Raw genomic sequence first — 55783 nt, forward strand, 5'->3', positions numbered from 1 at the left:
ATTCATCATGGCGAGTCGCTTCGATGACTCGTCGACACGTTTCGACCGGTTAGCGGCAGCCCTCGCGATTCCACTCACACGAAACGGAAATGGCAGGAACGGCAGCGATCGCTGTCGCTCCATTCCATTTGATACCAGTTTGTCAGATCGTATTGACAGACGCCGTTGAGAACGTGGTCATCGCTGTCGACTTATTCGGCGTCAACAACGTCGGCGTCGGCAGCATTTTCTTTGACGCTTTCGAGTCCTTGCTTGCATTTCTGGCGGCTAGCATACCCCTCTCCACTGTCGGCGATGATGTTGCCGTTTGTGTGGACAAGCCGCCATCGCCACTGATCCGCGCTGTCGACGAAGAGTTCAAAGGTTGCTGTCACAGTATGGTATTATTTCACACACATATGATTCTACCGGTGATCGAGGCTATTTTTCAGCCGTTGGTGCTGTCAACTCGGCGTCGACAACGGTTCCGTCCGGTTGCAGCGTCACATGGCCAAGCGTGACCGTCTCGCCGGGCTCGTCGGTGGCGGCGATCGTTTGCAGGGTGGCTTCCTGATCGAGGTGTTCCCATGTCACGTCTGCGACCAACTGTTGAAACGCCTCGGGATCGCGCCACCCTGAATCGATCTCACTTGGCACGTGGACAACAAACTTGAGTTGGTCATCGGTGACCTGTACGCCAACGACAAACCGATCGCCGTCGTCAGCGGTAGCCGTGTCAGCGTCGGGTTGTCCCGCCGTGTCGTCACTCTCAGCATCATCCATGGGTTTCCGTTCGGCAAGCGATAGCAAAACCGCTGTGGGTTGGTCCTGTCATACGCTACCAGCCGGCGACGCGCCGACGGGTAGAACGGTTTTTGCCCGTCGGTCGACCACCACGGACAATGAGTTATCGCATCGGCTTGGTTGGCAAGCCATCGGTCGGTAAATCCAGTTTCTTCAATGCGGCGACGATGAACGATGTGCCGGAAGGGGCCTACCCCTTCACGACAATCGATCCCAGCGTCGGCGAGGCCTACGTCCGCGTCGAGTGTGCGGCCCCAGAGTTCGATGAGACCTGTAGCCCAAATCTTGGCGTCTGCCGGGATGGCACCCGCTTCGTGCCAACAAAACTCGTCGACGTTGCCGGGCTGATCCCTGGAGCCCACGAGGGCAACGGGCTTGGCAATCAGTTTCTGACTGATCTCAACGAGACCGATGTCCTGATCCACATTGTCGACTTCTCAGGAACGACCGACAGCAAGGGCGAACCCACCGAGGGCCACGACCCACGCGAGGACATCGATTTCCTCGAAACTGAACTCGACATGTGGTATCTCGATATTCTCGAAAAGGGCATCGAGAGCCACGAAACGACATACGAGGGCGCGGATGCGAAGATCGAGGTCGACCTCGCCGAACAGATGAGCGCGTTCAAAACCAACAAGGATGAGATCAAACAGATCATCCTCTCGCTTGGTCTCGAACTCGACACCGACACGTGGGACGCCGACGACCGCGATGCCCTCGCCCGCGAGATCAGAAAGCGAACCAAACCCATGTTGATTGCGGCCAACAAGATGGACACCCCCGAGGCCCAGGCCAACTGGGACGAGATCACTGACGACCCCGACTACGACCACCTCACGTTTGTGCCAACAAGTGCCCACGCCGAAGGTGCGCTAAAAACCGCCGACGACAACGGTGTCGTCGACTACACACCGGGCGACGACGACTTCGAGATCATCGGTGATCCATCCGCCGACCAGAAAGCCGGCCTCGAACAGATCCGGGAGTTTATCGCCGACTACGGCGGCACCGGCGTCCAACAGGCGATCGAAACCGCGCTGTTCGATGTGCTGGGCTGTATCGCCGTCTTCCCGGGCAGTGCCAACGGGAGCGACGACACAGATGGTGTGTTCCGAGATTGTTTCATCCTCCCTGAGGAAGCGACGACCGAGGACTTCGCGTATTTCCTGCACTCCGATATCGGCGACGGGCTCCTCCACGGGATCGACTGCCGAACTGAGCGACAGGTTGGCGCGGATCACGACCTCACCCACCGCGACGTGGTCGAGATCGTCTCGACCAACTAAGCAGATCTACGCTTCGGCGACATCATCGATCGCTCTCGCCAGCGCGGTGAGTGCCTCGGTCGCGGTCGTCGATTTCACCGCTGTGCGGTCACCATCGAAGACATGGCGAGTCACCCGCACGAACGACTCGTCGGTGCCCCACGGAGCGGCGTAGGCAACGCCGATGTAGACGAGGCCGACCGGTTTCTCATCCGTGCCACCGGTTGGGCCGGCAATCCCGGTCGTCGAGATCGCCCACGTTGTTTCGGCAGTATCTCGCATCCCTTGGGCCATCTCGGCGGCAACGGGCTCGCTGACCGCGCCGTGGGCGTCGAGTGCCTCCCGAGAAACGCCGAGTGCGGTCTGTTTTGACCGGTTTGAGTAGGTGACGACGGCGCGATCAACATACGCACTAGCGCCGGGAATATCGGTGAGTCGCGAACAGAGTAACCCGCCAGTCAGCGATTCAGCAACCGCCACCGTCTCTTCGCGGGCGGTGAGGCGGTCGCCGAGGGTTGCTTCGATGGGTTCGGTGTCGGTGGAGGTATCCATACCGGGTGTCGTCGATCCGATCGTTTGAATCATCGGATCATCGAATCGATTCCAACAGCGGGCCTGATTGCGTTATTCGAGAAACAGTGAGTAGGTGATGATCGAAAACCCGACTGCGGTCAAAACGGCATTGATGACGACTCCAACGTCAAGGCCAACCTCAAGCAGTTGGTGGGCGATCCCACCAAACAGCGCGCCAAGGGTGACAAACCCGAAGCCGATCATCAGCCCACGCAGTGAGGGATCACCCGTTCGTCGGTAGGCCTTGAACGCAAAGTAGGTGATTGCACTCCCCAACACGAGGATCGAAGCCATCACGCCAATGATGATCGTTTCAAGATGCATTAGGTCTCCTCCCGCATTCGCGTCCAGAGCTCTTCGAGCCGCCGGTCGGCGGTCTGTTCGTCGGCCGGTCGCTCAACGGCGACAACCAGCTGCTCGTCGTCGTCGACAGACACGGTAATCTGGCTGAAGCCACGAGCATACAGCGTCGCATGCTGGCCGCTGCGGCGGATCTCCGTCGATTCGGTCAGCAGGTTGGCGTCGGTCAGGCGGTCGAGTTTGCGGTACATCGTTGACAGCGGAATATCACACGCATCCGAGAGTTCGTTTGCCGTCATTGGTTCTGAGAGTTCGGTGATAATCGCTCTGGTAGGTTCGTCGCCGAGTGCGTTGAGAACCTCCTCAGTGGTAGGAGCATCGTCCCGTTGTGACGGGTCACGCACCATTGCATATCCGTTGTGCCGAAGCGTGCATAAACGTACTCGTTCGACGACTCGGGGTGTCACCGTCACCGACTGACGCCGGCGACCACCAACTGACGCGCTGGCGTCTCCCAGTCAACACAGTCTCTCACCGGTGCGTTTCTGTCTGTGAAACCCGCGTGGGCGATTTATATACCGCCACCGAGTTGGTTCCAGTAGCGTCCCCCATGTGTCACCCGCTTCAACAGCCTGACTGTATCGACCGCGTCCGTCGTGGAGGTGCCCGCTGATGCACGCCCTCTCGACGCGCCCTGAGCCAACGCCGACGCCGACCGATGAGACGCGTGTCATCGAGTTCGACGATGACGCCTTCGGGAACGTGCTGGCGGCGATTCACTCCGAAACCGCCCGTGAGATCCTGCTGAGCGTCCGCGACGAGCCGTTGACAGCCTCGGAGATCGCCGACCGCGTCGACACCTCGGTGCAGAATGCGAGCTACCACCTCCAAAAGCTCGTTGACGCCGAGCTTGTCCGTGTCTGCGACAACGTCTACTCCGAAAAGGGGTGTGAGATGAAATGCTACCGCGCCGTCGACACGGCGTTGCTGCTCACCACTGAGTCCCGATGAAGGAGTTGAGCGCGTTCCAACGCGATCTGTTGTTTGTCATCGACGGGATGGACGAGCCCTACGGCCTCGGGATCAAAGCCGAACTCGAAGCCTACCGCGAGACGACAATCAACCCCGGGCAGCTGTATCCAAACCTCAATTCTCTCGTCGAGCAGGGGTATCTCAGCAAACAACGAAAGGATGACCGGACGAATCTCTACCTGCCGACCGACCGCGTCGCTGCGGCGATCGCCGACCGACGGAGGTGGGAAGCCGAGCAGTGCACCGAACCGGCGACGACAACGCCCTCGCCGTAATCAGCCCGACAGCCCGAGTTCGGCGATCCGCTCGGTCATGTTTTCGACGCCCGCCGTTGCGTCTTCGGGTTTTTTGCCGCCGGTGATGACGATCTTCCCGCTGCCGAACAACAGGATGACAACCTCAGGATCGTCCATCCGATAGACGAGCCCGGGGAACTGCTCGGGTTCGTACTCGACGTCCTCAAGTCCCAACCCGATGGCGAGGGCGTTGAGATTGAGGCTATCGCCGAGATCCGCACTGGAGACGATGTTTTGGACGGTGATTTCCGGATCATCACCGACCGGGATGCCGAGGCCACGAAGCTTCTCGAAGACGATATCGAGCGCGCCGTGAACCTCGTCGGTGCTGGCCGCGCCGGTACAGACGATCTTTCCCGACCGGAAGATCAACGCAGCGGCTTTCGGATCTTGGGTGCGGTAGACCAACCCAGGGAAGTTGTCAGGGTTGAAGTCCGCCCCCGGGATGTCGGTCGCAAGTGCTTCGAGATCGAGCTCCTGACCGATCCCTGTCGAGGCAACGACGTTTTGGATTTCGATAGTTTCTGTCGGATCGACCATATGTCAGTAGTACGTGCGACTGGTAGAACACGAACCAATATAAAAGTGGTACATAAACGACTGATAAAAGCCCCCATCAGTGTCGGCTGTGCGCCAGCAACTCAGAACCCCCCAACGACCTAATGGCTTCGTTGACACTGATCCCACAATGGCCACACCGTCGACGCGTTGGAAGCGGTACGGCGGGTTCGGGATCGCTGCGGTGGGGTTTCTTATCACACGACTCTTTGTCGCTGAGACGATCGGAGCTGGGATGCCGTTGCCGTTTCTGCTGGCGAGTCTGCCGCCGCTGTTGGTCGGCCTTGGATTGACGGTCTTCGGTGTGGTCCTCGCTGTCGGGCGGTTCTCGACGACCTACGTGCGAACAGTCACGGTTTGGTGTGGCCTCGGGATCGTCGCCTTGGTCGCGCTGTTGGTGGCGACACAGCTCAGTGCGATCCTCCGCGAGGGGATGATGACAACGCTGCTCGATTCACAACTCCTCGTGGGTAACCTCTTGTTGGGCGGTGCTGTTGTCGGCGTTTTCATGGGGGATCGGTCGGCTGCCAACACCCAAAAGCGACAGGAGATCCGGCGGACGGCCAACCGCGCGGCGTTTGTTAATCGGCTGTTGCGCCATGATGTGCTCAACGCCGCTGCAATCATCGAGGGCCATGCCGGTCTGCTGGCCGAGACGCCAGACCGACCGGAGTCGGTTTCGGCGATCGACAACGCTGCCGGCACGATCAAACAGACGATCACTGAGGTCGGCCGAATCGCCAGCCCCAACGAGGACAGCGAGATCACACCGGTGCCGCTTGCGGGGACGCTTTCGACGGCTATCGATGAGCTTCGTGAGCGCTACCCGGATCGGGAGATTCGCGTCGAGTCAGTGCCAGACGAGTTGACCGTCGCCGCCGACGACCGTCTCGACATCGTTGTCACCGAATTAGTCGAGAACGCGATCCGGTACGGCGACGACGCTGTCCGCGTTGTGATCGAATCAACACCGCAGTCGGTTGCGATCAGCGTTGTCGACTACGGCCCCGGGCTTCCGCCGGCCCAACGTGAGTTGTTGACGATGGGGGAGTTTCCGGAGTATGACGATCCAGGTGCCGGCTTTGGCTTACAGGCGGTCAGCCTGTTAGTCGAGCGGTACGGCGGGCAGATTATGACCGCGGGCGGTGCGGGGAGCGAAGTGCCACACCGGATCACGGTTCGGCTTCCCCGGGAGCCATTGTCGGGATCGATGACAGAGACGACCGGGATTAGCATGTTCGCGGTCGGTCGCGCAACGACAGCCGGGGTCGTTGCCGGCGTGGTGATGGGATCATTCCTGCAACTCGCCGCGGACTCGCTGCCGGTGATCGGCGCGCTCTACAGCGTCAACAGTCCCGGGATCGGGTGGCTGACACACCTCTTTCACAGCGTGATCTTCGCGCTCCTATTTGCGACCGGCTATCAGTACACTGACCGCGGCACATCGCTGTCCCCACGGCGACGGGCATCGCTGTTCGGGCTTGGGTGGGGTACAGTGCTGTGGTTTGTTGCTGCCGGGTTCGTGATGCCGGCATGGCTATCGATCCTCGGTCAGCCGGCGACGCTTCCGAATCTCACGCCGATCGGCCTGCTCGCTCACCTCCTTTGGGGACTCACGCTTGGATTGAGCTACACGCTACTCGGTCGTCTGTCATGGTTCGAACAGTGTGTCCAGTGGTATCGGGGCTGAGTAGTTCGCCGGGGGCGGGCAACTGACAGCAATATTTGCGGCTATATCTGACATAATCTGCTGGAGCAAACGGAAGCAAACACCTGCGTCAAACGGCTCGGATCGGGCTTTTCGATATCAACGGGTATTCGGTATCGGCAGGTATCCGACCTATCCGACGGTTAAACCACTCTGATAGCCGATATGTAGTAATGACAGACGACCATACACCCGTTTCCCGGCGGACATACCTGAGCGGGCTGGCGACAGCCGGTGCAGCAGGGCTGGCCGGCTGTGCAGGCGGTGGAAATGGCGGTAGCATCGACACATTGCGCGTCGCACATATGCCGATCTATCCCGACATCCAGTCCCATATTATGTTGGAGGAGGGCTACTTTGAGGAACTCCCGGTCGAGGTTGAGACCGAACTCTTCTCCGATGGGCCGAGTATCGTCCAAGCCTCCGCAACCGGCGAGTATGACGTGATGCTGTTCGGAATCATCCCGGCGATGATCGTCATCGATCGGGGGATCCCCGCGAAGATCACGAACGCAAATATCGTTGATCCGATGTTGATTATGGGAACCAACGAGTTTGCCGCGGACTACGAGGAATCCGGTGCCGATGCCTTCGCGGCTTTCGAGGAGGAAACCGGCGAACGCTTCGAATTCGGCACCTACCCACCGGGGTCGGTTCCCGACATCACACTGCGATACTGGCTGATCGAGGAGTTAGGACTGGAACCCGGCAGCGACGTCGATGTTACCTCGCTGGGCGGTGCAGGCCCGGTTCGGCAGGCACTACTTTCGGGGCAGATCGATGGCACGAGCATGATCGAGCCGGTGCCGACGATCGCCAAACGGCGCAACGCCGGCTACACTGATCTCGACTGGAGCGGGAACTTCTTCCCTGGTGGTCAGCCCGGTGCGATCACGCTTATGCACGAACGGGTCTACGACGGCGCGCCCGAGATCGCCGAAGCGTTCGTCGAACAACACATCCGGGCGACGGAGTTCGTCGCGGAGAATCCCGATGGAGCCGCCCAAGCGACGAGCAACGTCGTTGGATCGGAAGCACTCCCCGTCGAGGACGCCCGCGCCGCGCTTGACTCCCGGGCCTCGAACTTCATCTCTGATCCCCACCAGATCGAAGACGGGACGCCGATCTTCGCCGACTGGGCCAATCGGCTTGAGCGAACAGAACAGGAGTTGACCAACGACCAGCTCTTTGAGTTCAGCCACTACGACAACGTCGCGTGATCGGATGAGCATCGACACAAGCACCGACTCAGAAAGCGGATTGGTGGCCGACGAAGAACTGATCGCCTCCGGCCGACGGCAACGACTCCTTCGCGGAGCCGTCGGCTCGGCGATCTTTCTGGTAGTGTGGCAGGTCGCCGCGATGCCGGTGCCGACCTACCTGCTGCCGACGCCGCTTGAGGTCGCCCAAGCCTTCGTCGTCGAGTTGACCGCGCCGGCCGTCTTTACCGTCCCGCTGCTCGATATCGAAATCGGCCTGACCAGAATGCTGGTCAATCTCTCTGACAGCCTCTATCACTACATTCCGGGACTGTTCGTCGGCGGCGCGGCCGGGATCGCTTTTGGGATCGCCCTCGGCTGGAGCGAACTGCTTGACGACGCAATCACACCCGTCCAGCGCGTGTTACGCCCGATTCCGCCGCTGGCGTGGATCGCCTTTGCGATCGTCTGGCTCGGTGTCAACCATCGCGGCGCGGCGTTTATCGTCGGCATCGGGGCCTTCTGGATCAACTTCTACAACGCCTACGCCGGGGTCAAGGCCGTCCCTCAGAGCACGAAGGAGGTCGCCGCCTCCCTCGGCGTCGACGACGACCTCACGATGATCCGCAAGGTGGTTGTGCCGAAGGCGAGCCCGGAGATCATGACCGGGATCCGCACCAGTATCGGCCAGTCGTGGATGATCGTCGTTGCCGCCGAACTGTTCGGCGCACCCGGCGTTGGCTTCCAGATCATCAACGCCGCACAGAACCTCGCACTCGACGTGAGTGTGGCCTACATGTTCGTTATCAGCATCGTCTTCCTGATCAGCGACGGGATCTTCCAACGCGTTGAATCGAGGGTGCTCGTATGGCGCGAATGAGCCAACAGCCGACCGACGGGAAGATCGTCGTCGACGGGATAGATAAGCGATTCCGCTCGGAATCGGGGCCGGTCGACGCATTACGCGACGTGAATTTCGCGGTCGAGGAAGGCGAGTTTGTCTGTATCATCGGTGCGTCGGGGGCGGGGAAAACCACGTTGTTCCGCATTATTGCCGGCCTCGAATCCGCAACTGAGGGCACCGTCTGGCTTGACGGCGAACCGATCGATGGCCCCGGCACCGACCGCGGGATGGTGTTTCAGGAATACGGGTTGTTCCCGTGGCGCACCGTGCTCAAAAACGTCACCTTCGGACTCGAAGAACGTGGCCTCGACAAACAGGCTCGCCTGCAGCGGGCCCGCGAGATGATCGACCTCGTCGGGCTCGACGGGTTTGAGGATAGCTACCCCAAAGAGCTCTCTGGGGGGATGAAGCAGCGCGTCGGGATCGCCCGCGCGCTGGCCGTCGACCCCGAGATCCTGCTGATGGACGAACCATTCGGCAGCGTCGACGCCCAGACCAAACAGCGGCTCCACGAGGAACTGCTCGACATCTGGTCGGCGACAAACAAGACTGTCCTGTTTGTGACACACGATGTCGACGAAGCCGTCACGCTGGCCGACCGCGTGGTCGTGCTGACTGGGTCACCGGGGTCAGTACACGAGGTCGTCGACATCGACCTTGCTCGGCCACGCTCCCGGACGGACGACGCCTTCGCTGACTACGAACAACAGTTACGGGATGCGATCGAGTAACCGGGCTCCGTTCTCATACCCCAAAGGTCGCCCGCAACACATCCCGCGTCCCGGGGCCGAGCCCGACAGCTAACACGGCAATCAGCAGCAGGATCGAGTATCGTGGTGACTCCTCAAGCAGGTCGGGTTCAAACACCCAGATGACGAACGTTGCTGCCGCCAGTTTGAGCAGCAGAAACGGCCAGGTGTCGCCGGTGACCGCCAGCACAGACGGCGGCAGCACCGCTCCGGTAATATCGACGACAGCCGCGTTCACCGGGTGTTTCGGGACGAGATTCGGCCCTGCCCCGAGCGCCGGCATCCAATCGAGGCCGACGACGTTGGCGACACCGTCGACCGAATGGCCCCACAGCAACACCAAACCCATGAGGCCGGTGCCGGCGTTGATGGCCGGCGCGACCCGTTCGATGAGCAGCCACGTTGCCGCCGCCGAAAGCGTCGCGCCGACGGCCACCACCGCAAGCACCTGTGGCCGTAGGCTGACGTACGTTGTTGTCACCGCGAGATACGTGAGATAGCCGACACTCGACGCAACCAGCAGCGTGCCGATGGCGGCGACCGGATACTCGTAGGCGTCGACGACGCCGCGGTTCTCAAGCGCGACGCCGACGCCGACGGCCCCAAGCGTCATCGCGAACACTGTCACGTAGATGAACGGGCTGATGATGAGCGCGCTCACCGGGAAGGCGATCAGCGGCTCGCTTCCCGCGGCGAGGGCAGCGATCCCCGCGTCCTCGATTGTGCGGAGCGCGCCGCCGAACAGCATGAACGGAAACAGCGCGTAGAACAGCGACCGGCTGTCGCCGATCCCAAGGCGGCGAAGGAGCAGATAGACGCCGACGAGTGCGAGCAGCAAAACGAGCACATAGCCAACCTCCGAGACAAGTGTGTAGCCCGGGTAGGCGACGATCTCGCCCGCTGCCTCGGCGGACGTACACTCGGTAGTCGAGAAGAGATACGACACGTCGCCATCGCGGATCACCGCACACTGCGCGCCGTTGCCGTCGGCGGCGACCGGCCCCCAGAAATACTGCCAGATGAAGCGGTCGTAAACCAACCTGCGGGCAAGCACTGTGCCGACAACGAGGACGGTGGTCAGTGTGCCGACAACACCGAGCCACAACTGTTCGGGGTCGGCATCAAGACGTGCGGAGAAGCCGGCCATACGAGCGTGTCCGGCCGAGACCGAATTGAGGGTTCCGGTCTCTCGTGGCTGGGCAGCGCAGCCGACCAACCGCGATGCCCTACACCGTGTTGTCGATCCCGCGGGTTGCGGCCAACAGCGAGTCGTGAACCGCACCGTTTGAGACGACCAGCCCTTCGGAATCGTGTCGCCACCGGTCGCCGTGGCGGTCGGTGACCGTGCCGCCGGCCTGCCGGATGAGATGGACGCCGGCAACGCTGTCCCAGGGATACGAGACAAGATTTGTGAACCCACCGTCCAGCGACCCTGCGGCGATCAGCGAGAGCGTTGCCTGCGCGGAGCCGAACCGCCGGAGATCAGCATATCGCGTCACGAGTTCGCGTGTCGCCGCCGCGTACTGTTTGCGGTTGTCAACGTCCCACAACATCAGCGGCGAGACGGTCGCCAACTCCGGCTCGCTCGTTTCGCTGACGCTGATGGCGGTGCCGTTCAGATAGGCCGCCTCTCGGTCGGCGGTGTAGCTGTCGTCGAGTGCGGGTAGCACGACCGCCGCGCCGACCGGTTCGCCGTCTTCGACGGCGGCGACGGCGGTGCCCCACACGCGGATGTTGTTGACGAAGTTGGTGGTGCCGTCGATCGGATCGACGATCCAGGCCGGCCCCGAATCGGGCACCGTCTTTAGGGCGTCATCTTCCTCGCCGACAATCGGTTCGTCGGGGTACTCGGATTCGATGACCTCGATCACCCGGGCTTGGGCGTCGCGGTCGGCCTGCGTCACCACGTCGATATCGCTTGCCTTGGTCTCGGTGGCGATATCGGTTCGGAACGATTCAAGCGCCAGCTCCGCCCCGGCGGTTGCAGCGCGCGTGGCGACTCCCGGTCGGCTTGTGGCGTCTGCGTTCACAGGTTAGCTCTCGGCTGACGCTGGTCTATATCCGTCGTTTCCGACCGGCTTTTGCCGACCGACGTGCGTACTCACACCACGTATCGATGCGGGTATTCAGGAAGCTGCGGCGATGGCTCGCCAACAATGTCGACACTGAGGTCGAACCAGCAACAGCCGATTCAGCCGACAGCGACGCAAAAACTACCATCGACGACCCGGAAGCCACCTCGCTTCGAGCGATCAAACTGCCCGACTCGGAGCGAGCGGCACGCGACGCAGAAGAGCGTGAGCCCTAAGCAGCCGAATCGACGCTCAATAGCTCACTCGAAGCGGACGCCCAGATCATGCAGGCCGTCGTTGTGCATGGCGACGTTGATCAACAGCGGCGTCACCGACTCGATTTCAGCGGCGTTGGCGAGCCCACCGGCGTCAAGCGCACGAAGCCCGTTTATATCCTCTGCGAGCCCACTGACGGTCGCTTTCGCGTTGGCGTCGTCGGCGACAACGAGCGTGTCGATCCCCAGGTCAGCATCGAGATCCGCTAATCGCCCGGCAGCGAGGTTGTGGAACGCGCCGACGACCGGAATCTCGTCGGGAGCCGCGGCGGCGGCGATGGCGGTCACGCTACCGGCGTCGGGTGGATGATAGTGGAAGCCGTCCTCGTCACGCTGCATGCCTGTTGCCGGCGAGATAATGATATTGTCCTCGGCCAGTGAGTCGGCGACGGCCTCGATCGTCTCGGCGACATGGTACGGCGGGACGGCGACGACGACCACGTCGGCACGGTCGGCGGCCATCGCGTTTTCGAAGCCAGTGATCTTGGCGTCGACGCCGCGGTCAGCGAGTTCGGTCTCGTAATCATCGGCTGCTTCGCGTGCCTTCTCGGGGTCGCGGGAGCCGATGACGACATCGTGGTCGGTGTCGTGGCTCCATCTGAGTGCCAACCCTTCGCCGATCTCACCAGTGCCGCCAAGGAGTGCGATTCGCATGGTTTTCGTGAGGGCTGTTTGGGGGTAAGCGTTACGTGACCGGCGGGCCGCCCCGGTAGTTAGTCCAGACGCTGTAGATACGCGGGAAGGTCGTTGACCGAATCGAGCACCGCGGCCGCGCCAGCGTCCTCAAAGGCCGCTTGGCCCTCGTCGCCGGCCAACCCGCCGGTAAGGACGCCGACGCCCTGATACTCACGGCGGTCGTCTTCGGCGGCTGCGTTGCCCGCAGTTCGTACGTCATCGAGCGTGTCGCCGACGAAGACAACTTGCTCGGCGTCGAACCGGTCGGCGAGCGTCAATAGGGCGTAGGGATGCGGTTTGCCCTGTTTCCAGTTATCCATCGTAAAGCGGTGCTCGTCGGCGACTGAGAGGCCAACACGGTCGAGTGCAATCGATGCCTCTGCCGCCGGTCGACCGGTGACGACACCGACAGCGTAGCGGTCGGTCAGCGCGGTCAGGGTGTCGTCGTCGACGAGGACAGGCTCGTCGTGGATGTATCCGTCCGCGTCGAACGGTGGTTTCTCGCCTTCCAGTTCCGCAAAGAGATCGCTCCCAAGATACAGTGCCTGAAACACGGTACGGAGCCGATCTGGCTCCCACGCGTCGGTCACCCTCTCGTAGTTGTCCGTCGACAACTCGGATTTAAGCACCGTCTTCGTCGCTTCGAGGCCGCCGCCGGCGTCGGCGATGCGGTCGGCAAACGTCGGGACATCCTGCTCGAAGCCCTGCCGTCGGGCGAGGACGTAGAGTGCAATCGCGTCAGTGACCAGCCAGTCGTTGTTGAAGCCGCCGGCGTCTTTGAACGGTTGGATCGCTGCGCGATCAAGTGTTTCGTCGTACACGCGACGCACTGATTCGATGACTGCCCGGCGGTAGGAGTCGGCGACATCGACTAAGACGCCGTCGATATCCAACACGACAGCAAGCTCACTCATTGTCCCGACGGTCGCCGGCCGATACAAAAAGCGTACCGAGACGCCCGCGTCAAAACACGGGTCGGGCGTCGCCACGGAACCGTCGACCGGCGTCAGACAATCGCACGACGCCGAGGTGGTTGGGGCGTGAAATTTAAGAACCGGCTTGTCGTATGCTGTGTCATGCATGCCGACATCGTGCCGATTGGGGACGTCCCCGCCCACGTCAAGCGCGAGTCGTCGGCTGTCCTGCGGTCGGTCTACGACTGTGACGTGACCGTCCACGACAGCCAGTCGATCCCCGACGGCGCGTTCGATCAATCCCGGAACCAATACCGGGCCGAAGACTTCATCGAACTCGTCAGCCGTGTCGGCACCGGTGATACGAATATCGGCATTACCTCCAACGACCTCTACTACCGTCGCCGAAACTACGTCTTCGGGCTTGCGTATCTCAACGGCAACGGCTCGGTGATCTCAACGCACCGCCTCCGGACGTCCTCTGATGGAGGGATCACGACCAAGCCGGAAGACGAGGTATTTGCGGATCGCGTCCGAAAGGAAGTTGTCCACGAGATCGGCCACACCCTCGGGCTGGAGCACTGCGATAACTCGAAGTGTGTGATGAGCTTCTCGCCGACCGTCCGCGAGGTCGACGTGAAAGAGGAGAACCTCTGTGGCTCCTGTAGTCGGATCCTACGATAACGACATGATTCTACTCCAGTAATTCCCCGTTGTCTCCGCGGTTGCTATGGTATCGGTCTCATAGCCAATCACCGGTAACTGTTGACGGCGACACTTCTATACTGTATCAGGTGATAGCGTATCGTGTAGACTCGCATGGCTGACGGTGATGTCGTCATCGAGCGCAACTTCGAGGTTGATACTGTTGCCGGCACTCGGGTCGAACTGTTCGTCGTCGAGGATTCGACGGCCCCGGGCGGCTACGCCTACCGGTTTCAGTACTACGACCCAGATGATGAAACAGCGATCTTGCGGTACGACAACGCCCACGACAGCACCGTTGGCCCACACCACCGACACCACAACGGCGAGGTAACTGGGATCGAGTTTACCGATCTCGAATCTCACCTTGCCCGGTTCCGAACGGAGGTCTCCCAGCTCAATGAGCAATGATACCCACACAACGCCCGCCCCCGAATCGACACAGTATCCGGAAACGCTCCGTCTTACGATTCAGTCCGGCGCGGCGGCGTTCGATGCTGCACTGGAGGCTGTCGCCGACGATCCGGCTGCCGCCGAGGCGGCGGTCGTTTCCTTCGAAACCGCTGAGGGAATCCGCCGGCTGCTTACCGATCGTCGGTTGGAACTCATTCAGTCACTGATGGCGGCCCCAGCAGCAAGCATCACCGAGTTAGCCGAGCGTGTCGACCGCAGCTATTCGATCGTCCACGAGGATATCGAGCTGTTAGCCGACACCGGGATCGTCAAATTTCGGCAGGATGGGCAGTCAAAAGCCCCCTTCATCCCCTACGAGACTGTCGAGCTTGATGTGACAATAAGTGCAGCAGGCGTCGCAGGTGATGCTGAACTGCCTGTGTAACCGTCTCAGCTCACTCAAACGACCCAAGACTCGACTGTAGCTCCCGGCTGCTGCGCCCCTCGATCAGTTCGTAGCCGACCAACTCCCGCATATCGACGGCGTACGTCGATCCGTCGCGGTCAACGATCAGGAGTCGCCCTTTCGTGCCTCGCACGGTGCCGGCGGCGACCGTTTCGGCGACCGGCTGGCTGTCGAGGGCGAGCCCATACTCGACGTCGAACCGTTCGATCGGGTTAAATTCAGCCAGCAGTGTCTCCCACGCGTCGGTGTCGACCGCCTGCCCGAGGCCAGCCTGTTTGGTCGGCACCCGAACCCGATCCGGAATCTCGGTGGCGATCTCGGCTTCGCGTTCGCGGGCGATCCGGCCGTTTTCGACGGTCGCGATGTGGGCTCCCCGGTCGGCTCCCTGCTCGCGGAGCCGGGTCTCTAGTCGCCATGCCTTCGTCACGCCGACTTTGAACGTCGCTGGCGCGAACGCTGCGAGATAGATCGCGTGGTCGTCATGGCAGTCCATCTCGTCTTTCAGACAGGTGCCGGTACAGCGCGCACAGACCCATGTTTGGTTGTGTTCCGGGCAGTACGGCGCGGTGGGGTTCTCGCAGGCGATATGGCTGTCATCGTGGATCGTGCCGGCGCAGTGCCGCTCACCGAGGCTGTAGTCGAGTTCGGTGCCGGGATCGAGCGGCTGATAGGTGATCTTCTCATCGCTTGTCGCAGCGGTATCGGCGGCTTCGCCCGACGCAGCATCGCCGTTGCTGGGGCTCACCAAGAGCCCACCATCGGCGGCATCGTAGCCAACGATCTGCACAGCGGCGCTTCGATAGCTGGCAGTAAATCGCTGTCCCTTGTGGCCGCTGTCACCTGCTGTCGTCGCTGTCGAGCTATGACGTGTCGGTCGGCGACTGCGATGGCGAATCGCTGCCGTCCTTCCATTCGCCAAGTCCGGCGGGATCAAGGTGAATGTGGGCGTCGCCGACCTCACCCATCCCGGTAAGCTGGGTGACGAGATCGGTTTCGATATCGTGGGCCTCCGCGATGGTCAACTCGCCGTCGACCTCGACGTGGGCTTCGACCTCCAACACGGTGCCATCGTAGAACACCGTTAGATCGTGGTAGCCTTCGACCGCGGCGTGGTTTGCGATGATCGACTCGATCTCCTCGCGTTTGCCGGCTGTGGGGGCCGCGCCGACAAGGTAATCAAGGTTCTCTTGGCCGATCTCGACGCCCTGATAGATGACCAGCAGGCTGACGAGTGCGCCGGCGATCGGGTCGAGCACCGGAAAGCCCAGCCGGACGCCGACAACGCCGATGATCGCTGCGACAGTCGTGTAGATGTCGTTGAGGCAGTCTTTCGCTAAGGCGGCCAGCGCGGTCGAATCTAATCCGACGTTGGCCCGCTGGGTATACCAATAGGCGAGATACATATCGGCCATGGCGAATCCGAGCGCGCCGAGCAGGTAGTAGCTGAACTCGATCTCTGAGCCGGCAAGCAGGCCGCGAGCGGATTCATAGAGGAGATACCCGCCGAGCACGACGATCACCGCCCCGACAAACAGCGCGCTCAGCGGTTCAATACGGGCGTGGCCATGTGGGTGGTTGACGTCTGCTGATTCGAAGGAACTGCTACCCCAGACGAGGACAACGACGCTGGCGACGAGATCGGCCACCGAGTGGGCCGCGTCGGCGACGAGAGCAACCGAGCCAAAGAGGATGCCGACAGCGCCTTCGGCGATGATCTTGGCGAGATTAGCTCCGACATTGACCCACGAGGCGCGTCGAAACCGGCGTCTTGCGTCCTCGCGGTGCATACAGCAAATTGCCCCAGAAGTGACTTCAGGGTTCGGGTTGTCCGGGTCTAATTTCGAGTTTCGATCGATCTACCGAGTGGTGTCGCGGGCCAGCGGATCGGCGCCGGGGCGCGCTGTTACTCCTCGATATCTCCGCTCGTCGCTGGCTGGGTCACCGTCTCCGTCTCGGAGGTATCACGGTTGCTGACCGTGCGCTGTGGGAAGGGGATCGAGATCGACTCGGTGGCAAACCGTGATTTGACGCCCTCGACGACGCCGGCTGTCGCCCGCCAGCGACGCTGTGGTGTTGGCGGTGCGATCCAAAACCGGATATCCAGCGTCACCGCTGACCCGCCGAAGGCGACGGGAAAGACCTGTGGCTTTGGGTTGTTTTCGACCATATTCACGTCCTCGACGGCCTCGCGGGCGATCTCCTTGGCGCGTTCGGGATCGTCCTCGTAGTCGATGCCGACCTCGACGTGGATGCGGAGTTTGCCGTCGCGGCTCCGGTTTGTGATCGCCTGATTGGCAACGTTGTCGTTCGGGATGACGACGTGTTCGCCGTCGAAGTTTCGCAGGATCGTGTTCATGATCGTGATCTTGGTGATGATCCCCTCCTTGTCGCCGATCGCAACCCAGTCGCCGATCTCGAAGGGCCGAGAGAACATGAGCACAAAGCCCGCAAGCAGCGAGCCAAGCGTCTGTCGGGCCGCAAGTCCGATGACGACGCCGAGGAAGCCAGCCCCGACCAGTAGACTCCCGATATCAATCCCCCAGATTGTGAAGATCGCCACCACAACAACGAGGATCAACGCGACCTGTAACACCCGCGTGAGGATCTGCTCTTGGTGGGCTGTGACGCGTTTGGTGTTGGCCGTATACTCTCTGACGATATCGTGGATGAAGTCGTTGGCGACGAATGCTGCGAGGAGGACGAGGCCCGTCGTGACGAACTGCCCGACCGCCGGCAACGCGAGTTGCCCGAGCCCGATCAACTGGAGTGCCGTCGATATCTGCCCCCAGACAATGAGCAACACGAACGTTGCCGCCGAAAGGACAGCCAGTTGGATGAGTCGAACAAAAATCGTAATCAGTACGCCTACCGGTGCGACCGCATCGACACGGTCGAAGGTCTCGCTGGCGGACTCGCCAAACCGACCTTTGGCCCATCCCGCGACGAACAGTCTAATTCGGGTTGTCACCCGTGGGACAACCACCCCGGCGATCACCACTGCAAGCAGCGCGATGCCGAGACTCGCCGCGATCCGCAGTTCCGTCGAGACGCCATCAACCAACAGGGACTCGACCCGCGTGGTGATGCCGGACACGGTCATACAAGCCCCTGACACTAAAGGATAAAAACGATGCTGATGTCGACAAGCCCTGGTTGGCTGTGAGGCCGACGCTGACTTCGTCGTGACGCCGCCTCAGTCGTGGGCGGCGAGTTTCGCTTCGACGGTGTCGATCAGTTCCTCGTTGCCGAGATGGACGGGCACGCGCTGGTGGAACCGTTCGGGGTCGACATCGAGGATCGACTCTGTGCCGTCAGAGGAGACCCCGCCGGCACACTCCACGATGTAGGCCATCGGAATCCCCTCAAACTGCAATCGGAGTTTTCCGTTTTCAGCCGATTTGAGCGCGGGATACGAGAAGCTCCCACCGTAGGTCAACACCTGGTTCACGTCGGCAACCATCGCCCCGCCGTAGCGGAGCTTGTACTCCTGTTCGACCTCCTCGATGAACGCGGCAAAGCCTTCGGTCCAGTCGGGGACGCGACCGCCCATACTGTAGACGGTCGGCTCGTCTGGGATCGTCACATCATCGTTGATCACGTCGATCTCGCCGTCCTCAACGATAGCCTCGGTGACACGCCCGTCGCGGGCGATATCCATCGTCAAGATCGGCCCGAAGAGAATGAATCCCGAAGCCAAGAGCTCGTCGCCGCTGGCCGGGAGGTCGCCCTCATAGACCGCGATGATCGTCCCCATCGGGCTGTTTGGTTTGATGTTTGAGGAGCCATCAAGCGGGTCACAGGCGATTGAAACGTCGCCGCTGCCCACGTCAATCGGCTCGGCTTGCTCCTCGCTGGCGTAGGTACCAACGCCGTCGATGCCGCCGAGTGCCTCCTCGATCAGTTCGTCGGCGTAGGCGTCGGCCTCCAGGCGTGTTTCGCCGCTGGGATTTGTTTCGTCGCTTTTCACGCGCCGGCCCGGCAGCGAGGCGCGAATCTCGGGGGCGAGCGCCGCAAGCGTCTCGAAGATCTCGTCGAGGATCGCGTCCTGATCGCGGCTCATTAGAGGGCCTCGCGGTTGGTGGGTTCGACGCCCATGACGTCGAGTGCTTCTTTGACGCTGGCGTCCTCGAAGATGACCGCTTCGAGGCCATCAAGAATCTGTTCGGGGTTATCGCGCTGGAAGACGTTGCGACCGACGGCCAGCCCATTGGCACCGGCATCCATCGCGTTGCGAACCGTCGTCAGGAAGTCTTGGTCGTCCGTTTTCGAACCGCCGCTCATAACGACTTTTGAATCAGCGGCCTGGGTGACTGCATGCGACATCGCCTCCGGCGAGCCGGGATATTTCACCTTCGTGATATCTGCGCCGAGTTCGAGTCCCAGCCGCGTCGAGTAGGCGATCGTCGAGGGGGTGGTCGCGTTTTTCAGTCCTTGGCCGCGTGGATACGACCACATGACCACGCCGAGGTCGTGTTCCCGGGCAGCCTCTTGGGCGTCGCGGAATTCCTCGACCATTTCGATCTCGTGGTTCGAGCCACCGTAGACGGTGAACCCGATGGCCTCCGCGCCGACCTCGACGGCGTTTTCGACCGTCCAGTTGACCGCCGAGTTTGGCTCGCCCATCCAGAGGTTTGAGGTGCCGTTAAGCTTGGCCAGCAGGGTCACATCGTCCTCATAGGAGGGATAGTAGCCCTCGGCGATCCCTTTCTGGACGGCGACTGCTGTCACCGCATCGTGGGTGCCGATCTCGAACACCCGATCCGGATCGGCCGTCGCGGGGTTCGGCTCGAAGTCAACTGGCCCGTGCTCCAAGCCGTGGTCGTAGGCCAAGATCAGGGACTTTTCGTTGCGCGTGATCGCGGAATCAGCACCTGGGATCATCGTTTCATGGGTCGGTGAACTATACTAAAAGTGCTATGGCACATGTACGTACCCTGAGACATCTGCTTCTGCATCTGTTTCCGATCTCGGCGTCGATATCGCGCTGTTTGGTACTTCGCTCTGTGTGTACAGTTGCCGTTAATACAATGATCGTTGGTGTACATACCGATAGAACCAATCAATCGATAGAATCTCAGATGTTGCTCGCCGGGGGAATCTGTCTTCACCGCCAACTGGCTTACTCTTCGACCGGGAATGCTTCGTGGAGCGTATCGTGGGCTTTGCCAAGCCCCTCAAACACGCTCTCACCTTGCGCGGTCAGTCGGTGAATCGCCAGCTCGGCGTCGCGGACGGCCACAAGTCGACCACGGAGATAGTCGTACTCCGGGTCGTCTGCATCTGTTGCGGCGATTTCTTCTTCGAGATCGACGAGGGCAGCATCGAGATGGCGTTCGATCGCCGACAGCGTTTCAGCCTCGGCCAGCGCGCCGATCGGGCCGGTGAGATGGCCCTCCAGCTCCTGTTCCGCGTGTTCGCGGGCCGCGGTGTCTTCGGTTCCCAGTACGTTCATCAAGCCGAGTTTGAGTGCTTCGAGTTCGTGACAGCTCATACGGATTACAGTGTTTGATCGACCAAGTCGCTGACGATCCGATCGCGGTCTAAGTGCGATGAGACGATGCGCTCGGTGTCATCGGCGTTGACGCCGCCGTACCAGACGTTTTCGGGGTAGACAGCGACGATCGGCCCTTCGCCACAACGGCCAAGACACGAGCTTCGGGTGATGCGGGCATCACATTGTTCGGAATCACGGGCTGCCTGCCGGAGTCCTTCGAGGACGGCCGGTGCACCGTCGGCCGCGCAGGTCTGGTTGGTGCAGACGGCGACGTGTTTTTCCGGGGCGTCGTGAGTGTGTGGCTCGTCGTCGACATCGCTACGATCAGCATGAGTCTCTTGATGCGTCAGCGCGCGCAGCATGGCGCGTGCGCCGCCAGTGTCCTCCTCGTAGCCGGTGAGGTCGACCTTGTACTTGCAGGTGTCACACGACATTTCGACGCTGTCTGTCCGTGCCTCCTGCCAGCGGTCGCCAAGCACGTCTAGCAGCCGGGAGTCAGTACCGAGCGGGTCGCCAGCCAGCGCGTCGACATAGGGGTACTCCGCATCAAAGTCGTCAGTCCATTCCCGAATCCGACCGGTCAGCACGCCATCGCCGAGCATGTACGGGACAACGACGACGGCGTCCGGTCGCTGTTTGGCAAGTGTCGACAGCGAGTCGTCCAGCGTTGGCTCGGTGATGCCGATAAACGACGCCTCGACAGTACTGAAATCCCGCCCCTCGTGGAGGAGGCGAGCGAGCTTGTGGAGGTCAGCGTTGGCGTCGGGATCGCTCGAACCACGACCGCAGACGACGACAGCAATCTCGTCCTCCTCGCGGTCGACACCGAGATCGGATTCGACTGCTCTCGCGCGGTCGTCGAGCAAATCGACGATAGCGGGGTGGATCCCGAGGTGCGCGCCATTGTTAATCTCTGCCTCGTGGGTTGAGCGGGCGCGCTGGACGGCCAGCGGCACGTCGTTTTTGACGTGGCTGGCTGCGAACAGCGAAAGCTGGACGACCGTGATCGAATCAACTGCGGCGGCCAATCCCTCGATACCGTCTTCGATTGCTGGCTCGGCGAGTTCGAGGAAGGCGGCGTCGACCGGAATCTCCAGGCGGTCTTCGAGCATCGCCGCCAACTCCCGAACCTGCTCGTTGGACTTCTCGCGGCGGGAGCCGTGGCCGACCAGCAGAACGGCCTCGTTGTCGACGCTTTCGATGGTGTCGTGAAGCTGACTCATGCTTCGAACTGTGAGCGGTCGAACTCGACGTCGGTTGCCTGATCGAGACTCTGTACCAGTTTGCGACGGCGACTGGGCGCGAATAGTTCCGTTGCCTCGGTGCTCTCGTAGAGCCACATGCCGAAATCAGCGGCTGCGTCGTCGTCGATCCCGAACCAGTAGCCGCCGGATGACGTATCCGAAAGGTCACCGTACGGCGCGTCGACCGGGGCGTCGTCGATGAGCTCTTGGACAAGTTCGAGGAGGTTGGCGTCGTCGTGGACGAAGGAGACGCCGACGGTGCCGCTGGAGGACTTGAAGCAGATCGTTCCGCAGCCCTCCAAGATGCCGCGCAGCAGGTCGCGGCGGTAGTCCGCAAAGGCACCGAACCGGTAGTTGCCACGGCCGTCGACCGGGAGGCCGAGCGCGCCGCTCATTCCGAAGAGGTCGTCGCTCGCGACTTCGACCGTGTACTCGTCTTCGGTCTTCGTGATATCGGTGTTGTGGGCGTAGTCCCGCGTTTTTTGATCGTGGTCAATCTCGCTGCCGACGATCTCGCCCAGCGTCTCGGCGGCGGCCTCGTCGTTGGTCGTCACGGTGAGGCGGTCGCGCTCGACTGCGCCGTTGCCGGCGACGCGACCCCAGAAGTAGGCCGTCGAAGGGTGGCCCGCCAGCAGGTCGTCGGGGACGGCAACGCTCATGGCTCGACCTCCTCGACGACGATGGCGTTGGTGGGACAGGCTGCGGCGGCCTGCCGGGCCTCCTCAATGCGGTCGTCGTCGAAGGTGGCGATCACGTCCCCGTCTTCCTCTCGGACTTCGCCGTCGCCGTCGTAGACCGGGTCGCCGTCGGGGTCGATGGTGGCGAGGCCGTCGTCGTCTTCGACGAACCGTGGATCGCGGGTGAGACAGGCGAAGACTCCGTCGCAGGGCTCCTTCCTCAGGGTGACTTGATAGGTGGGCATATTAGTAGTCGTATTTTGTCTCGTAGCCGCGCGGGGTGACCATCCGGTCGTCCCAGACGTAGGTCTCCTCGTTGCCGACGAGAATCGTCGTCGTCATGTCGATGATGTCCTCTTCGCCGAGCTCTTCCAGCTGGTCGAGTGTCGTGATCATTACCTCCTCGTCGTCCCGCCCTGCGCCGTGGACGATGCCGACCGGCGTGTCGGGGTCGCGGTGGGCGAGCAGGATCTCGCAGGCTTTCTCGAAGTTCTCGCGGCGTTTGCGGCTCCAGGGGTTGTAGATGACGATGGTGAAGCTCTCGCCGGCAGCTGAGTGGAGCCGAGATTCGATCTCCGGCATCGGCACCAAGTGGTCGGACAGCGAGATCGACACGGTGTCGTTGACCAGCGGCGCGCCCAGCAGCGCCGAACAGGACTGGGCGGCGGGGACACCGGGGACGACCTCGTAATCGACCATCGAGGCGGTCGCGCCTTTTGATTCCAGAATTTCGAGCGCGAGCCCCGAGAGGGCATAGACGTTTGGATCGCCGCTGCCGATGATCGCAACGTCGTTGCCGGCGAGCGCGCGGTCGATGGCCTCCTCCGTCCGAGAGACTTCGCCGCACATCGGCGTATCGTACAGTTCGTCGGCGTCCTCGGTGATTTCGTCGGGCAGGAGTTCGATGTAGGTCGTGTAGCCGACGATGTGTTCAGCATCCAGCAGCGCGGCGCGAGCGCGCTGGGTCATGCCCTCGGGATGGCCAGGGCCGAGGCCGACAGCCGTCAGTTGCCCCGGCTCGGCGTCGAAGTCATCAACCGTCGAGCCGATCTTTTCATCGACCGACTGCTGTTTCGACGAGCCGTCGCTGGATTTCGCCGTACAGCCGCCGGCATCGTCGCTTGATTCGCTTGCCTGTTCCGCTGCCGTCTCCGCTGTCGTGTTGGTGTCCGTACTCATGATTAGAAATCCTCCACGTCACGCCCGCCGCGCGGGGTGACAAGGAACGTCCGGTAGTCGTTGTCCCACGTCTCAGTCTCGTGGTTGCCGATGATCAGCGAGGTGCCCATCCCCGACACCTTGTCGTCGTGGGCGGTCGCCTCGCCGAGCGTCGTGATGACGTGGCTCTCCCCGTTGCGGCCGGCGTCGTCGCGGCCAGCGTCGTTGACAATCGCCACTAAGGCGTCGTCGGTTCGCTCTTCGCGGACGATGTCGACGGCCTTCTCGTAGTTTCGCCAGCAGTTGTAGAGGACGATCACGAAATCGCTGATCGCGGCGGCACGCAGTTTTTCCTCGATTTCTTCCCAGCCGCGCCACTTGTCGGAGAGTGAGATTGTGCAGAAATCGTTGCAGAGCGGCGCGCCGACCATCGCCCCGCCGCCGAGGGCGGCAGTCACGCCGGGGACAATCTCGATTGGGATGTCCGTCGCGTCTTCCTCCTCGGCCATCTTGAAAATGAGGTCGGATTTGCCGTACACGGAGGGGTCGCCACCCGAGACGTGAGCCACGTCGTCGCCGGCGCGGACGCGCTCGAAGGCGACCTTGGCGAGTTCGATCTGCCGGCCCATCGTCGAGCGGATGATCTCCTGTTCGTGGCCGTTCTCGCGGGTGACGCGGCCCTCGTCATCGACCTGCTCGGCGGGCGGCAGCGTGCCGTCCTCCCGCAAAAACGCCTGGTAGAGGTCGGAGGCGATCACGCAGTCGGCCGTCTCGATTACGTCCTTGGCGCGTTTGGTCATGTCGGCCGGCAGACCGGGGCCGATGCCGACGACCGAGAGCGTGCCGAGATCGTCAGGGCGTTCAGCGGCCGTCGCGCTCGCTGGTTCGCTGCTCATTTGCCTATCGCCACCGTGACCTCGTTGTCGTAGCTCTGCTTTTCGAGCAGGAGTTCCTGCTCGCGGCCGCCAGCGATGGCGGAGGCTTCCGAGATGCCAGGCCAGCCGATGAGTTCCTTCGATTTCGATGGACTGGGCCCCTCGTGCTCCAACAGCGTTTCCTTATCGAAGGCGACCACACCGAGATCGAGTTCTTCAGCCGCTTCCAGCAGCCCCTCCTCGTCTTCCTTTCGCGTCGCCGTGGCGACGAACTCCACGTCATCGAATTCGTATTCAGTCTCGTCGAGGGCGTTCTCCCACGCCGCGATGAAGGAGTCGGTGGCCGCGCCGGAGACGCTGCCGGTACCGAGAACGATGCCCTCGTCCTTGTTGCGCTTCAGAACGGTCACATCGTCGCCGACGAGAACGGCCTGTGGGCCGTCGAGGCGGGCTACGGGGCCGAGTTCGTCGTCGAGCACGGCGAGGTTGGTCTGGATCGTCGAGCGGCCGTTGACGACGTGTGTGTCCATCGCCTTCGCGCGGGCTTCGACGCCCTGCTTGCCGGCGGCTTCGGAGGCTGTCGTCATCGCGGGAATCGCGCCCATCGTGGCGAGATCCTGGGCGACCTGGTTCGCGCCGTGGTGGCCGCCGGTGATCGGGATCGCCCACGTGAGTTCCTCGTCGACGACGCAGATCGCGGGATCGTCCCACTTGTCGTCGAGCAGGTGGGCGGTTTTCCGCATGGCGATTCCGCTGGCCATCAGGCCGACGAAGCAGTCGTACTCGCCCCAGTGCTCGTCGAAGACCTCACCGTGGTACTCGATGATGTCGATTTTCTCGTAGCGGTCAGCGAGTTCGCTTTCGATCTCCTCGGCGGTGTCCATCTTCCGGCCGAAGGAGATGATGGCGATCTCTTCGGCGACCTCGCCGTCGCTGTCGGGCGTGCTACAGTGGCCGCCGCTGTCGGAGTTGTCGCTCGTGTCGCTGTTCGTCGTCGTGGATTCGTTGTCGGTGCTCATTGGGTTGTCTCCGCTGGATCGGTCTGCTCGTTGTCCGCTGTCTCATTGCTGTCGTCGTCAGCATCACCATCGGGGCCGCGATCCGCCCAGCCATCATAGAGATAGGATCGCTCGTAGCCCGCGCCGGTCACCGCGTCGCCGATGACCACCATCGCCGAGGCGCGGTAGCCGGCGTCCTTGACTTTCTCGCCGATGGTGCCGATTGTGCCGTAAATCACGTCCTCGTCGGGCCAGGAAGCGTGATAGACGACCGCGACCGGAATCTCGGGATCGTGGCCGTCGTCGATGAGTCGATCCATCGTGTCGGCGACAGCGTGGGTGCCGAGATAGATACAGGTCGTCACGTCGCCCATCTCGACGAACTCGCCGATGTGGTCGTCCTCCTCGGTCAGCGTCTTGCCCTGCGGGCGGGTGAACGCGACGTGGTTCGAGACCTCGTTGAGCGTGAGTTGGGTTCGGAGGGTCGCACTCGCCGCGAACGCCGAGGTGACACCGGGGACGAAGTAGGTGGGGACACCTTCGTGTTCGAGGGCGTCCATCTGTTCGAGGGCCGCGCCGTAGATCGCGGGATCGCCGCTGTGCAGCCGGACGACGTTGCCGCCGTCCTCGTGGGCGTCCCGCATCAGCGGGATCAGCTCTTCGAGGTCTTTGCCGATGGATGAGACCGTCTCGGCGTGGTCGCAATATTCCTCAAGGAGTTCGCTGTTGACCAGCGAGCCGGCGTGGACGACGAGGTCGGCGTCCTCCAGTAGTTCTTTGCCGGCAACCGTCAGCAGGCGTGGGTCACCGGGGCCGGCACCGACGAAGGGAATCCCCTCCTGTTCGTCGCCAGCATTGTGCTCGAAGATCCGGTCGTCGAGTTCGGCACGCCGCTGCTCGCCTTGGGCGTCGATAGCGGACTGGGGGTCGGTTTCGTCGTCGTCGGTCTCAACTGGCTCGCTCATGCGCGCTCCTCCACCCCGGTCGCGTCGCCCAACTCCTCGAACCGGGCGGTCGCGGGTTCGATATCGAGGTCGCGCTTGACCGCATACGCCAGCGTGTAGTAGTCGCGTTCGTCGATTTCCGCTGGATCGTCGGTGATGACGGTCTCACCGTGCTCCATGTAGAGCCGCCGACCGTAGGTCACGTCGTAGCCCGCGGCGACCAGCTTCTCGTGGGTCGCTGGCGCGTCGGTGACTTTGAACAGGATCATTCGGTCGGGGCCGGTCGGCGCGTGGCCGTTGGCAGCTTCTCGCAACGCGAGGCCTGCGCCGGCTTCGATTTCGACATCAAACGCGGTCGCAAACGCCGTCATCGCGCTGATGCCGGGGACGATCTCGACGTCCACGTCGGGGTGGAAGGCATCGAGCGTGCGTCGCAGGTGGCCGAACGTCGAGTAGACGTTCGGATCGCCCAGTGTGACGAAGGCGGCGTCGCCATCGCGGGCTTGCGGGGCGATTTCGGCGGCGGCTTCTTTCCACGCCGCTCGCAGTTTCTCCTCGTCGCGGGTCATCGGGAAATCGAGGTCGCCAATCTTCGCCTCGTCGACGTGGTTCAGTGCGACCGTCCGCGAGAGACGGCCCGGCGAGTAGACCACGTCGACCGATTCCAGCACCTCCTTGCCGCGAACCGTCACAAGATCAGCTTGGCCAGGGCCGAGACCGATGCCGTAGAGGGTCATTGTGTGGCCTCCGTTCGTTCGCCGTCGTCACTGCCGCTCGCACTGCCGACCAGCATGTAGACCGGATTGTCGGAGTTGAAGCTCGTCGCACCGGCGAGTTCGTAGCCGTGGCTGACCTGGAACTGGATGACTTCCTCCAGAATCCCGCGCTCGCGGAAGGCTTCGGTCGCGCGGCCGGCGACTTCGAGCCGCGAGACGTTCATCACGATCCGGTCGATTGCGGTGTCGACAGCGTGATCGAGCACGGCTTCGAAGTTCCGGCTCCCGCCGAGAAAGAGCGCGTCGGCGTCGTCGGGCAACCCCTCTGGGGCCTCGGCGTTTCGGAGGTCGATATCGGCGGTGGTCGACTCTTCGTTGGCCGCCAGGTTTTGCTCGGTTACGTCGAGTCGGTCGGCCTTGCGTTCGAGGGCGGTCACGCGGCCGGCGCGGCGGGCCGCTTCGATGGTGACCGCGCCGGTACAGGAGCCAACCTCAGCGAAGTGATCGTCCGGGCCGAGATCGAGTTTGCCGAGCGTGACCGACCGGACTTCCGACTTGGTCGGTCCCGCTTTGGCGTCGTGTGGCAGTGCGATGGGCATCATCCCGACTCTCAAACCGGATCGATAAAACAATTGTGCTTGGGGTAGCGAAAGTTAGATTGTATACCGTATCGGCTCCTACCTACCTGAACGATATGATACTCAGGTCACCGCTATGCGTCCAGAATGTAGTCAGCCGCTTTCTCGGCGATCATGGTCGTCGGGGCGTCCGTGTTTCCGCTGGTGATCTGCGGCATGATCGAGGCATCAACAACGCGGAGGCCATCGATCCCGTGGACAGCGAGCTGGTCGTCAACGACCGCCATCTCATCGTCACCCATCTTGCAGGTTCCCACGGGATGATAGAGTGATTCGGCCGTCTCACGGATATGCTCGATCAGCTCTTCGTCCGATTGGGCATCGGCACCCGGCGCTACCTCGTCGCCGCGGTACTCGTCGAACGGGGCGGCTTGCAGGATTTCGCGGACTAATTTGACCCCTTCGAGCAGGACTTCTAGATCGTCACCTTCGGTCAGGTACTGCGGATCGATGACCGGATCTGCCGTTGGCTCGTCCGATCGAAGCCTGATCTCTCCACGACTCTCCGGGTGAAGACACAGCGCGCCAAGCCAGAACCCATGCCCGTCGGGGTTGTCGAACCCGTGGTTAACCGAGTACGAGGGGCCGAAGTGGAACTGGATGTCGGGGCGATCAGAGTCCTCCGACACGGATGTGAAGCCGCCGGCCTCAGCGACGTTTGAGGTCAACGGCCCGCGTTTCAAGACCAGATACTTGAGTAGGTTCCACAGTGAGTCCGCCCCTTCCAGCGTGATCGATTTCTCGCAGGCATAATTGATCTTCACTTGGAGGTGATCCTGCAGATTCTTGCCGACACCGGGGAGATCCTGCACGACCGAAATATTGTGGGCTTCGAGATGCTCTGCCGGCCCAACGCCGGACAGCATGAGCAGTTGCGGTGAGTTGATCGTCCCTGCGGACAGAATGACTTCCTCGGCGGCATCGACCGTTTCAGTTGATCCGTCTTTGACGTACTCCACGCCGACTGCCGTGTGGCCGTCGAACCGAACCTGCGTTACCTGTGCACCGGTGGTCGCAGTCAGGTTCGACCGATCAAGCACCGGTTTGAGATAGCCGTCGGCAGCACTGTGTCGCTGGCCGTCCTTCTGTGTCACCTGATAGAGCCCCACACCGGACTGCTCGCCGGCGTTGAAATCGTCGTTGTGGGGCAGGCCGACCGTCTCTCCCGCCTCGATGAACGCCTCGGTGAGTTCGTTTGGCTGCTGGAGGTCGGCCACGTTGCGTGGGCCGCCGGTACCGTGATACTCGGAGGGTCCGCGTTCGTTGTGTTCAGCCCGATTGAAATAGTCCAGCGCGTCGTCGTAGGCCCAGCCATCGTTGCCGAGGTCAGCCCAGTGATCGTAGTCTGCGGGGTGACCGCGCGCATAGATCATCGCATTGATCGAACTCGATCCACCGAGAGTTTTCCCGCGTGGCCAGTAGCACTCCCGGTCGTTCAGTTCGGGCTGTGGTTCGGTGTCGAAGGCCCAGTCGACCTCGGATTTGAATAACTCTGAAAACGCCGCTGGAATGCCGATTTCATTTTTCTCATCAGGGGTGCCCGCTTCCAACAGCAGCACGTCTGTGTTGTCGTCGGCCGAGAGCCGATTGGCGAGGACACACCCCGCCGATCCCGCGCCAACGATCACGTAGTCATAGGGTTCGCCACCTGCGGTTGACATGCTATCACACCATCGAAAACAGCGGCATAAATCCCACAGTATCGCAGCGACGACCCGTGAACCGCTGGGGGAGCGGTCACCGGGCGGCTCGCGCTTCCGTTTGTTTTGGAATCTGATAAATTAAGTAGGAGGCCCACGGGGATATGGGTGAATGCCGTCGCAGTCGCCAAACGAGTTTGTCCTCACGTCCTCGGTGCGGACAGAGATCGTGCTTCGGGTCGCCGAGCGTGTGACACCGACCGACATGCTGCTGTCCGAAATCATGGCGAGCGACTCAGCGATCTACGACGCACTTGGGACGCTGCGGGATCGTGGGCTGCTGACCCAAAGCGACACCGGGTGGGAACTCACGGCCCACGGCTCGCTTGTCGCAGACAGCGTCGAGGCATGGCAGTCCTCGGAAGCGTTTCTCGAAACGAATCCGATGTTCTGGAAAACCCACCGCACCAGCGTCATTCCACCACAGTTTCGTCGACGACTGCCAGAGATCGGCGACTACGAGATCATCCGCGATACGCCGCAGGATCCCAATCGATCTGAAGACGTGGCTATCAGTATCCTGGAATCGGCCGACGCCTGTGAGTTGACAACGCCGTACTACTCACGCCGCCATCAGGAGGCGATCCCAACGACCCCCGACACACGCTTGTTGGTCACTCGCGGCGTGATTGATGTCAGTTTCCAGCGGTACAAGGACGGCCACCGCGAGGAACTAAACAACTTAGCGCCAGCGACCATCCGGCTGACTGACTGCCAGTTCGCGTCGGTTGTCACCGACGAGAAACTAAAATTCGAACTGCTGACAGTGAGCGGGCCTGCGACGGATCGATACGACGAGCCTGGATCGACTGACCCGTCAGACCGTGGCTCGGTCGCTGACACCACGGCCCTGTTTGTCTCTGAGACTGAGGCAGCACTTCAGTGGGGCCGCGACCTCTTTGCAATGCTCTGGGCGGAGTCAGATCCGCTCGACCCGTACGTCAAACGCAATTTCCCCGACCTGTGGGAGTGACACAGATCGTATTGTGTGGCTGCGTCGTGTTCAGGACGGATCGGAAGTTGACAGATATATCCGACGCCCGTGCATTCTGACAGTGTATGCAATTCTGTGATGAGTGTGGGTCGCTGATGCACACGGCGGGCGACAGGTGGGTGTGTCGCTCCTGTGAAAACGAGGCACCCCGGGACGCCGAGGCAGAAGCGGCGATGACGACCCAGGATGGACAGCAAACCGACGAGACACCCGCTGTCGCCGACGCGACGCAGGACGCCAGCGAGACGGTCGAAGAGTCCTGTCCGGCCGAAGGCTGCGACAGCGACCGGGCTTCCTCGGAGATGATGCCGAAGCCGGGCGGCTCCTACGAGGTTCGGTTGTTCACCTGCGTCGAGTGCGGTCATAAGTGGCGCGAGACCTGACGGCGTCACTTCCCTGTTGAGCCGTCGACTTCGCCCGCTGCATCTCTATCCTGTACTCTCTTTCTCGAATCGCGGTTGGCAACAACGATCAGATCGCCGCCGCCGCGAATCTTCGTTTTGCGGTGTCAATGTCGGTACTACTCCTCTGATTGCGGCCGACTCAGGGCTCGATCAGGCCGAGAAACCGGTCGAAAGCACCGCTTTCGGCGTGCACGTGGGCGTACGTCCCGAGCGAATCGTAGGCCATGAGGCCGTCGTGGTCGCCGTCGATGCCGTCGCCACGGCGCACATCGAAGGCGAACCGCGCGTCGCTGTCGACGCTCGCCTCCGAGTAGTGGAACTCGTGGCCGCGGATCGACTCGCCGCTGCCCGCGGTCAGCGTCTCCGTCGTAGCGTCGAGTTCGACGTGATCGAGCGCCTGATACCGGTCGCGCATCGTCACGTCCGCTGGCAGAATCCCGGCCATCTCGTAGGTGTCGCCATCGACGATCGTCAGCGACTGACTCATCGCCATTAGGCCGCCGCACTCGCCGAAGACCGGCAGGCCGTCGCTGGCCTGCTCGCTGAGGTCGGCAAGCGTCGGCGACGACGCCAACGCCTCAGCGTGAAGTTCGGGATAGCCACCCGGTAGATAGACGCCGTCGCAGTCGGGCACCGGATCGCCGGCGACCGGCGAGAACGTCTTGACGGTCGCCCGCTCGCGGAGCCGTTCGATGGTTGCTGGATACCGGAAGCAGAATGCGGCGTCGCTGGCGACGGCGACCGTCGCGTTCGTCGGCTCGGCGGCGTGTGGTTCGGTATCGGCTGAGGGTTCCGAGGGGTCTCGTGTCACATCGACCAGTCCCTCAGTGTTAAGATACGCGGCAGCCTCGGCGAGCGCATCATGGGGGAGCGCGGCTTCCTCACCCATCTCCAAGCCAAGGTGCCGATCCGGAATTTCGAGGTCGCTTGATGGCGGAATCCGCCCGAAGTAATCGAGTTCGTCGGGTAGCGCGTCTCGGATTCCCTGCTCATGGCGGCCGCCGTGGGCGCGCTGGGCGACGACACCAGCCACGTCGATGTTGCGGTCGATGGTCGCCGCGTACTCGCGGAACCCGTAGGCTGTGGCGGCGACGCTCTCCATGCCGGCCTTCGCGTCGACGACGAGGACGACCGGCAGATCGAGGGCTTCGGCGACCATCGCCGTGCTGGAGCCATCACCGTCGTAGAGACCCATCACGCCCTCAATGACGCAGATATCGCCATCGCCGCGGGCGTAGTTGCGAGTGATCCCCTCGGCGCCTTCCAGCCACAGATCGAGCGTGCGTGAGGGCCGGCCGGCAATCGCCTCGTGGTGGCTCGGGTCGATGAAGTCCGGGCCGGCCTTCGCCGGCTGTATCTTGTAGCCCGCATCATCGAGCGCGTGGATGATGGCGAGCGTGGCGACGGTCTTACCGACGCCGGAACTCACGCCGCCGAGGACGAACCCCTTCATGCGACCTCCCGCCGCACAGCGAGCACCGACAGATCCGAAAACTGCGTGTCGTCGGGTTCCGAGCCACCGGCGTGGTCGCACAGCGCGCCGAGCGACGACCGCGTGATCGACTCGTCGTCGTGGGTGAGTTTTTCCAGCACCAATGCCTCTAATTCGGGGTCAGCTCCGTGATCCAGCAGGTGCGCCGCGATGTCGCCGGGCATCCAGTCGAACGGCCGCGGTAAGACGAGGAGGTGCCGCTCGCCGACGGCCGCGGTGAGCCGCTCGATGTCGGCGGTGATGTCGCCGCTCTTGTGCAGTGTGACGAACTCGGTGTCTTCCATCGGCGTTCGGGCGCGGCTCGCCGCGATCTGCAGCGAGGAGATGCCAGGAATCACACGTACCGGCCGGTCAACCACCTCCTGTACCTTGCCGACGAACTGGTAGCCGGAGTGGTTCGGATCGCCCATCAGCACGGCTGTCCCGTGTTCGCCGTCGGCAACGCGGTCGGCGAACGTTGTCAGTGCCTCACGCTCATCCTTGTACCCGCAGGTCAGCAGATCAGCGTCGGTCTCCTCGGCGATGAACTCAACAACAGTCTCGAAGCCGACGACGACATCGGCGTCCGCGATTGCGTGGCGGCCGCGCGGCGTCAGGTAGTCGAGGTTGCCGGGGCCGATCCCGACCGCATGAACGGGTTCGGCGTCGTCGTCGAGCGTTTCAGCTTCGGTGGCCGCTACGGTCGCCGGATCGGGGCCGGAATCGAGGTCGTAGTCGCTCACTGCTCGCCCTCGGGATACAGGTCTATCTCTCCATCTCGCACGTCGCTGGCGACGTGAATCAGTTCGTTCGTCAGTGCGGCCGCCAGCCCGCTGCCGCCGCGGCGACCGACGTTCGTGATCGCCGGCACGTCGTACTCGGCGGCGACTTCGCGGATGCGCTCGCGGCTCTCGACGGCTTTGACGAAACCGACTGGCGTAGCGACGATGACGGCGGGGCGGGTGCCGTTTTCGATGCAGTCTGCGAGCGCGAACGCGGCGGTCGGCGCGTTGCCGATGACGGCGATGGCGTCTTCGTAGACGCCCTGTTTGTCGAGTTCGAGCACCGACGCGGCGGTACGAGTCATTCCGGTTTCATTGGCGAGTTCCGCGCCGTTGCCGATGGCCTTCCGCTTCTCGCAGTTGTGACCGCGACCCGTCACGCCTGCTTTCGACATCGTGATGTCGGTAACGATGGTTGTTTCGCGGTTAACGGCGCGCGCACCGGCACGGATCGGCGCGGCGTCGTCCGCGTTGCCGGCGTCGTCGGTGCCGGTGAACTGAAGGAGATGCTGGAACTCGATGTCGCCCATCGAGTGGACGGCCTTCTGGCGGAACCGATCCGCGAGCGTCTCGTCGGGGACGAACTGGCGGACGATATCCATGCTCGTTTCGGCGATATCCATCGCCTCCTGTGTCGTTGCGCCAAGATCGGCGTACTCCTCATCGACATCGGCTGTGTTGGATTCAGTCATCGGCCACCTCCGCAGGTGCCTCGCTCGCTCGCGCTTCGAGGTCGCCCTCCACGCTGAGATTAATATCGCGTACCTGGTCAGCTGTTTCGTCGTCGGCGTCCCACAGGTCGCGATCGATGGCCTCCAGCAGGGTATCGGTGATCGATTCGAGCGCCCAGGGGTTCACCTCGCGCATCCACTCTTGGCGGTCGTCGTCGAAGGCGAATTTCTCGGCCACATCTTCCCAGAGCGTATCGCTGATGACGCCGGTGGTGGCGTCCCAGCCGAGGACGACATCGACCGTCGTCGAGAGGTCGCCCGCACCCTTGTAGCCGTGTTCCCCCATCGAGTCGAGCCAGTCGGGATTCAGCACGCGAGCGCGCATCGCCTTCCGGACTTTCTCCTCGTTGGTGTAGACATCGACGTTCTCGGGATCGGAGGAATCGCCGACGTAGGAGGCGGGCTCGCTGCCAGCGATTTCCGAGACAGCGGAGATGAATCCACCGTGGAAGGCATACCAATCCGAGGAATCGAGTTCGTCCTGTTCCATCGTGTCCTCGATTTTGACCGTCGCATCGACGCTGGACAGCCGGCGTTCGAAGCTATCGTGGGCCTCGCTGACTTTCCCGCGTTTGCCCATCGCGTAGCCGCCCCACTGGACGTACACATCGGCGAGGTCGCCGCGGTCGTCCCAGTTGCCCTCGTCGACGGCCTTGTTCGTGCCCGCGCCGTAGCCGCCGGGGCGCGTGGTGAACACACGCTCGGTCGCCGCGCTTTTCGCCTCGTCGGGGTCGAGCCCCTCGGCTTCCAGCTCGTCGGCTTCCTCCTCGACGTGTTTCTTGATGTAGTTCATGTCGTGGGGTTCGTCGAGATCGACAACCGCGGAGACGGCGTCGTGGATGACACCGGCCGCGGCGGGGAAGGCATCCCGAAAGAGCCCTGAGACACGCGTCGTCACGTCGATCCGGGGCCGACCGAGTTCGTCGAGGTCGATTGGCTCCACGTCGTCGATCCGGCCGGCGTCCGTCCAGACCGGCCGCACGCCCATCATCGCCAGCACCTGGCCGATGGTTTCGCCTTTCGTTCGCACCGTTGGCGTCCCCCAGGCGACGACGCCGATCTCCTCGGGGTACTCGCCGTGTTCGTCGTGGTGGCGGTCGAGGACGCCCTCGGCGACGTTTTTGCCGACCTGCCACGCGTATTTCGCCGGCACCTTGCGCGGATCGAGGGTGTAGAAGTTCCGGGCGGTCGGCAGTAGGTCGACGCCGCCGCGAGTCGGCGCGCCGGAGCCACCCGGCGGGACGTAGTCGCCGTTGAGCGCGTCAGCCGTGCGTGGCACCTCGTCTTCGGCACCCTGGACTCGCGGGGCAGCCTCCTCGCAGATGAACGCGAGTGCCTCCCGCAGGTCGTTGTGCGCGCCGGATTTTGCGCGGCCGTCGCCGAGCGTGTCGATATCGACGACGAGTAGATTGATGTTGACTTCGTCGTCCGGGTCGGCTTCTCGCTCGGAGTCGGGCACGTCGAAGTCATTGGCTGCGAGCGTTTCCACCAACTCGACACACGTCTCGTGGACGTGATCAGCGGCCTCGGCATATGTCATCCCGAGGGCGTCGTCGTACTCGCCGGGACGGTTCCGCATCGCGTCGTAGTCGACGCCGAGCGCGCCGGCGACGCTCTCCCGGAGGCTCGGTGTGTCGCCATTTTCGAGGCGAGTGAGCGCGACCAGGTACTCCACAAGCCGGTCGTCGACCGGCGGTTCGCTCATCGTATGCAGGCCGAGACGGATCTGTGTTGTCTTCACGTCAGTCAGGTACTCGTGAATCCGTTCGACCAGTTCGTCGATAGCGAGGTCGTCACCAGCAACATCGCCTTCGGCGAGTGTCGAGCCGGCTTCGTCCGGGCCGCGAACCTCCATCGCTTCGTCGATTTCGCCGCTCGTCCCGAGTTCGACCGCGAGATCGAGGTCGTCCACGCGTTCGCGGATGAGATCTGCCAGTTGCTCGCCGCTGTCGTTGCGGGCGTCTTCCATTCCGGCCTCGCGGTACTCGTTGGCGAGTTCTTCAAGCTCTGCCAGTTCGTCGTAGGTACCGGCGTTGGCCATGACCGGCGTGAGGTAATCGACGATAGCGGCGTAGGAGCGCCGCTTCGCCTGGGTGCCCTCGCCGGGGTTGTTGACGATGTAGGGATAGACGTTCGGCAGGTCGCCGACCAGTTGGTCGGGTGCGCTCGCGCCGTTGAGCCCGACAGTTTTGCCGGGCAGCCACTCCAGGGAGCCGTGGGTGCCGAGATGGACGACGGCGTCGGCTTCGAAGCTGTTGCGCAGCCACGCGTAGAAGGCGTAGTAGTCGTGCGGCGGCTGGAGGTCAGAGTCGTGATAGACCTTCGCGGGATCCATCCCGAACCCACGCGGCGGCTGAACGGTGACGAGCACGTTGCCGAATTCGGCTCCGGGAATCGCAAACGGCCGGTCGGGTGGATCGCCCCACTCGTCGATAATGTTTTCCTGAAACCGCTCGTCGGCGTCGGCGAACCACTCGCGGTACTGGTCGGTGGCAACGACATCGACCGAGCGGTCGCGTACGTCCTCGGGTGCGACCCAGCGATTGTCGAGGGTGAGCTGGCTGGTGAGCGTGTCGATCAGTTGCTGGCCCGAATTTGGGTGGCTGTCGCCGAGGTCGTAGCCGCGAGCGTCGAGTTCCTCAAGGAGGTTGATCGTACTCTCGGGGGAGTCGAGGCCGAAGGCCGTCCCGATGCCGTCGTCGCTCGGCGGGTAGTTGTGCAGGACGACGGCGACGCTCTTCGCGTCGTTGTCGAGATGGCGCAGTCGCGCCCAGTTGACAGCGAGGCGGGCGGCGTGGTCGACGCGCTCCCCGATGGGGAAGTGGTGTTTCGGCGCGCTGCCGATGTCGGCGGCGTCGTCCATGCGCTCCTTGCCGGAGATCGGATGGGTGATGACGTTGCCGTCGAACTCGGGGAGCGCGACCGAGAGTGCGAGTTCGAAGCCCATCACGCCGGTGTCGCTTGATTCGTATCGGGAGCGGGAGCGCATCGTCGTGATCGTCTGGAGGACGGGGACGCCGAGGCGGTCGAGAAACACGTCCTCGGCCGAGTCGCCCTCGTCGCTGGCCGAGCGCCCGCGTTCGTCCATCGACAGCGAGAACATGAACGAGGAGAGGACGGCATCGACAATCGGTTCGCCGTCTTCGAGCAGCCAGTTGTCAGTGACCCACTCGGCGTTCTCTTGGCCCTCCTCGTCGGCGGCCGGATTACAGAAGATCGGCAGCGCGTTCGCGCCCTGCGATTCCAGTGCGCGAACCTGGGCGTCGACGTAGCGGGTGTTCTCGTGTGTCCAGTGCGATTCGTAGAACCAGATGGCGACCGTCGGTTTGTCAGGATCGAACGTCTCGCGGAGGGCGTCGTACTCGATCCCGGGGTGGTCGGGGTGATAGACACCCTCAGTTGGGAGTTCGGTCGGGTCGTCGTAGTCGGTATCGACGCCGCTGTACTCGCTTGCGAGGAACCGACAGCAGTGCTCGACGTTGATCGTCCCGCCGCGTTCCAGATAGTCGTAGACGAAATCGCGGTCGGCGTCGGCGACGGAGGTGTCCTCGAAGGCGAAGGCGTCGCCGGTTCCCTTGACGATCAGCGGGACGCCCAGCTCGCGCAGGCGGTCGACGGCGTACTCGTAGCCGGGCATGCTGTCCTCGCCGCCGTGGAGCCAGAAGACGACCGCCGCGGCGTCGGCGCAGTCGTCGACGAACGCCTCCACGTCCGTCTGATCGTCGAGGTCGCTCTCTGAGCGGACGACGAGGTCGATACCATCGAGTCGGCCCGCCGCCCGCTGGACGGAGCCGAGTTCGTTTTCCGTTGCCGTATAGAGGCCAATCCGTGTCATCTTTATAAACCAGCGTTGTAGTAGCGCAAGTATGGTTGCAGACCCGGCGAGCAAAAAACTGTCGTCAGTGCCCTTCCCCGCTATCGTCGGCCAGCAGGAGCTCAAACGGGTGCTGCTGCTCGCTGCGACCCACGACGACCTCAGCGGCGCGGTCATCACCGGCGAGAAGGGCACCGCCAAATCGACCGCAGTGCGTGCGCTCGTCGATTTGCTGCCCGAACAGCAGGCTGTCGCCGACTGTCCGTACGGCTGCGACCCTGACGATCCAGCAAGCCAGTGCGAGGACTGCCGCGCCCGCGAGCGCGACGACCTCCCAGTCGAGACGCGGCAGGTGCCGCTCGTCACGCTCCCGCTGGGAGCGACCCGCGACCGCGTCGTCGGCACGCTCTCGGTCGAAGATGCGATGGCCGGCGACGCCGAGTTCGATCCCGGTCTGCTCGCGGCGGCCAACCGGGGGATTCTCTACGTCGATGAGATCAATCTGCTGGACGACCACCTGGTCGACGTGCTGCTCGATGCCGCCGCCAGCGGCGTCAACACGGTTGAACGCGACGGGATCAGTGTCTCTCACCCCGCCGAATTTACACTGATCGGGACGATGAACCCCGAGGAGGGTGATCTCCGGCCGCAGCTCCGCGACCGCTTTGATTTGCAAGCGACAGTGACAGGCTGTCAGGAACTCGACGACCGCGTCGAAATCATCGACCGCGCACTCGCTGAGGGCGACGACAGCGTGACGCACGCAGAGGAAGTCGCCGATCTCCGTGAGTCGCTGCGGGTCGCCCGCGACGCCGTCGCGTCGGTGTCGCTGCCGGCCGAGTTCAAGGAATCAATCGCCGAACTCTGTACCGACGCTGAGGTCGACGGCCACCGAGCCGACATCGCCACGGCGCGGGCGGCGATCGCTTTGGCCGCCCTGGACGGACGACCGAAAGTCATCGAATCAGACGTACAGGAAGCGGCGAGATACACCCTACCGCATCGCCTCCAGAGCCAGCCCTTCGAAGAGCCGCCTGATCCCGAGGAGTTGCTGGACGACCATTTTGACGACGATGACAACGGCAGCGAGGAGGATGCTGAGAACACCGCTGACGGCGATGACGACGAATCGAGCGACGGCGACTCGAAATCTTCAGCGGATGAAAACGAGGACGCAGGCGAATCCGACGACGGCAATGAAAGCGGGCGCGACGCCGAGGGTGATGACGACGCCGGCAACGACACGGACAGCGCGGGCGAAGACGATACCGGGAACAAAAGCCCGCCGTCCGGCGAAGCCGATGGTGAGCATGATAGTAGGCAATCCGGGCATGCCGAAGAGCGAGGTGGCAGCGACGACGGCGACGAGCCTAATCCGGACAAGAGCGACGACGAGACCGAAGGAACCCCACTCATGCCCGGCCAACAGCGGGCCGGTGTCGGCGACGCGGCCGCCCCGGATATCGACGACGCGGTCACCGAGGCTGATACCGAAACCCCGGACGAAGCATCGGGACAACGCGGCCACCAGCAACAGGCCGGCGGTCGGGGGACACGCGTTCGGACTGAGCCAGCGACAGGCGAGGCCCCAGTCGATGCCGCCGCGTCGGTGCGGACAGCCGCGAGTCGTGGCCACAACCGAGTCACAAATGACGATCTCCAGCAGTCGGTGCGAGAACGTGAGCAGGCGGCGACCATCGTGTTCGCCGTCGATGCGAGCGCGTCTATGACACCGGCGATGAAGGCCGCGAAAGGCGTCGTGCTCGAACTCCTCCGGGACGCCTACGAGCAACGCGATGAGGTCGCCTTTGTCGCCTTTGGCGGCGACGACGCGGAGGTGTTGTTGCCGCCGACCCGGAGCGTCTCGCTGGCCGCGCGGCATCTCAAATCGTTACCGACGGGCGACCGGACGCCGCTGCCGGCCGGCCTCTCGACGGCTGCCACGGTTCTCGACGATGCCGACTCCCCGCTTGGAGTGGCCGTCATTATCACCGATGGACGGGCCAACGTCGCAGATGGGAGCCCGACGCAAGCGACGCGCCGGGCAGCCGAGCAGTTGGCCGGTGTCGCCGCCGCCGTTGTCGTTGTTGCGGCCGGTGATGACGCCCGCGGACTTATTCCAACGATCGTTGAGGTGGCCGGTGCGGAGACGGTGCCGTTGGCGGAGCTATCGCCACACGTGGTCGCTACTGCGGTGGCGCAGGCTCAGCAGGCTGGTGACTCTGGGCCGTCCCCACCCGAGTCCTGAAAGCAGGTGTACCCATCTCACAACCGGTTGTGGTGCAATCATCGATCGCTCGCAGGCGAATGACGACACAATTAAACTCCCCACAGCCGCCTGTTTGGGTATGGCTGACCAAGCCAACCCTTTTGAGAGCCTACAGACACAGGTTGAGGACGCAGCGGCCTACACCGATGTCCCATCCGATGTCATCGAGCGGCTCAAACATCCCGAACGAGTCTTAGAGACGAATCTCTCGATCGAGTTGGATGACGGCACCGTCGAGGTATTCAAGGCGTTCCGCTCGCAGTACAACGGTGACCGCGGACCGTATAAAGGCGGCATTCGGTATCATCCGGGCGTCACCCGTGATGAGGTCAAGGCACTTTCGGGCTGGATGGCCGCGAAATGTGCGATTGTCGATATCCCGTACGGTGGCGGCAAAGGCGGGATCGAGATCGATCCCGCGGAATACAGTGAGAGCGAACTGGAGCGGCTCACGCGTGCGTTCGCAACCGAACTCCGTCCGCTGATCGGCGAGGATCGAGACATCCCCGCGCCGGATGTCAACACCGGCCAGCGAGAGATGAACTGGATCAAAGACACCTACGAAACGCTGGAGCACACAACCGCTCCAGGTGTTATCACCGGGAAAGCCATCGACTCCGGCGGCTCCGAAGGGCGTGTCGAGGCGACCGGTCGGTCAACCATGCTGGCCGCCCGAGAGGCCTTCGAGTGGCTCGGTCGTGATCTCGCTGATGCGACTGTCGCCGTCCAAGGCTACGGCAACGCCGGTGCGATCGCCGCTCGACTCATCGACGAGGCCGGCGGGACTGTCGTCGCCGCCTCCGACTCGACCGGCGGCATCTACGACCCAGATGGGTTCGATGCCGCTGCGGCCGCCGAGCACAAAGCCGAAACCGGCACTGTGGTCGGCTACAACGACAGCGAGGAGATCACAAACGAGGAACTCCTCACACTGGATGTTGACCTGTTGATCCCAGCAGCCCTCGAAAACGCGATCGACGAGTCGCTGGCCGCTGATGTCGAGGCCGACGTGATCGCCGAGGCCGCAAACGGCCCGATCACGCCCGCTGCCGACGAGGTGCTGACTGAGAAGGATGTTTACGTCGTCCCCGATATCCTCGCCAACGCTGGCGGGGTAACTGTCTCGTACTTCGAGTGGGTACAGAACCGACAACGGTTCTCGTGGACGGAAGAACGCGTCAACGACGAACTCGAACGCGTCATCACGACCGCCTTCGATGATCTCATCGAGGCCTTCGATGCTACCGAGACGCCGAACCTCCGGACTGCGGCCTACGTCGTTGCGATCGAACGGATCGTCAGCGCCTACGACCAGGGCGGCAACTGGCCATAGCGACCGCGTTACTCCCCTGTTGTCGTCGTTTCCGGGGTGCTTATTTTGTGGAGGTCACGGCCAAGCGTTACGGCGATCGAGTCAGGCGCTGACTCGACAAACCGAGCGACCTCTTCACCATCACGCTTGACAACCACAGTCGGGATATACTCGATCCCGTATTCGTCGACGCCAGGTCCGGTCTTCGAGCCGTCGTCGTCTTTTTCCACCGGGTAGTGTTCGATCTGATCGTCGTCGACACCGGCGTAGCTGAGCGCCGCGCCGAAGGCTGGTAATTGGTGTTGGCAGTCGATACACCAATCGCCGCCCCAGACGTGGAAGGTGTACTCCGCAGCCCCTAATGCCTTGATCGCGGCCTCAGTGTCGGGCTTGGGCTCCCAGTCGTCGGCTGGCGTCATCGTCTCCAGATGCATACGTTAGGTTGGCTCTCGGAGGCTAAAAACACTCTCGGCGTCGACGGGAACACTTTCGGGGTCAACGGATGCTGTCAGTGACGACAACACGTCCTGAAGTTTATATCCGGTCTCTGTGTGAGTGTGTCATATGACAGCCGCTCACTCACTGTTGGGCTTGGAACTCGACGATGCTGCGATCGATGACGTGTTGACAGAGATGGGGATCGGCGTGCTTTCGATGAGTGCTGATGGTGTGCCCTACGGCGTCCCGCTGTCGTTTGGCTACGATGGCGAGGACACACTGTACTTCCTCTTTCTCGATGCCAGCACCGACCTCCGAAAGGAAACGTATGCCGAACAGGCCGACACCGTGAGCTTCACGACCTTCGACGTCGACCCTGAGGGATCGTGGCGGAGTGTGATCGTCTCCGGCTCACTTAACCGGATCACGATCGACGAGTGGGACGCTGCGCGTGCGGCGATGGCTGACAACGCCTACCAATCAGAACTGCTTGAAAAATACGAACTCCAAGAAAACCCCAACGTGTGGGCGCTCACAATCGACGACCGAGCCGGTCGGGCTGTCGGCCAGGAGTGACCTGGTCGTCCACCAGTCGTCCGCTTGTTGCTATCTCAACCAACCCTGTGACTCCGGGATTCGATAGGGCTACGTCGAGGCTCATCGGCGTCGCCAAGAGCGTCACGCGTTTAGGCCTGTGACGCGAACCGCCGCCAATGGACGACACTATCGTAGACACCATCGGCTCGCCGTTAGTCGAGGTCGACGCCCCCGAGGGCGCGACCATCGCCGCGAAGATCGAGTCCCAAAACCCCGGTGGGTCCGCGAAGGATCGTGCCGCGCTGTGGATGATCGAGGCCGCCGAACGCGACGGCGACCTCACCGGCGACGACACCATCGTTGAACCGACCAGCGGCAACACCGGCATCGGGATCGCCATGGTCGGCGCGGCAAAAGGCTACGATGTCCAGATCGTGATGCCGGCCTCGAAATCCCCGGAACGCCGGTCGATCATGCAAGCCTACGGAGCCGATCTCGAACTCGTCGAGGGCGATATCTCCGACGCCAAGGATCGTGCCGATGAACTAGAAGCAGAGCAAGGCTACGTGCAACTCCGCCAGTTCGACAATCCCGCGAACCCCCAAGCGCACTACGAGTCGACCGGCCCCGAAATCCTCGATCAGGTCGGCGATCGCGAGATCGATGCCCTCGTCGCGGGTGTGGGCACCGGTGGGACGATCACCGGCATCGGCCGCCGACTGCGCGAGGCGTTCCCAGAGATAGAGATCGTCGCGGTCGAACCCGACGACTCGGCAGTCATTTCCGGCGAAGAACCCACTGGCGATAGCTTCCAAGGGATGGGGCCGGGGTTCATCAGCCCGAATCTTGATACCGACTTGCTCGATGACGTTGAACTCGTCTCCGCCGACAATGCCGAAGCCGAGTGTCGCCGCCTCGTGGGTGAGGAGGGGATCTTCGTCGGCCAGTCAAGCGGTGCGTCGAACCTCGCTGCCAAACGTGTTGCCGAGCGATTAGTCGACGACGGCCGCGACGACCCACTCGTGATTACGGTCTTCTGGGACAGCGGCGAACGCTACGTCTCGACGGGGATGTTCGACGCCGAATAGCGAAATCAGCGACCGCAGGCGCTTCCGTCAGTCCGCTGTCGCAGCGGGCGCTGGCGTTGGTTCGGCGTTGGTCTCGGTTGGGATTGCTATCATAACGACTGTGCCGCGCGGTTTGCGATCCTCGAAGGCCAGTTCGCCACCGAGTTGGACGGCACCCCACTTGACAGCCCAAAGCCCGAGGCCGCTGCCGTGGGCAAGCGCGTCCTCGTCGCCGGTCTCGACAACGGCTCGTTCGGTGCTGGGGATCCCGGGCCCGTTGTCGGCGACAGACACCTCGATACCGGTGTCGGTCGCGCGTGCGCCGACCGTGACCACCGGCGTCGGCGCATCGTTGTGAACGACGGCGTTCTCGACGAGGTTATCGAGGACGTGGGCCAACACCTGTTCGTTAATCGGTGCGGTCAGTGAGTCATCGATATCGACCGAAAGCGTGGCGTCGGGATACATCGACTGATACTCCTCGACGACCGTCTCGGCGATGGTGACCAGCGACGCGGGCTCCTCGACCGCCGACGGGGTCGACATCATCTGTTCGACCTGTCGTGCGCGTTCGCCCGTCGACATAAGGTCGTCGGCCGATGAGACGATGGTCTCGGCGTGATCGACGTACTCCTGGCCGCCGTCGGCGATCAGCTCCGCGCGGCCTCTGATCTTGTTCATCTCGTTGCGGAGGTTGTGTCGGAGCACCCGGTTGAGTACCGAGAGCCGCTGTGACCGAACCCGCTGTTGGGTAACATCAGTAAACACGATCGCGTACCCCGGCTGTCGGTCGAAGCGATCGGCGATTGGTGACACTGTTGGCTCAAGCTGTCGGGTTCCCGCAGAACCGGACAGCTCAACTGTGTCGCTGTCACGCAGCGTCTTGAGGTCGAAGCCGACACACGACGAAAGTGGGGTGGCGGTGGCAGTCTCGGGGTCGACCTCGAAGCTGTCGGCGGCCGCATCATTGAGCGTGACGATCCGGTGGTCGCGGTCGACGACGACAACGGCGTCATCAAGATCGGCCAGCACCGTCTCTGGGCCGAGCGTGCCGGCCGCCGGGGCCGCATCGAAGATGCCGCCGCGGGTGACCGCGAACCCGACGGCCGCGAGGCTCAGAGTGTAGCCGCTCGCGTTGAGGCTGAGGATCGTCTCCACACCGACGCTGCTGACGATCGCTGGGGTCACGACGTAGGCCAGCCACGGCCAGACGGCGACAAACGAGAGGGCTCCCGCGAGTCGGCGGTCGAGATACTCGTAGTCGGAGACGGTTCGAACGAGCAGGGCCACCCCGGCAAGCATGACACCGCCCGCGTAGTAGAGGCCGATCTGCTCGGCGAGAGCCGCAATCCCGAGCAACGAGGGCACCGCAGGTGCCGTTGGCCCGCCGCCGGCCATCGACCCGGTGCTCTCCGGCGAGAGGATCAGCGCGATCCCGCCGGCCAGAGCCACCGCGACCGGCGCGAGAAACGCCGCCTTCCGGCGCGGCGATGCCAGATACGGCAGGCCGTAGTACTCGATGACAAACCACGTGAACGCAGCCGGGATCGCAAGCACGGTGAGCAGCCAGACCGTCGACAGCGACGTGAGCGCGCCCGCAGCCACGGCATCGGCGACCGCCAGCGTGCCGACGACACCGACGAACAGCGCGAACGGCCGCAGCGCAGCCGTCTCCCGTCGCCGAGCGATCCAGACGGCCGCACCCAGCAGGGCGATTCCAACCACGCCAAGCGCGATCCGAGCGGCCACCACCGATGCTAGCATCGGTTGTCACCCCTGTCGGTACTCCGCTGTCGGTTCGGTCGAGCTGTGTTCATCCAAGAATAGGTTCGACCAACATTACCTAAAACCGTTTTCCAAATTTCATTCAGAATTCGACCAAAATGGCTTTTCACGGCCTGAGAACGGCGAACTCGACGCACCGGTGTGTTTGTTTATAAGCACTCTTTCTTAGCCGGAAAACTCCTCGGCTGTCACCCGGACGACGACCGTGTCATCTACGTCTCGCAGATCGTAGTCCGGGATCTCGCCGTCGACACGGGTCACGTACATCGGCTCGACAAGCTGGTCGTCATCGACACCGTAGACACAGAGCCGTTGGTCGGTTTCCTCCGGTGGGAGTTCGCGGTCGCGGACGGCGGTTGCGAGATCGCGTGAGAGCCACTCGGTCTCGCTAATGCTCGGTTCTTGGACGAGGGCAGTGTCGGCAAATCGAACCAGATACCAGTTGAGGTCGTTAAGCAGGGCAACCGCGGCCCCGAGGCTGACCGTTTCAAGCGCGACTGTGTTGGCAAAGGGTTGACTGAGATCGTACGTCGAGACGGCCGCCCGGGCTGTCTCTCGGGAGAGCAGTTCGTATCTGAGGTCGACATCGTCGCTCCCGACAAGACAGACACGGGTCACGCTCGGGGACAGCAGGCCACACAGTAAAGCGGTTTCGGCTACTCGGGATCGGTGCGAAACTCGAAGCGCGCGCCGCCGCCGTCGGCGTCAGTCACCGAGACCGTCCAGCCGTGGGCCTGAGCGATCCGACGGACGATCGCGAGCCCAAGGCCGCTGCCGGTGCCGGAGCTTGAGACCCCGGCTTCAAAGATGTCCTCGCGTTCCTCTTCCGGGATTCCATCGCCATTGTCGGCAACGTAAAATCCCTTGGCGTCGGTGAGTTCTCCGACGGTAATCGAGAGGCCATCTAAGACGGACTCAGATGGCTCATCATCGCCGTAGTCATCCGGCAGGCCGGCGGCGATGGGGTCACCGCCGTCGTCGCTGTCGTCGCCGTCGGCCCCGTGTTCGATCGCGTTCCGGAAGAGATTCTCCAGCAGTCGCAGGAGGCGTTCCGGATCGGCATCCAACTGCATCTCGGTAGCGACAGACAGCGTCTCATCGTCGCCGCCGACGGTCTGCCACGCTTGGGTGGCGATATCGGTGAGCTCGACCGGTTCGGGGTCGGTGACCTCGTTGCCACCGCGGGCCAAGGCGAGTGAGTCTTCGATGATCTCCGACATCCGGTCGTGAGCGAACTCGACGTGGGCGATCAGTTCCTCGTCGACGGCATCGTTGTCGCCGATGAGCTCCATGTTGCCTTTGGCGACGGTCAGGGGACTTCGGAGGTCATGGGAGACGACCGAGGCAAACTCCTCTAGTCGGTCGACCTGTCGCTCAAGTTCCGCGCCGCGGCGTTTGGTGCGTCGGCGCTCGATATCGAACAGCCCAAAGGCGATGCCGAGGGCGGCTCCCCGGGCGGCGGCGGTTGTGAGCGCTCTGAGGAGCTCGATCTCCGCGGCCCCGGCCGCATACAGTGACAGCGCGGTCAACAGCTCGAAGCCGCCGATAGCGATACTACCGGCGAGACACCAGCCGGCCAGTCGGACGATATCCCAGTCGGGGCGGTCGGTGGTCTGGGCCCAGTAGCCCGCACCGATGACCAACGCAGAAAAGAGAATGCTGAGCACGCCATCGGTGATTAGCCCGACGATGCCGTCGTAGGCTCCGGCGATGACACCATAGACCGTCAGCTGGGCGGTGGCAACGCCGATCCCGGCGATGACGCCAATGCCCAGTTGCCGGCGCATGCTTCACTCACCTTGTGGCAGTACCAAAACGGTATCCCTTCTCAGAATGTCGACAGCTCACCGTCGATGACCTGTCGGGTGATCTCGGTCACGTCGCCGAGCTCTCGGTCGATGATCGCCTCGATCTCGTCCGTTCGGTCGGCGAGGGCAACGCCGTCGTCGGTGACAACCTGTGCGTCGGCAACGTGTGGCTGATCGATCGGCTGACCGATCTGGCTCAACAGCCGCAACTGGAGATCCCGAATCCCGTCGACCTCGTCGACAACCGATTCGGCGATCTTCGTCGACAGCAGATTGTAGATCTTCCCGATGTGGTTGACCGGATTTTTGCCGCTCGTAGCCTCCATGCTCATCGGCCGGTTCGGCGTAATGAGGCCGTTGGCGCGGTTGCCGCGGCCGACCGAGCCGTCGTCGCCCTGTTCAGCGGAGGTGCCGGTGACGGTGAGATAGATCGACCCCTCGTCGTAGTCGTCGGCCGTGTTGACATCGACCGTTACCTCGCGGTTGGTGATGTCCTCGGCGAGATCGGTGACGTACTCGCGGACGCCCTCGACGGCGTCGATGTAGGCGTCAAGATCGGCGATATACGCATCGACCATGGCGGCGGCGACGGTGATGGTGATATGGTCGCCCTCGCGTTTGCCCATGATCTTCACGTCGGGGCCGATCTCCGGATTGTCGGCGACGTACTCGGTGTTGAGCTTGCGCTCGGCCGTGTTGACGATCTCCTCGGTTTCGGTCAGCGGCGCGTGGCCGACACCGAAGGAGGTATCGTTGGCCATCGGGACGGTCGCGCCGTCCTCACCGAAGACCTCTTGGAGATCACCGGAGCCTTCGCCGAGTTTGACATCCACGATCACGTCGGTAGCGGGATCGAGTTCCGGGATTGTCTCATCAAGATACTCACGCGCCGCGGTCAGGGCAGTCGAATCAACCGGGAGCTGCTGGCCGTCGTACTCCTTTGTGGCACGGCCAACGATCAGCAGATAGATCGGCTCGACGACCTCGCCGCCGCCGAATGCAGGTGCGGCGCGGCCGGCGACCAACTGGGTCTCGTCGGTGTTGTAGTGCAGCACCTTGCCGACCCGATCAAGATATAGCGCCGAGAGTGCGCGGGAGACTGCCTCCGAAACCCCGTCGCTGATCGAATCCGGATGGCCAACGCCCTTGCGCTCGACGATCTCAACCGACTGATCCTCGACCGCCTGCCGGTCGAGTTCGCTAACCTGAATATTGCGACTCATTGCCGGCTCTTTGCTATCGGTCGTGCTATAACTTGCGGAAACTTCTCGCCGATGCAAAATAACTAGGAGACATTAGTCGTCGGCTGCCAGTAACAGTCCGAGATACGAGGTTCGGATCTGGTCGTCTGGGTCGAGCCCGAGTTGTTCCAGGAGATCGATCGCCTCCTCACGGGCAGCTTCGACCTCGGCTTCGGGCACCTCGCGTTCGATCTCGACGAACTCGCCGAGGCCATCGACCGCATCGAGGACGACGGTGTACCCCTCGAAGCTGAAGTACGTCCGGTCTTTTCTGACGGTGGCAGCCGGCTCAAAACCCAGCCCCGCAAGCACACCCTGGAGTGCTTCGTCGTCGTCGACGACCGTCTCGTGTTCTTCCCGCGTCTTTGAGGCCGCCTCAACCAGCGGCCCCTTGTAAGTGAGTTTTGTGACGTCGTCGCCGTTGGTTGGCTCCTCTCGACGGATGCGGAGCGCTTCATCGGTCTCCGCGAAGGATCGATGCGGGGCGTCGTAGTAGGTATCGACCTGTCGGCGAGACTCGACGCGATCGGCCCCGGCGGTCGTGAGTCGCCCCCGGAGTGCCTCGTAGTCGGCCCGGAGTTTGAGTTCGACTTCGTACATGGACGTCCCGACTGCGCGGAGGTGAAAAACTCCTGTGGCTTGCGGGATCCGGCCGCTTGAGCCAGCCTGCCTGTCGGGACACCGCAGTGGCATCGAACCGTGCTTCTTAAGGGTACCTCGGCAGTGTATCGGGGTATGAGTGAAAACGAGGCCGAGGCTACTGATGCCGACGACGCCGACGCTGAGGGACTGCAAGACGGCGATTTCGTCGAGCTTGACTACACGCTTCGAACGACCGACGAAGACGATGTTATCGATACGACTCATGAGTCGGTCGCCGAGGAGGCCGGCATCGCCGACGAGGAGAACCGCGATTTCACCCCGCGGACGATCATCGTCGGCGACGGCCACGTCTTCGAATCTGTCGACGAGTCGCTGCGCGGCAGCGAGGTCGGCGACAGCGACACCGTGATCATCTCCCCTGAGGAAGGCTTCGGCGAGTACGACCCCGAAGAAGTCCGAACGGTCAGCGCCGACAAGATCCCCGAGGACGACCGCTACCCCGGTGCAACGGTGCAGATCGACCGCCAGCAGGGGCACATCGAGACGATCATCGGCGGCCGTGCGCGCGTCAACTTCAACCATCCGCTGGCCGGCGAAGAGCTCGAATACGACTACGAGATCGCTTCCGTCGTCGACGACCGCGAACAGCAGGCCGAGGGGATTCTCGGCATGCACCTCCAGGAAGTGCCTGACCTCTGGATCGAGACCGACGAAGTCGAAGAGGAGGTCACCGTCGAACCCGACGAGGACGACGAGGACGCCGAGCCGACGACGGAAACCCAGACCGTCGAGAAGGAAACGCTGTACATCGAGGCGACTCAGCAGTTGACGATGAACCAACAGTGGATGATGGGGAAAACCCAGATCGCCCAGGAGATCACCGACAAACTCGGTCTTGATCGCGTGATCGTCCAGGAGATCCTCGACGGCGGCGGCATGATGGGCGGGATGGGCGGGATGATGGGCGGCGGCATGGGTGGCGGCGACGTTGAGGACGCCCTCGACGATGTCGACCTCGATGACGTCGACCTTGACGCCGACGAACTCGCCAAAAGCCTCGACGAATAACACCGCCAGCGGGCAGCCTTCGTCGATGGATACTGAATCGGTTCGAACTGATCTCGGTGTTGCGGCGGCGGCCGCCGGTTCGACGGTCGCGCTTGCGATCGCGTTTGCGGTTGCGCTGCCGACAGAGCCAGATTTCTATCTGCAGGCCGCGCCGTTGTCGGTGTACTTTGTGTACGTTTTTATTCATCGTAAACTCCCGGACAGTGTTGATCAGCCCGCGATGTGGAGTGGGCTGGCCGTGGCAGCCGCGGTCGGTGCCTTCGGTCTTGCAGTGCTGTAACCGGCATTCGGCTCTCAGCGCGGGTTTTCATCGCTGGTCATCTTTCGACGGGTGAGCGGCAGACACCGTACAGGACAGTCGAACCGCTGGTGCAGCCCTCGCGGTACTGTGGGGCTGTCGAGGAGACAGACAATCGGCGTGGCCTCGGTCGGCACCGCGGCGAGCACTCGCTGGGCCGTCTGCATCGAAACCGCACAGAGCTGGACGCAGACGATCAGCGTTGCGTCCGACCGTGGCAACCTGACTCGTCCACAGCGAGTCGCTTCGACAACCGTTGTTTTCCCAGCAGGACGCACCGCCTTTCGGGCTGCCGCCGGAGGGACGCCGGGAGTTGTGATGGCGATCGGCATGCCCCCGGTGGCCGCGGTTTCATATCTAAAGCTCCGGTCGGAGTGTTCTGAGAAACGTCACTTCGGCAACCACCGCCCGCCATTCTGTCTCTAGGGTGGCAGAGCACTTACAGTGCGGTAAGTGGGTGGACAAACCTGTTAGTTAGCTTTTGTATATATGCTCCCGGCAACTTTGTTTCCTTGTATGGCAAAACTCCTTACACTGCTCATGGCGAGCCTCTTACTCGTCGGTACAGTCTCAATCGGTGCGTCCGCATTTACCGCGGCGACCGTCGAACGATCAGCAAGCGTTGACGTTGTCGCAGACAACGAGGGCCTCTTGGCGCTCACCGATGGTAACTCCGGTAACCTTGTCTTCCAAGACGGAAGCACCGAACAACTCGGCATTGACTTTGCCAGCGGCGACGCCGTCGGTGCGAACCCGAACGCCACATTCGAACTTGGGAATCCAGCAGATCCGACAGTTTCGAACGCATTTACAATTAAAAACCAAGATGCTGAACAGCACCAGATCAATGTTGCGTACACGGGCGCGACCCAAAACGGCGAGGAGAATCTTAAGTTCGAGATCTACGACAGCACCGGTACGTCCGTTGGGACTGTGACTGAGGAAGGAACAACTGCCTCGTTCACTGCCCCTGCCACTGACACGTTCTACACGGTCGTCACGGTCGATACCGGTGGCGGCAGTGCCGCAACGGATCTCACCTCGGCCGATGACCTCTCGGGGACAATTTCGTTCACTATCGACGACGTTGACGAAGGCGGTACCAACTCCGACGGGAACTAATCGGGGTACCGCGTAGCGTCGAATCGGGCAGCAATTTCGCTTTCACACTCATCCCTCATGCTCAGACACGCTGGATACCTGTTGCTGGTTGCGGTTGTAGTGGCACTGCTCGCGCCAGCCGCATCACCGATCCAGCTTTCACACGTCACCTCCGACAGTATGGAACCGACCATTCAAACAGGTGACGGCTACATTCTCGTTCCCGCCGGCGACGTGATCCCCGGCGAGATTGTGACGTTCTACTCCGAAGAGCGGGCGGGGTACGTCACCCACCGGGTGGCTGGAACGACAACAGGCGGCTTCATCACCAAGGGTGATGCCAACCCCTCGACCGATCAGGACGCCGGCAGCCCACCTGTTCCACGAGCGGCAATCACCGGGCAGGTGCTGTCTCCGTTCGGTCAGCCATTCGTGATTCCGCACCTTGGGACAGCCGTCGGCGTAATTCGCGCACACTGGAGTGTGCTATTCGGCTTGGTTGCCGTCTCGCTGCTGGTGACGCTGCTCCGTGGTGATACTACCGTTGGGACTCGGACAGATGAACGGTCAGTGCTTCGGAGCCGAGAGGTGATCACCAGCATGCTTGTGATCGGGCTCGTCGCCAGCACGCTGCTTGTCTCCATGGGAGCGATTCATAGTGAGTTCACCTACCCGGTTACTGAATCCGGGGACGGGAACGCTCGACAACTAGCTGTCGGCGACCCCACAACCGTGTCTATGGAGGCCAGCATCTCGACGACTCCGGCAACAACCATCTTCGTTGAGACCGACGGAATGCGCCTCCTCAATACAACAGCGGGTGCCTCGGCGGCAGCAGCAAACACCTCCGCAGCAGGCCAGCAACCCCCGTTCGGGCTTTTCGGACGGATTCGCGGACAGTTTATCACGGCGTCCCAGATGACGATCAACGCTGCAATCCCTGGCCAAGCCGAACCCGGCTCACACACGGTCAGCGTGAGCGTGTATCCGTACCCCGCAACGCTCCCGCGAGGCGTACTCAGCTGGTTGCATGCGGTACATCCGATATTAGCCGCAGTTGGGTCGGCCGTCGTGCCGTTCGGGCTGGGCTACGTCGGCTACTGGCTCGTGGTTGACCCGGCAACACCGCTTCGCGAGTCACGACGCCGGTGGCTCCACCGGCTGGGTGATCGCTAATGAGTCGCACACGACGCTCTCGTCGGCGTAGCGCCGGTGGACGCAGCCCGTGGGTACTTATTGGGCTTCTCGTTCTCGTCGTTCTCGGCGCGTTCGGGGCCGGCGTTGACACCGGCAGTGGTGCATTCACGAGCGCGGCAAGCGACCGCGGCGCGTCGGTTGCTGTCGCGAGCGATGACAGCGGACTCCTTGGCATTACTGTCGCCACGAGTGTTACCGCCGGGAGTCCGAGTCAACTCGTCACTGTGACAAACAATATCAATCGGACACTGACTGTCGAGGTTGCCTCGTCGGCGACCCTCTCGAACAGTCAGGCGACACTCGGCCCCGACGAGTCACTGACAACAGACGCGACGGTCAGTTGTTCGTCACCGCCGAGCAACCTGGAAATGACGATCACTGCAAGCGCGGATGGACAGTTCAGCGGCGTTGCAACCCGCTCCGTGCCAGTTGATACGAGTAACTGTGAGGACTCGACGCTCAGCTTCGGGACGCTCGACATCCTCGATCAGACGACGAGCGCGAAGGGCGGCAAAGCGGAGTACGCTGTCAGCTACAGTCTCGACGGCAACACCACCTCGTTCGACCGCGTGAGTGTCGACTTCGAGAATCTCGATAAGGCAGACGGTATCCTCACACGATCCTCAACGGTTCAGAGCGATACGATCAGGTTCCAAAGTGGGGGCCAGCGGTTCGGCAACCGCTATGAGATCACCGTCCGGCTGTTTACCGACACCGGTGAGATTCAGCGTGAACAGGTTGTCGTGACGGATACCGCCGACGGCAGTTGAATGGGCTCTGTATCGTCGTACCGATATCTCAACGTCGACGCTCGATACATTGCGACATCGACGTGTTGGCACCGGCTGTCACAGCTACAGGGAGCAGCACGTGGGCACTTACTTGTTGGTAACTGCCCCACAAACCAATTAGTTATCTTATAATTATATGTGCTGACCGCCAGTCTAGTGATATGAGTCGAAGTGTTGAGACGGTTTTCCTCCGATTGAAGTATCTTTGCAGCCGATACGGCAAGCTTGCCGCTATCGCTCTCGTTGTGGTGAGCAGCCTTGCCCTTGCCGGGAGTGCGGTGGCTTACACCGCACCACCTGAGACAACGCAAATAACCCAGCAGACAGATGTCCAGTCGTTTACCACGACGGTCAACACCAGTGCGGCTGTCACAGGCAACACGACGCTGTATAGCCCCGACGACCAGCTCGCGAATATGCCGGTGTATCTGCTTGACGCCTCCCCAGAAATGACCTTACAGGCACATACTGCAGTTCCCGATGATCGCCCTGTTGAGGTTACTCAGCAGATCACAATGGAATTGTACGCCACCAGAGACGAGGAGGTATTCTGGACGGAAACAGAACCACTTGCGACAGACTCCCGACGTGTGACAGACGGCACAGTTGTCACCGAGACAACAGTCGATATACGGGCAATCCGCCAAGGCCGGCTTCAAGAGGTGCAGCCGGAAGTCAAGAACGTGGGAACGCTTCACGCCAAATTCCACGTTGACACGGTCTACAATACTGACAAGTACGACGGTCATCTGACCGTCACGACACCCGTCGAGATCACCGATCGCGCCTACGCTATCGAGACACCGCAGTCAGCTGAACGCCAGCATTCGACAGCAGTGACACGGACGCTGGCAAACGCTGGTGAGCGAATCACATTCGGCGCGCCGGCCACGGCGAACACAACGACGCAGGCAGGGATCGGGCCGTCATTCGGTGGTGAAGCGATGACACTCCCGAAGCAGTCTGTCATCTGGGGGGGCGTCGGCGTGCTTGGGCTTCTCCTCGCACTCGTTGTGTGGCGCTTTCACAGCCGATCCCCTGACTGGCAGTCGCTGAAGCGAACCTACGACAAGACCCGATACGGCGAGTGGATCTCACGTGGAACCGTCCCGGAGACAGACTCATACGAGGACGTCCGGATCGAGGGGTTGACTGACCTGCTCGACATCGCGATCGACTCCAACAAGCGAATCATCCACGACCCGACACAGGGTCGCTATGCGGTGGTTGATGGTGCGGTGCTCTATGAGTACAACGAAGCTCTCGACCAACTCGACGCATACATCGATGTTGCTGCAGGCGAGCAGATCACCACCGGCTCACAGGAGACGTTCTTTGCAGCCCCCGACGACAGCGAGCCCGACGAGTCAGTCTGGGAGGCGTTCGATGAGGATAGCGACCTCCAGACAGACCATCCGGCGACCACGTCGGACCGTGAGTCGTCAGCAGACGAGATGCTGATCGAGTCCCACGCTGACCCAGAAGATGACTCCCTCCCGATTGTGTCGTCGGCCGACGATGAGCTAGATACGTCCGTCTGGGACGTATTCAACGACGTGATCGACCGCTCTGATGCGACCGCCGGAACGACTGCATTCTTTGGGTCTGCTGAAGACGCTGACGCGGTCGATCCGCAGGAGCACTCTCGAACCGATATGATCGGTGATCCAGCAGACGACTAGCAGCCACGACGCCTCTCAGCGGCTGTGGGCAGCTGGGTGATAGCTAAGGCGGCAATTCTCTGCTGTTGTGGACAACGTGGATCTTAAATCGATCGCTGAGCACTTCGCTCCAACCAGATTCGGTTGCTCGCAGGGTCAGTCCGATGGCCTGCCATGTTGCCGATGCAACACCCAACAGACCGCGTTCCGCTTTTGAGCCAGTTACGACACTGCGTCGAGTGTGACGGTAAACACGCTGCCTGTCGGCTCGTTGTCTCTAAGAGTCACTGAGCCGTTGTACATATCGACGAGGGTATCAACAAGATATAGTCCGATCCCAGAGCCGGAGCTTTCTAGACCCATCTCCCCGCGACCGAAGATCTCATCCTTTTGGGTATCGGGCACTCCTGGTCCGTTGTCAGCGATTTCGACAGCGATGCTGTCGCCGTCGTCGGTAACGGTCACCGTGATCTCCGGTTCGGCTTTGTCGTTATGCGAAACAGCATTGTTCAGAATGTTCCGAAACACCGAGGACAGCAGGTCTGTCGCAACAACCTCACAGCCGCTGTCAAGGTCGCCGCTGACCGTGATCGTCGCGTCGTCGTAGGCTGACCGGGCCTTTTCGATCTCGTTTGTCAGTATCCGGTCGAGGTTGACCGGGTGGAGCTCCGGATCACTCTCGCCTTCGAGGACGCTGAGGAAATCGCCGATCGTCTCGGTGATGTTCGTGATGTGTTCACTGGCATTTAACATTCGTTCCAGATGGGCTTCGCCCTCGCTGTCAACATGGGCTTTGAGCCCCTCGCCCCAGCCGACAATCACGGCGACATCGTTGCGGATATCGTGGCGAACAACCTGATTCAACAGCGCCAACTCGGCGTTCCGCTGTCGGAGCTCCTGTTGTTGCTGTTCCCGACGGATCGCATACCGCAGTGTTTGTTGGAGCAACCGCGGTGAAATATCGTCTTTGACAAGGTAATCTTGTGCGCCGTGTTCGACGGCGTCGACACCAACGCGTTCGTCATCGAGCCCGGTCAGGACAACCACAGGGGCCGACGCCCCAACAGCCAGCAGTTGGTCAAGCGTTTCAACACCGC

At 62.3% G+C, this 55783-nt stretch carries 60 protein-coding genes (1 of these 60 cut by a window edge); 23 read left to right on the forward strand and 37 right to left on the reverse strand.

Annotated elements, in window-relative coordinates; translation table 11 throughout:
- Positions 1-191 precede the first annotated feature (191 nt).
- Positions 192-374, reverse strand: coding sequence for an HVO_2922 family protein (locus tag DM826_RS05840; RefSeq protein ID WP_120102464.1), 183 nt, complete (start codon positions 372-374; stop codon positions 192-194).
- Between the two features lie 46 nt (positions 375-420).
- Entirely contained in the window at positions 421-762 is a 342-nt protein-coding gene (locus DM826_RS05845) for a hypothetical protein (RefSeq protein WP_120102465.1), read from the reverse strand.
- A 119-nt stretch (positions 763-881) separates the two neighbouring features.
- Between DM826_RS05845 and DM826_RS05850 the strand changes: the two genes are divergently transcribed.
- A complete protein-coding gene (locus tag DM826_RS05850; RefSeq protein ID WP_120102466.1) occupies positions 882-2072 on the forward strand; it encodes a redox-regulated ATPase YchF in 1191 nt (396 codons plus the stop codon).
- A gap of 6 nt (positions 2073-2078) precedes the next feature.
- Here DM826_RS05850 and DM826_RS05855 read toward each other — a convergent pair whose 3' ends face one another.
- From DM826_RS05855 to DM826_RS05865, 3 genes are all read right to left on the reverse strand, one after another.
- Positions 2079-2603 carry a CinA family protein gene (locus tag DM826_RS05855; RefSeq protein WP_120102544.1) on the reverse strand — a complete coding sequence of 175 codons (525 nt, stop codon included), beginning with the start codon at positions 2601-2603 and terminating at the stop codon, positions 2079-2081.
- A gap of 72 nt (positions 2604-2675) precedes the next feature.
- On the reverse strand, positions 2676-2948 hold the full coding sequence (locus tag DM826_RS05860; RefSeq protein WP_120102467.1) for a DUF7521 family protein: 273 nt from the start codon (positions 2946-2948) through the stop codon (positions 2676-2678).
- Positions 2948-3331 (reverse strand): winged helix-turn-helix domain-containing protein, encoded by a 384-nt coding sequence (locus tag DM826_RS05865; RefSeq protein ID WP_120102468.1) that lies wholly within the window; start codon positions 3329-3331, stop codon positions 2948-2950. Before DM826_RS05865 ends, DM826_RS05860 begins: the two co-directional genes overlap by 1 nt.
- Before the next feature lie 265 nt (positions 3332-3596).
- Here DM826_RS05865 and DM826_RS05870 point away from each other — a divergent pair, with 265 nt between their 5' ends.
- Both DM826_RS05870 and DM826_RS05875 read left to right on the forward strand, forming a co-directional pair.
- A complete protein-coding gene (locus DM826_RS05870) occupies positions 3597-3935 on the forward strand; it encodes an ArsR/SmtB family transcription factor (RefSeq protein WP_120102469.1) in 339 nt (112 codons plus the stop codon).
- On the forward strand, positions 3932-4231 hold the full coding sequence (locus DM826_RS05875) for a PadR family transcriptional regulator (RefSeq protein ID WP_120102470.1): 300 nt from the start codon (positions 3932-3934) through the stop codon (positions 4229-4231). The genes DM826_RS05870 and DM826_RS05875 overlap by 4 nt, the downstream gene beginning before the upstream one ends.
- Here the strand turns inward: DM826_RS05875 and DM826_RS05880 are convergent, their stop codons facing one another.
- Positions 4232-4792, reverse strand: a complete 561-nt coding sequence (locus DM826_RS05880) for a TATA-box-binding protein (protein ID WP_120102471.1) — start codon at positions 4790-4792, stop codon at positions 4232-4234. It abuts the gene before it with no gap.
- Between the two features lie 148 nt (positions 4793-4940).
- Here DM826_RS05880 and DM826_RS05885 point away from each other — a divergent pair, with 148 nt between their 5' ends.
- From DM826_RS05885 to DM826_RS05900, 4 genes are all read left to right on the forward strand, one after another.
- A complete protein-coding gene (locus DM826_RS05885; RefSeq protein ID WP_120102472.1) occupies positions 4941-6500 on the forward strand; it encodes a sensor histidine kinase in 1560 nt (519 codons plus the stop codon).
- Positions 6501-6691: 191 nt separating this feature from the next.
- Positions 6692-7738, forward strand: coding sequence for an ABC transporter substrate-binding protein (locus tag DM826_RS05890; protein ID WP_120102473.1), 1047 nt, complete (start codon positions 6692-6694; stop codon positions 7736-7738).
- Between the two features lie 4 nt (positions 7739-7742).
- Positions 7743-8597 (forward strand): ABC transporter permease, encoded by an 855-nt coding sequence (locus tag DM826_RS05895; RefSeq protein ID WP_120102474.1) that lies wholly within the window; start codon positions 7743-7745, stop codon positions 8595-8597.
- A complete protein-coding gene (locus DM826_RS05900; protein WP_394338542.1) occupies positions 8594-9352 on the forward strand; it encodes an ABC transporter ATP-binding protein in 759 nt (252 codons plus the stop codon). The genes DM826_RS05895 and DM826_RS05900 overlap by 4 nt, the downstream gene beginning before the upstream one ends.
- A 13-nt stretch (positions 9353-9365) precedes the next feature.
- On the opposite strand, the gene DM826_RS05905 is transcribed toward DM826_RS05900, so the two are convergent.
- A complete protein-coding gene (locus tag DM826_RS05905) occupies positions 9366-10517 on the reverse strand; it encodes a DUF63 family protein (protein WP_120102476.1) in 1152 nt (383 codons plus the stop codon).
- A 79-nt stretch (positions 10518-10596) separates the two neighbouring features.
- A complete protein-coding gene (locus DM826_RS05910; RefSeq protein ID WP_120102477.1) occupies positions 10597-11400 on the reverse strand; it encodes an inositol monophosphatase family protein in 804 nt (267 codons plus the stop codon).
- 86 nt (positions 11401-11486) lie between these two features.
- Here DM826_RS05910 and DM826_RS05915 point away from each other — a divergent pair, with 86 nt between their 5' ends.
- Positions 11487-11678, forward strand: coding sequence for a hypothetical protein (locus DM826_RS05915; protein WP_120102478.1), 192 nt, complete (start codon positions 11487-11489; stop codon positions 11676-11678).
- Positions 11679-11702: 24 nt separating this feature from the next.
- Here DM826_RS05915 and npdG read toward each other — a convergent pair whose 3' ends face one another.
- Positions 11703-12371: an NADPH-dependent F420 reductase gene (gene npdG / locus DM826_RS05920; RefSeq protein WP_120102479.1), complete on the reverse strand. Its 669-nt coding sequence runs from the start codon at positions 12369-12371 to the stop codon at positions 11703-11705.
- 59 nt (positions 12372-12430) lie between these two features.
- Entirely contained in the window at positions 12431-13306 is an 876-nt protein-coding gene (locus DM826_RS05925) for a TIGR01548 family HAD-type hydrolase (RefSeq protein WP_120102480.1), read from the reverse strand.
- Between the two features lie 162 nt (positions 13307-13468).
- Between DM826_RS05925 and DM826_RS05930 the strand changes: the two genes are divergently transcribed.
- The 3 genes from DM826_RS05930 (at position 13469) to DM826_RS05940 (ending at position 14849) form a co-directional block, all read left to right on the forward strand.
- Positions 13469-13990, forward strand: coding sequence for an archaemetzincin family Zn-dependent metalloprotease (locus DM826_RS05930; protein WP_120102481.1), 522 nt, complete (start codon positions 13469-13471; stop codon positions 13988-13990).
- Between the two features lie 135 nt (positions 13991-14125).
- On the forward strand, positions 14126-14422 hold the full coding sequence (locus DM826_RS05935) for a toxin-antitoxin system TumE family protein (protein WP_120102482.1): 297 nt from the start codon (positions 14126-14128) through the stop codon (positions 14420-14422).
- Positions 14412-14849: an HVO_A0114 family putative DNA-binding protein gene (locus DM826_RS05940; RefSeq protein ID WP_120102483.1), complete on the forward strand. Its 438-nt coding sequence runs from the start codon at positions 14412-14414 to the stop codon at positions 14847-14849. The genes DM826_RS05935 and DM826_RS05940 overlap by 11 nt, the downstream gene beginning before the upstream one ends.
- A 10-nt stretch (positions 14850-14859) precedes the next feature.
- Here the strand turns inward: DM826_RS05940 and DM826_RS05945 are convergent, their stop codons facing one another.
- From DM826_RS05945 to DM826_RS06020, 16 genes are all read right to left on the reverse strand, one after another.
- A complete protein-coding gene (locus DM826_RS05945; RefSeq protein WP_120102484.1) occupies positions 14860-15657 on the reverse strand; it encodes a DUF2797 domain-containing protein in 798 nt (265 codons plus the stop codon).
- 73 nt (positions 15658-15730) lie between these two features.
- Positions 15731-16657, reverse strand: a complete 927-nt coding sequence (locus DM826_RS05950) for a cation diffusion facilitator family transporter (protein ID WP_120102485.1) — start codon at positions 16655-16657, stop codon at positions 15731-15733.
- A 116-nt stretch (positions 16658-16773) separates the two neighbouring features.
- Positions 16774-17970, reverse strand: a complete 1197-nt coding sequence (locus tag DM826_RS05955) for a mechanosensitive ion channel family protein (protein WP_120102486.1) — start codon at positions 17968-17970, stop codon at positions 16774-16776.
- Between the two features lie 93 nt (positions 17971-18063).
- Positions 18064-18930, reverse strand: coding sequence for a class 1 fructose-bisphosphatase (locus DM826_RS05960; protein ID WP_120102487.1), 867 nt, complete (start codon positions 18928-18930; stop codon positions 18064-18066).
- Positions 18930-19751: a class I fructose-bisphosphate aldolase gene (locus DM826_RS05965; RefSeq protein WP_120102488.1), complete on the reverse strand. Its 822-nt coding sequence runs from the start codon at positions 19749-19751 to the stop codon at positions 18930-18932. The genes DM826_RS05960 and DM826_RS05965 overlap by 1 nt, the downstream gene beginning before the upstream one ends.
- A 238-nt stretch (positions 19752-19989) precedes the next feature.
- Positions 19990-20361: a DUF3209 family protein gene (locus DM826_RS05970; RefSeq protein WP_120102489.1), complete on the reverse strand. Its 372-nt coding sequence runs from the start codon at positions 20359-20361 to the stop codon at positions 19990-19992.
- A 5-nt stretch (positions 20362-20366) separates the two neighbouring features.
- A complete protein-coding gene (locus tag DM826_RS05975; protein ID WP_120102490.1) occupies positions 20367-21587 on the reverse strand; it encodes a CbiX/SirB N-terminal domain-containing protein in 1221 nt (406 codons plus the stop codon).
- Complete coding sequence (locus DM826_RS05980; RefSeq protein ID WP_120102491.1) at positions 21584-22267, reverse strand: cobalamin biosynthesis protein; 684 nt, start codon at positions 22265-22267, stop codon at positions 21584-21586. The genes DM826_RS05975 and DM826_RS05980 overlap by 4 nt, the downstream gene beginning before the upstream one ends.
- Entirely contained in the window at positions 22264-22530 is a 267-nt protein-coding gene (locus tag DM826_RS05985; protein WP_120102492.1) for a ferredoxin, read from the reverse strand. The genes DM826_RS05980 and DM826_RS05985 overlap by 4 nt, the downstream gene beginning before the upstream one ends.
- A gap of 1 nt (position 22531) precedes the next feature.
- Positions 22532-23464, reverse strand: a complete 933-nt coding sequence (gene cobJ / locus DM826_RS05990) for a precorrin-3B C(17)-methyltransferase (protein WP_120102493.1) — start codon at positions 23462-23464, stop codon at positions 22532-22534.
- A 2-nt stretch (positions 23465-23466) separates the two neighbouring features.
- Positions 23467-24339: a precorrin-3B C(17)-methyltransferase gene (locus DM826_RS05995; RefSeq protein ID WP_120102494.1), complete on the reverse strand. Its 873-nt coding sequence runs from the start codon at positions 24337-24339 to the stop codon at positions 23467-23469.
- Complete coding sequence (cbiG, locus tag DM826_RS06000) at positions 24336-25337, reverse strand: cobalt-precorrin 5A hydrolase (RefSeq protein ID WP_120102495.1); 1002 nt, start codon at positions 25335-25337, stop codon at positions 24336-24338. The genes DM826_RS05995 and cbiG overlap by 4 nt, the downstream gene beginning before the upstream one ends.
- Complete coding sequence (locus DM826_RS06005) at positions 25334-26281, reverse strand: cobalt-precorrin-4/precorrin-4 C(11)-methyltransferase (protein WP_120102496.1); 948 nt, start codon at positions 26279-26281, stop codon at positions 25334-25336. Before DM826_RS06005 ends, cbiG begins: the two co-directional genes overlap by 4 nt.
- The gene (locus DM826_RS06010; RefSeq protein WP_120102497.1) at positions 26278-26997 is read right to left on the reverse strand and encodes a cobalt-factor II C(20)-methyltransferase; all 720 of its coding nucleotides are present in this window, start codon (positions 26995-26997) and stop codon (positions 26278-26280) included. The genes DM826_RS06005 and DM826_RS06010 overlap by 4 nt, the downstream gene beginning before the upstream one ends.
- Positions 26994-27578, reverse strand: coding sequence for a precorrin-6Y C5,15-methyltransferase (decarboxylating) subunit CbiT (gene cbiT / locus DM826_RS06015; protein WP_120102498.1), 585 nt, complete (start codon positions 27576-27578; stop codon positions 26994-26996). The genes DM826_RS06010 and cbiT overlap by 4 nt, the downstream gene beginning before the upstream one ends.
- A gap of 110 nt (positions 27579-27688) precedes the next feature.
- Entirely contained in the window at positions 27689-29275 is a 1587-nt protein-coding gene (locus tag DM826_RS06020; RefSeq protein WP_120102499.1) for a GMC family oxidoreductase, read from the reverse strand.
- 151 nt (positions 29276-29426) lie between these two features.
- Between DM826_RS06020 and DM826_RS06025 the strand changes: the two genes are divergently transcribed.
- A complete protein-coding gene (locus tag DM826_RS06025; RefSeq protein ID WP_120102500.1) occupies positions 29427-30287 on the forward strand; it encodes a helix-turn-helix transcriptional regulator in 861 nt (286 codons plus the stop codon).
- A gap of 86 nt (positions 30288-30373) precedes the next feature.
- Positions 30374-30691 (forward strand): RPA12/RPB9/RPC11 RNA polymerase family protein, encoded by a 318-nt coding sequence (locus tag DM826_RS06030; protein ID WP_120102501.1) that lies wholly within the window; start codon positions 30374-30376, stop codon positions 30689-30691.
- 160 nt (positions 30692-30851) lie between these two features.
- On the opposite strand, the gene DM826_RS06035 is transcribed toward DM826_RS06030, so the two are convergent.
- The 4 genes from DM826_RS06035 to cobN are packed head-to-tail and all read right to left on the reverse strand — an operon-like array spanning position 30852 to position 37531.
- Positions 30852-32165, reverse strand: coding sequence for a cobyrinic acid a,c-diamide synthase (locus tag DM826_RS06035; protein WP_120102502.1), 1314 nt, complete (start codon positions 32163-32165; stop codon positions 30852-30854).
- Positions 32162-32926: a cobalt-precorrin-7 (C(5))-methyltransferase gene (locus tag DM826_RS06040; RefSeq protein WP_120102503.1), complete on the reverse strand. Its 765-nt coding sequence runs from the start codon at positions 32924-32926 to the stop codon at positions 32162-32164. Before DM826_RS06040 ends, DM826_RS06035 begins: the two co-directional genes overlap by 4 nt.
- The gene (locus DM826_RS06045; protein ID WP_120102504.1) at positions 32923-33657 is read right to left on the reverse strand and encodes a precorrin-8X methylmutase; all 735 of its coding nucleotides are present in this window, start codon (positions 33655-33657) and stop codon (positions 32923-32925) included. The genes DM826_RS06040 and DM826_RS06045 overlap by 4 nt, the downstream gene beginning before the upstream one ends.
- Positions 33650-37531, reverse strand: coding sequence for a cobaltochelatase subunit CobN (cobN, locus tag DM826_RS06050; RefSeq protein WP_120102505.1), 3882 nt, complete (start codon positions 37529-37531; stop codon positions 33650-33652). The genes DM826_RS06045 and cobN overlap by 8 nt, the downstream gene beginning before the upstream one ends.
- A 31-nt stretch (positions 37532-37562) precedes the next feature.
- On the opposite strand from cobN, the gene DM826_RS06055 reads away from it, so the two are divergent.
- Together DM826_RS06055 and DM826_RS06060 are read left to right on the forward strand one after the other, a co-directional pair.
- Positions 37563-39758, forward strand: coding sequence for a VWA domain-containing protein (locus tag DM826_RS06055; protein ID WP_120102506.1), 2196 nt, complete (start codon positions 37563-37565; stop codon positions 39756-39758).
- A 100-nt stretch (positions 39759-39858) separates the two neighbouring features.
- Positions 39859-41112: a Glu/Leu/Phe/Val family dehydrogenase gene (locus tag DM826_RS06060; protein WP_120102507.1), complete on the forward strand. Its 1254-nt coding sequence runs from the start codon at positions 39859-39861 to the stop codon at positions 41110-41112.
- 8 nt (positions 41113-41120) lie between these two features.
- Here DM826_RS06060 and DM826_RS06065 read toward each other — a convergent pair whose 3' ends face one another.
- Positions 41121-41525 carry a TlpA family protein disulfide reductase gene (locus DM826_RS06065; RefSeq protein WP_120102508.1) on the reverse strand — a complete coding sequence of 135 codons (405 nt, stop codon included), beginning with the start codon at positions 41523-41525 and terminating at the stop codon, positions 41121-41123.
- 130 nt (positions 41526-41655) lie between these two features.
- On the opposite strand from DM826_RS06065, the gene DM826_RS06070 reads away from it, so the two are divergent.
- Positions 41656-42105 carry a pyridoxamine 5'-phosphate oxidase family protein gene (locus DM826_RS06070; protein ID WP_120102509.1) on the forward strand — a complete coding sequence of 150 codons (450 nt, stop codon included), beginning with the start codon at positions 41656-41658 and terminating at the stop codon, positions 42103-42105.
- Positions 42106-42242: 137 nt separating this feature from the next.
- Positions 42243-43154 (forward strand): PLP-dependent cysteine synthase family protein, encoded by a 912-nt coding sequence (locus DM826_RS06075; RefSeq protein ID WP_120102510.1) that lies wholly within the window; start codon positions 42243-42245, stop codon positions 43152-43154.
- A gap of 27 nt (positions 43155-43181) precedes the next feature.
- On the opposite strand, the gene DM826_RS06080 is transcribed toward DM826_RS06075, so the two are convergent.
- The 5 genes from DM826_RS06080 to cyaB all read right to left on the reverse strand — a co-directional run bounded on the left by DM826_RS06080 (position 43182) and on the right by cyaB (position 48567).
- The gene (locus tag DM826_RS06080; protein WP_120102511.1) at positions 43182-44897 is read right to left on the reverse strand and encodes a sensor histidine kinase; all 1716 of its coding nucleotides are present in this window, start codon (positions 44895-44897) and stop codon (positions 43182-43184) included.
- Between the two features lie 186 nt (positions 44898-45083).
- On the reverse strand, positions 45084-45536 hold the full coding sequence (locus tag DM826_RS06085; protein WP_120102512.1) for a DUF5804 family protein: 453 nt from the start codon (positions 45534-45536) through the stop codon (positions 45084-45086).
- Positions 45537-45574: 38 nt separating this feature from the next.
- Positions 45575-46705, reverse strand: a complete 1131-nt coding sequence (locus DM826_RS06090) for a sensor histidine kinase (RefSeq protein ID WP_120102513.1) — start codon at positions 46703-46705, stop codon at positions 45575-45577.
- A 41-nt stretch (positions 46706-46746) separates the two neighbouring features.
- Positions 46747-47949: a methionine adenosyltransferase gene (locus tag DM826_RS06095; protein ID WP_120102514.1), complete on the reverse strand. Its 1203-nt coding sequence runs from the start codon at positions 47947-47949 to the stop codon at positions 46747-46749.
- A 72-nt stretch (positions 47950-48021) separates the two neighbouring features.
- Positions 48022-48567, reverse strand: a complete 546-nt coding sequence (gene cyaB / locus DM826_RS06100; protein WP_120102515.1) for a class IV adenylate cyclase — start codon at positions 48565-48567, stop codon at positions 48022-48024.
- A gap of 135 nt (positions 48568-48702) precedes the next feature.
- Between cyaB and DM826_RS06105 the strand changes: the two genes are divergently transcribed.
- The 6 genes from DM826_RS06105 to DM826_RS06135 all read left to right on the forward strand — a co-directional run bounded on the left by DM826_RS06105 (position 48703) and on the right by DM826_RS06135 (position 54707).
- Positions 48703-49638, forward strand: a complete 936-nt coding sequence (locus DM826_RS06105; RefSeq protein ID WP_120102516.1) for an FKBP-type peptidyl-prolyl cis-trans isomerase — start codon at positions 48703-48705, stop codon at positions 49636-49638.
- 25 nt (positions 49639-49663) lie between these two features.
- A complete protein-coding gene (locus tag DM826_RS06110) occupies positions 49664-49918 on the forward strand; it encodes a hypothetical protein (RefSeq protein WP_120102517.1) in 255 nt (84 codons plus the stop codon).
- A 534-nt stretch (positions 49919-50452) separates the two neighbouring features.
- The gene (locus DM826_RS06120) at positions 50453-51058 is read left to right on the forward strand and encodes a hypothetical protein (protein ID WP_120102519.1); all 606 of its coding nucleotides are present in this window, start codon (positions 50453-50455) and stop codon (positions 51056-51058) included.
- 57 nt (positions 51059-51115) lie between these two features.
- A complete protein-coding gene (locus DM826_RS06125) occupies positions 51116-52213 on the forward strand; it encodes a signal peptidase I (protein ID WP_120102520.1) in 1098 nt (365 codons plus the stop codon).
- A complete protein-coding gene (locus DM826_RS06130) occupies positions 52213-53004 on the forward strand; it encodes a hypothetical protein (protein ID WP_120102521.1) in 792 nt (263 codons plus the stop codon). The genes DM826_RS06125 and DM826_RS06130 overlap by 1 nt, the downstream gene beginning before the upstream one ends.
- A 182-nt stretch (positions 53005-53186) precedes the next feature.
- The gene (locus DM826_RS06135) at positions 53187-54707 is read left to right on the forward strand and encodes a DUF5305 family protein (RefSeq protein WP_120102522.1); all 1521 of its coding nucleotides are present in this window, start codon (positions 53187-53189) and stop codon (positions 54705-54707) included.
- Between the two features lie 201 nt (positions 54708-54908).
- Here the strand turns inward: DM826_RS06135 and DM826_RS06140 are convergent, their stop codons facing one another.
- A protein-coding gene (locus tag DM826_RS06140; RefSeq protein WP_120102523.1) for an ATP-binding response regulator crosses the window boundary here: on the reverse strand, positions 54909-55783 show its 3' portion. The gene runs 211 nt beyond the window's last position; 875 of the gene's 1086 nt are visible here — the last part of the coding sequence; the start codon falls outside the window, past its right edge — the gene reads right to left on this strand; it ends in the stop codon at positions 54909-54911.

The organism is Halonotius aquaticus (assembly GCF_003605575.1).
In the GTDB taxonomy this organism is placed as follows: Archaea; Halobacteriota; Halobacteria; order Halobacteriales; family Haloferacaceae; genus Halonotius; species Halonotius aquaticus.

Coding starts and splice junctions, on each gene's coding strand:
- DM826_RS05940 (WP_120102483.1), top strand. CDS start 14,412: ATGAGCAATGATACCCACACAACGCCCGCCCCCGAATCGACACAGTAT.
- DM826_RS06090 (WP_120102513.1), bottom strand. CDS start 46,705: ATGCGCCGGCAACTGGGCATTGGCGTCATCGCCGGGATCGGCGTTGCC.
- DM826_RS06005 (WP_120102496.1), bottom strand. CDS start 26,281: ATGAGCGAGCCAGTTGAGACCGACGACGACGAAACCGACCCCCAGTCC.
- DM826_RS05855 (WP_120102544.1), bottom strand. CDS start 2,603: ATGGATACCTCCACCGACACCGAACCCATCGAAGCAACCCTCGGCGAC.
- DM826_RS06030 (WP_120102501.1), top strand. CDS start 30,374: ATGCAATTCTGTGATGAGTGTGGGTCGCTGATGCACACGGCGGGCGAC.
- DM826_RS06120 (WP_120102519.1), top strand. CDS start 50,453: ATGGCAAAACTCCTTACACTGCTCATGGCGAGCCTCTTACTCGTCGGT.
- DM826_RS05950 (WP_120102485.1), bottom strand. CDS start 16,657: ATGCACCGCGAGGACGCAAGACGCCGGTTTCGACGCGCCTCGTGGGTC.
- DM826_RS06025 (WP_120102500.1), top strand. CDS start 29,427: ATGCCGTCGCAGTCGCCAAACGAGTTTGTCCTCACGTCCTCGGTGCGG.
- DM826_RS05845 (WP_120102465.1), bottom strand. CDS start 762: ATGGATGATGCTGAGAGTGACGACACGGCGGGACAACCCGACGCTGAC.
- DM826_RS06065 (WP_120102508.1), bottom strand. CDS start 41,525: ATGCATCTGGAGACGATGACGCCAGCCGACGACTGGGAGCCCAAGCCC.
- DM826_RS05860 (WP_120102467.1), bottom strand. CDS start 2,948: ATGCATCTTGAAACGATCATCATTGGCGTGATGGCTTCGATCCTCGTG.
- cobN (WP_120102505.1), bottom strand. CDS start 37,531: ATGACACGGATTGGCCTCTATACGGCAACGGAAAACGAACTCGGCTCC.
- DM826_RS05965 (WP_120102488.1), bottom strand. CDS start 19,751: ATGATCCCAGGTGCTGATTCCGCGATCACGCGCAACGAAAAGTCCCTG.
- DM826_RS05900 (WP_394338542.1), top strand. CDS start 8,594: ATGAGCCAACAGCCGACCGACGGGAAGATCGTCGTCGACGGGATAGAT.
- cyaB (WP_120102515.1), bottom strand. CDS start 48,567: ATGTACGAAGTCGAACTCAAACTCCGGGCCGACTACGAGGCACTCCGG.
- DM826_RS06135 (WP_120102522.1), top strand. CDS start 53,187: ATGAGTCGAAGTGTTGAGACGGTTTTCCTCCGATTGAAGTATCTTTGC.
- DM826_RS05985 (WP_120102492.1), bottom strand. CDS start 22,530: ATGCCCACCTATCAAGTCACCCTGAGGAAGGAGCCCTGCGACGGAGTC.
- DM826_RS06060 (WP_120102507.1), top strand. CDS start 39,859: ATGGCTGACCAAGCCAACCCTTTTGAGAGCCTACAGACACAGGTTGAG.
- DM826_RS05880 (WP_120102471.1), bottom strand. CDS start 4,792: ATGGTCGATCCGACAGAAACTATCGAAATCCAAAACGTCGTTGCCTCG.
- DM826_RS06130 (WP_120102521.1), top strand. CDS start 52,213: ATGAGTCGCACACGACGCTCTCGTCGGCGTAGCGCCGGTGGACGCAGC.
- DM826_RS05915 (WP_120102478.1), top strand. CDS start 11,487: ATGCGGGTATTCAGGAAGCTGCGGCGATGGCTCGCCAACAATGTCGAC.
- DM826_RS06055 (WP_120102506.1), top strand. CDS start 37,563: ATGGTTGCAGACCCGGCGAGCAAAAAACTGTCGTCAGTGCCCTTCCCC.
- DM826_RS05890 (WP_120102473.1), top strand. CDS start 6,692: ATGACAGACGACCATACACCCGTTTCCCGGCGGACATACCTGAGCGGG.
- DM826_RS06080 (WP_120102511.1), bottom strand. CDS start 44,897: ATGCTAGCATCGGTGGTGGCCGCTCGGATCGCGCTTGGCGTGGTTGGA.
- DM826_RS05905 (WP_120102476.1), bottom strand. CDS start 10,517: ATGGCCGGCTTCTCCGCACGTCTTGATGCCGACCCCGAACAGTTGTGG.
- DM826_RS06045 (WP_120102504.1), bottom strand. CDS start 33,657: ATGACTGAATCCAACACAGCCGATGTCGATGAGGAGTACGCCGATCTT.
- DM826_RS06105 (WP_120102516.1), top strand. CDS start 48,703: ATGAGTGAAAACGAGGCCGAGGCTACTGATGCCGACGACGCCGACGCT.
- DM826_RS05875 (WP_120102470.1), top strand. CDS start 3,932: ATGAAGGAGTTGAGCGCGTTCCAACGCGATCTGTTGTTTGTCATCGAC.
- DM826_RS06010 (WP_120102497.1), bottom strand. CDS start 26,997: ATGACCCTCTACGGCATCGGTCTCGGCCCTGGCCAAGCTGATCTTGTG.
- DM826_RS05980 (WP_120102491.1), bottom strand. CDS start 22,267: ATGAGCGTTGCCGTCCCCGACGACCTGCTGGCGGGCCACCCTTCGACG.
- DM826_RS05935 (WP_120102482.1), top strand. CDS start 14,126: ATGGCTGACGGTGATGTCGTCATCGAGCGCAACTTCGAGGTTGATACT.
- DM826_RS05850 (WP_120102466.1), top strand. CDS start 882: ATGAGTTATCGCATCGGCTTGGTTGGCAAGCCATCGGTCGGTAAATCC.
- DM826_RS05865 (WP_120102468.1), bottom strand. CDS start 3,331: ATGGTGCGTGACCCGTCACAACGGGACGATGCTCCTACCACTGAGGAG.
- DM826_RS05930 (WP_120102481.1), top strand. CDS start 13,469: ATGCATGCCGACATCGTGCCGATTGGGGACGTCCCCGCCCACGTCAAG.
- DM826_RS06075 (WP_120102510.1), top strand. CDS start 42,243: ATGGACGACACTATCGTAGACACCATCGGCTCGCCGTTAGTCGAGGTC.
- DM826_RS05895 (WP_120102474.1), top strand. CDS start 7,743: ATGAGCATCGACACAAGCACCGACTCAGAAAGCGGATTGGTGGCCGAC.
- DM826_RS05870 (WP_120102469.1), top strand. CDS start 3,597: ATGCACGCCCTCTCGACGCGCCCTGAGCCAACGCCGACGCCGACCGAT.
- DM826_RS05960 (WP_120102487.1), bottom strand. CDS start 18,930: ATGAGCCGCGATCAGGACGCGATCCTCGACGAGATCTTCGAGACGCTT.
- DM826_RS06020 (WP_120102499.1), bottom strand. CDS start 29,275: ATGTCAACCGCAGGTGGCGAACCCTATGACTACGTGATCGTTGGCGCG.
- DM826_RS06035 (WP_120102502.1), bottom strand. CDS start 32,165: ATGAAGGGGTTCGTCCTCGGCGGCGTGAGTTCCGGCGTCGGTAAGACC.
- cobJ (WP_120102493.1), bottom strand. CDS start 23,464: ATGAGTACGGACACCAACACGACAGCGGAGACGGCAGCGGAACAGGCA.
- DM826_RS05955 (WP_120102486.1), bottom strand. CDS start 17,970: ATGACCGTGTCCGGCATCACCACGCGGGTCGAGTCCCTGTTGGTTGAT.
- DM826_RS05925 (WP_120102480.1), bottom strand. CDS start 13,306: ATGAGTGAGCTTGCTGTCGTGTTGGATATCGACGGCGTCTTAGTCGAT.
- DM826_RS06095 (WP_120102514.1), bottom strand. CDS start 47,949: ATGAGTCGCAATATTCAGGTTAGCGAACTCGACCGGCAGGCGGTCGAG.
- cbiT (WP_120102498.1), bottom strand. CDS start 27,578: ATGATGCCCATCGCACTGCCACACGACGCCAAAGCGGGACCGACCAAG.
- DM826_RS05970 (WP_120102489.1), bottom strand. CDS start 20,361: ATGAGCTGTCACGAACTCGAAGCACTCAAACTCGGCTTGATGAACGTA.
- npdG (WP_120102479.1), bottom strand. CDS start 12,371: ATGCGAATCGCACTCCTTGGCGGCACTGGTGAGATCGGCGAAGGGTTG.
- cbiG (WP_120102495.1), bottom strand. CDS start 25,337: ATGAGCACCGACAACGAATCCACGACGACGAACAGCGACACGAGCGAC.
- DM826_RS06110 (WP_120102517.1), top strand. CDS start 49,664: ATGGATACTGAATCGGTTCGAACTGATCTCGGTGTTGCGGCGGCGGCC.
- DM826_RS05975 (WP_120102490.1), bottom strand. CDS start 21,587: ATGAGTCAGCTTCACGACACCATCGAAAGCGTCGACAACGAGGCCGTT.
- DM826_RS05885 (WP_120102472.1), top strand. CDS start 4,941: ATGGCCACACCGTCGACGCGTTGGAAGCGGTACGGCGGGTTCGGGATC.
- DM826_RS06070 (WP_120102509.1), top strand. CDS start 41,656: ATGACAGCCGCTCACTCACTGTTGGGCTTGGAACTCGACGATGCTGCG.
- DM826_RS06125 (WP_120102520.1), top strand. CDS start 51,116: ATGCTCAGACACGCTGGATACCTGTTGCTGGTTGCGGTTGTAGTGGCA.
- DM826_RS05995 (WP_120102494.1), bottom strand. CDS start 24,339: ATGAGCAGCGAACCAGCGAGCGCGACGGCCGCTGAACGCCCTGACGAT.